A 57,671-nucleotide genomic window follows, 5' to 3' on the forward strand; every position below is an offset into this window, starting at 1 on the left:
GTAGCTCGTCGGGCTCATAACCCGAAGGCCGCAGGTTCAAATCCTGCCCCCGCAATTAATTATGGAACCGTGGTGTAGTTGGCCTAACATGCCTGCCTGTCACGCAGGAGATCGCGGGTTCGAATCCCGTCGGTTCCGCCATTAGTATTACAATTTTCTTGGCTCGGTAGCTCAGTCGGTAGAGCAAAGGACTGAAAATCCTTGTGTCGGGGGTTCGATTCCCTCCCGCGCCACCATGATTATTACAAAAGAATATGCCGGTGTAGCTCAATTGGTAGAGCAACTGACTTGTAATCAGTAGGTTGGGGGTTCAAGTCCTCTCGCCGGCACCATCTGTGGAGGCTTAGCGAAGTGGCCAAACGCATCAGACTGTAAATCTGCTCACGTACGTGTTCGGTGGTTCGAATCCATCAGCCTCCACCATCTTTAGGGGCATAGTTTAAAGGTAGAACAACGGTCTCCAAAACCGTTGGTGTGGGTTCAATTCCTGCTGCCCCTGCCAATGAAATACTTTAAAGCTTAATATGGCGGCCGTGGCGAAGGGGTTAACGCACCGGATTGTGGTTCCGGCATTCGTGGGTTCGAGACCCATCAGTCGCCCCTTTTATTACTACAAATGAATGTAAAATGAATATTGGGGATTAGCCAAGCGGTAAGGCAACGGACTTTGACTCCGTCATGCATAGGTTCAAATCCTATATCCCCAGCCATTTATGCGGACGTGGCTCAGCGGTAGAGCATCGCCTTGCCAAGGCGAGGGTCGCGGGTTCGATTCCCGTCGTCCGCTCCATTTTATGGCGCCATAGCCAAGTGGTAAGGCAAAGCTCTGCAAAAGCTTTATCCCCAGTTCGAGTCTGGGTGGCGCCTCCATTTATTTTGAAATGATCAACCGAATACGCCGGCGTGGCGGAATGGCAGACGCGCTCGACTCAAAATCGAGTGGGAAACCGTGGAGGTTCGAGTCCTCTCGCCGGTATAGCTAAAGAGTGCATTAGAGATATTCTCTAATGCACTCTTTTATTTTTATGGATTAACTGCCTATCCCTCTAACTTCAGCAGCAGCTGTTGTATACCTCAATAAACAAATAAAATGAATTGACCATACTTTTTTACGCATCTGCTTATTACAATAAGTAAATCAAAGAAAGTAAAAAGGAGGGTTCACATGAATTCTTTTCGGCTGGCTAAAAAAGAGGAGTTGCATGAAGTTGCCACCTTGTTTACCGAGTCATTTTTAGAGTATCCATTATTTCCGCTTATCCTGAAACAGGATAAGGACTATAAAAAATACTTGTATAGACTTAATTATACTAATACAAAATCTTATCTTCAGCAAAACGCGTGCTTTGTAGGGACTCTGGATGGAAAAATTGTTTCTGCTGTTCTGCTGAAAAAAAGCGGGGCGAAGGGTCCGGGCTTTGTGCAGTATCTGTTTAATGGAGGGTTAGCACTGGCGGGTCAGATTGGCATTAAGCGAATTTATCATATACTGAAGACACTGGATAAAATGAAAGAGGCTTGTAACCGTTACTGGAAGGAGAGCTGGTACATTGATTCCTTTGCGGTTGCGAAGGGCCATCAAGGAAAAAACCTGGGGAGTACATTGTTTAATGCGTTTCTATTCCCTTTATCAGTGAGCATGGGGGCGGCCGGATTACACTCGTTACCCACACCGAACTTAATAAAAAGTTTTACTGCAAGAACGGTTTTAAGGTTTTTAACGAATTTGGCATAGGAGCAGGGGATAATCCATTAACCAATTATAGTTTCGAGCTGGTTATAAAGCCAGGTTGATGGTCTGTGAAGTACATTGTTTTATCCGATTTGTTTATAGGTGTTCCAGCTTACAGTAAGATGTCCGATGGCAAAGACTGCAGCAGCTGCAGCAAAGAGAAGAGACTCTATCCATAATGCAAGCAGACTGAAATACAGAACCGGGAATACGGCCATAGGTATATGAAGCGGACCCAGCGGTTTAAATAACATGCTGAATGTTCTGCCGGAACGGTAGTAGCGTACCCAGCACATATAATAAAAGATTAGGCATATTAACATTAACCAGCTTAAAGAGGTTATGGGCTGAACAGCAATTCTGTGTCCAAACAGGATAGGTAATGTAAAGCAGCTAATCTGACCGGCCCGTTCCAATACGGTCAAGATTCCAGGCGGAGCAGTGATTGATGACGGGACATAACGCGGAGCAAAAAAGATGAACAGCAGATTCGGCAGCAAAATTAAAAGTGGCAGGATAAACCCTATGTAGTGTAATCCCATTATCAGGCTCCGTTCTCCTATCGAATAATGAGTTAAAAATAGCGCAGGGAGCCGCAGGCTGTCAAAGCATTCTGTCACTGCTGTTAAAATGGAGCAAAGCAAAGAGTACTCCACCTGCCATCGGGGCTGGTAAGAGTACTCTAGTTTTTTTGTTGGTACTAAGTGGCTTGTCCGCTCCTTAAGGCAGCTTGTTGCCGGCGGCACGGTAAATTTCGTACCATTCCTGACGGGTCAGGGTAATGTCTGAGGCTTTGGCAATGTCGAGCAAGCGCTGTGTGTTGGTAGTTCCGACAATCGGCTGCATGCTGGCAGGATGTCTTAACAGCCAGGCGATGGCGATTGCGGTGTCAGCGACTCCTTTTTCAGCTGCCAAACGGCCGATTACTTCATTCAGCTCAGGGAATTTGTCATTGCCCAGGAATACGCCTTCAAAGAAACCATACTGGAATGGGGACCAAGGCTGGATGGTCATGTCGTGCAGACGGCTGTACTCCAGAATGCCACCATCATGCACTACAGAAGCAGAGTTGGTCATATTTACATTGAAGCCGGCATCAATCATTCCGGATACCATGATGCTAAGCTGCAGCTGGTTAAAGAGCAGGGGCTGCTTTACATTTTTTTTGAGCAGCTCGATTTGCAGCGGGTTCAGGTTGCTGACACCGAAGTGCTTGACCATGCCTTTTTGCTCCAGGTAATCGAAGGCTTCAGCGACCTCCTCAGGCTCCATCAGGGTATCCGGACGGTGCAGCAGCAGGACATCTACATAATCGGTCTTCAGCCGCTTCAGACTGTTCTCAACCGACTGCACAATATGCTCCTTGGAAAAGTCGAAGAACCCGTGACGGATTCCGCATTTGGTCTGGATCATCAGCTGCTCACGCATACCGGGGCTGGCTGCTATTACATCTCCAAACACTTCTTCGGCCTTGCCGCCGGCATAAATATCAGCATGGTCAAAAAAGTCGATTCCTGCTTCAACCGCACTATGAATATGGACATCCGCTTCCTTCGGGGAAAGCTCGGCGATCCGCATGCAACCAAGAGAAATTTGTGCTACCTCAAGCTGGCTGCTGCCTGCTTTAATTTTCTTTACCACTGTACATTCACTCCTCATTTGTAAGGTTCCTCATTCAGTGTAGACCTTAGAGTTAAGTGTAAGTCAACAGGTTTTTGAAGCGCTTTTAATTGCACGGAAATGGTGTTACCTTAGAGAGGGACCGTAACCATACGGCAGAAGGGAGCTGCAATCATGGGATACAGCATCAAAACCATATCACAAAAAAGCGGACTGAGCCAATATACACTGCGTTATTACGAAAGAGAGGGTGTACTGCCTGAAGTATCCCGGGACGAGAACGGAAACCGTTGTTTCCATGATGAGGATCTGGAGCTGATTTCGCTGATCTGCTGTCTGAAGGACACCGGAATGCCGATTGCCGATATTAAACAGTTCATCTCGCTCTCCAAGGAAGGGCATAGCTCACTACCCGAGCAGCGCAGGCTGCTGCAGGAGCACAAAGTGCACATTGATGAGAAGATCAAATTTTTTCAGACCTTTGCGGAGAAGGTGGAGCATAAGATTGCTTATTTTGCTTCGCTGGAGGAGCAGGCAAAGGCAGAGAACAATTAATTCCAGAACGTGATGAATGTCGCTGATATGATTAGAAGCATACCGGAAAAAGCTTGATTTGTTAGGTAATATAACATATATATTGGCTTTTTAATGACGAACGACTTAGATATCTTGACGATAATCCCTCTGGTGATATGATTAGGGTAATTGAGAAAGGAAATTCAAGTATATTACGTTACCAAACATAACATTCTCTTGGATAACTTTCTTGGATGTACTAACAGAATAAGCTCTTGTATAAGCTCATTAATCCGGTTTGAGCGTTTCGACCAGGCGACCGTAAATTGCCCCAGGCTACAAGAGGTGCAGGAAAAAGATTTACTGTTCTGTGTTAGGCGATTATGCCCGGCGCATGTGTGGTGTCTGCCCTGTACCTTTTGTGACCTGGGGTATATTTGTTGTGCGCAGATTTGGAGAGCCGTGATGTTAGTACAGTCTAACGGATTACCCTAAAAACTTGAAGAAGAGGTGCGTATTCATGAGTTATGATCTGATCATTAAAAATGCCAGCATTCCGCAAGGCGACAGACAGGTGCTGACAGACATTCTGGTGAACAATGGTGTAATCGTGGGCTTTGCCAAAGATATTGAGGCAGATGCGGCTGAAGTCATTGATGCCGGGGGCAAGCTGGTGCTGCCGGGCGTTATTGATTCGCACACTCACTTTAATGATCCGGGATTTACGCACCGTGAGGACTTCGTGACCGGAACAGCCAGTGCCGCAGCCGGCGGGGTAACGATGATTGTAGATATGCCTTGCTGCAGCGTTCCGTCAGTACGTTCAGCGGATAACCTGTTTAACAAGCTGAATGCGCTGGAAGGCAAAGGGATTGTCGATTACGCGATGTGGGGCGGTATTACGGGTGAAGACGTGCGCAACAACGTGCTTCCGGAGATCATCAGTGAGCAGGTAGCTAATGGGGTAGTTGCCTTCAAAGTATATATGACGCCATCGGTGCCGAGCTATCCGCGTGTGACCGATCCGGAGATGCTGGAGGCTTTTGCCGCTGTATCGCCTACAGGGCTGCCGATCGGCATTCATGCCGAGAACTTTGCCGTCTGCGATTATTTCACTAACAAGCTGAAGGGTGAAGGACGTCTGGATTACCCGGCCTGGGCAGAAGCGCGTATGGCACTCGCGGAAAAGGCGGCGATCCAGCTGGGCATCAGCTTTGCTGAAGAGACTGGAGCCCGTCTGCATATCGTGCATATGAGTACAGGGGCAGGCAACGAGCTGATCCGCGAAGCCAAGCTGAAGGGAACCAAGGTGACTGCGGAATCCTGTCCGCACTACCTGACGCTGAATGCGGTGGATGCGATGACCGAGTTCGGTACGTTCGCCAAGATTGCACCGCCGCTGCGTACGGCAAAGGATAATGAAGTGCTGTGGCAGGGACTGGCGGATGGAACGATCGACTTTATGGCTACAGACCATGCGCCGTATGAAATTGCGACTGAGAAGGATGCGCCGGGGATGGATGTGTGGACTTCTTTTCCAGGCATTCCGGGGGTAGAGACACTGGTGCCGATTATGATCAGCGAAGGCTATAACAAAGGCAGACTGAGCCTGTCCCGGCTGGTAGAGCTGCTGTGCACGAATCCGGCAGTCCACTACGGCCTTTATCCCAAAAAAGGTGCACTGGAGATCGGCACTGACGCTGACTTCACCATTGTGGATCTGGAGAAGGAATGGACGCTGGATAAGGACCAGATGCACTGCAAGCCGAAGTATACACCGTTCCATGGCATGAAGCTCAAAGGCAAGGTGGATAAAACCATCGTCCGCGGCACACTCGTTTACGACGAGGCACTGGGTGTTGTCGGCAAGCCGGGCCATGGTGAATATGTGAAGCGCCAGACGATCAGCGAGCTTCCGCGTTTATTGAAATACTAAATATTGAGATTGAAATTTAAAGCTTGGAATAAAAGGTAGGAAGCGGTGGAGGGAATTTTGGAATTGTAGGAGCGGAAGCGTCCGCCTTTGTCTGCGGATTTCTACTGCGAACAGCGGTTATGGATCAAGAAATCTGCAGACAACAGCGGCCGGAAATCCAAATATTCACCGGAGCTGCGAAAATAACCGTTACACTTTTATTTCAATCTAACAAACCGAGAGGAAAGTGATCAGAATGGGAAAACATGCAATAGTAATCATAGATATGTTAAATGATTTTATTCATCCGGACGGGGCGCTGACTTGTCCAAACGGGGCGGGGATCGTACCGGCGCTGCAGGACCTGATAGCGTTCAGCCATGAAAATGAGATTCAGGTAATCTTCGTACAGGAAGCGCACCGTAAAAACGATGCCGACTTCCGTGTCCGGCCGGTTCATGCCATCAAAGGCAGCTGGGGATCGGATTTTATCGCCGAACTTACGCCGGATGAGTCGAAGGGCGATTATGTGGTACAAAAGAGACGCCACAGCGCGTTCAGCTACACGGACATGGACCTGTTCCTGCGGGAAGAGGGCATCGATACGGTGGCAGTCACCGGCGTATGGACCAATGTCTGCGTCCGCTCTACGGCGTCGGATGCGATGTACCATACGTACAGGGTAGTGTGCATCAGCGATTGCTGCGCCTCCAAGGACGAGGAGATGCACCAGTCGGGGCTGCGAGACATCGGGATCTTTGGCGAAGTGGTAACGCTGGAGCAATATAAAGAGAAGTATGCGGTGGTAAAAGGGTAAACTTAGAACAATGGTGAAGCTGATCTGTTAAAAACAGCCCCTGTATTTCCGGAGTGGATTCCGGAGATGCAGGGGCTGTATTGCGGTTCAAGAGAACCGCTGCCGGTACTGGCGCGGCGAAATCCCCTCCAGCTTCATGAAGCTGGAGCTGAAGTAAGGCGCCTGATTGAAGCCGACCTCCTCGGCAATCCGGGCGATCGGGAAGCTGGTCTGCATCAGCAGCAGCTTGCTCTGCTCGATCCGGTAGCGGAGCAGGTATTCCATCGGCGAGCAGCCGTACTCCCGGTTCATGCAGCGGGCGATGTAGACCGGATGGAAGTTGAGGCAGTCGCCCAGCATGCCGGTTGTAATCTCCTCGCGGTAATGGGCGCGGAGGAAGGAGGCCGCCTGCTCCGCACAGGCGGTCGATTGGGAAGCGGGCCGTTCGCGGTGTACGGAGGCGGAGAGCTGCTGCAGCACCTCCTGGAACAGCATCTGCTGCTTGAAGCGGACGGCATCCAGGTGGGCGTTGACCTTGAGGAGCTCAAGCTGGGCGAGCAGCTCCTCCATCTTAGCCGGCTGCAGCAACGGCATATACTGCGACAGCCGGAGGCTGAAGGTACGGGCATTATACAAGCTGTAATGGGCAGATTCCTCCGTTGTATTCCGTTCACGGGGAGCTTCAGCATGACAGCTTGCAGAACACCACGGACCCGGGGTCTGAAAGTGAAGCCAGTAGTGGGAGCCGTCCTCCCGGCAATCTGCGGTACCGTAGTGGTGGCAGTCCGGGCGGAGAATTAGCGCTTCTCCTGCCCGGACTTCATAGGTTCGGTCCTCTTCGCCAACATAGAGGCAGCCTTCCCGGACCACCAGCAGGTCGAACACCTTAATGTTATGGCGGTTCACATGGCGGAAACCCTGCGAATAATTCATAAGTCCGCTATTAATATAATGGGGCAGCGGTGGGCTGTAAAATTGGAGCAGACTCATGGCGTCCTCCTGCAGATCAGGTTTAGAAATTGAAAGTTTAGGTTGGGAATTTGCTACATTTCCCCGAGTATATCACCTATAATTTACTCCTAGCAAGGTAATCTGCAAGCAGTTGCAAGGGTACTATCCAAGAGTGCAGCAGGATGAGGGGGAGTTCATTTAGTGAAACCCAACGTGAAACTGAAGACAGGAAACATCGGGCTCTGGGTGCTGGCCTGGCCGATCTTTATTGAGATTTTTCTGCAGACGCTGCTGGGAACCGTGGATACTATTATGGTCAGCCGCATTTCGGACGATGCGGTGGCGGTCGTCGGCATATCGAACCAGCTGTTCGGGGCGCTGACTACACTGTTCACGACCTTTGCCGGCGGAGCGGGTATCTTGATTGCCCAGCGGCTTGGTTCAGGACGGCAGGAGGATGCGCGTGTAATCGCAATAATGGGGGTTACAGCAAGTACGGTGCTGGGGCTTATCGTCAGCATCATTATGTTTCTGTTCGCCGATCCGATCGGCGGTGCGCTGAATATTTCCGGAGAACTAATCCCGCTGGCACATGTCTATCTGACTTATGTCGGCGGCGGACTGTTTCTGATCGGACTGACCGCTTCCCTGGGCTCGGCTATCCGCAACACGGGTAATACACGGGGGCCGATGTATACAGGGGTTGCAGTCAATGTGATCCACATTATTCTGAACTATATTTTTATCTTCGGCATGTTCGGACTGCCGCAGATGGGACTGGGCGGAATTGCCATCTCCAATGTAATCAGCAGAGGGCTTGGCGCGATAGTTCTGCTGGTGATGTTCTGCGGCGCCTTTGAACGCAGAATCCGGCTGCGGGACTTTGCTACCTTCAAGCGGAAGCTGTTCGGGGAGATTGTGAAGATCAGCTGGCCGCTGGGGCTGAATTCGTCAGCCTGGGTAGTCTCACAGCTGGCCATTTACTCTTTTCTGGCTATGCTCGGGGCAAAGGAGCTGGCGGCACGGACCTATCTGAACACGCTGGAATCCTTCTGCTTCACCCTGGGCTATGCGGTAGCGATGGCAGGACAGATCCGGATAGCGACTCTATTCGGCGCACGTCAGCTGTCGGAGGTCTACCGCAGCGCCTTCCGGACGCTGTATATCGGGCTGGCGATTGTCAGTGCTAATGTCGTGCTGCTGTTCGCTTTTGGCAAAATGCTGCTTGGAATGTTTACGGTGGACGGGGAGATCATCTCTATCGGTGTGGCACTGCTGGCACTGAACCTGCTGCTGCAGCCCTGTAAAATGCTCAACATGGCCATGGGCAATGCGCTTAACGCCATCGGGGATACCCGCTATACGATGACGATCTCGCTGATCAGCATGACGCTGATCGGGATCGGCGGCTCTTACCTGCTCGGCATCAGCTGGGGCTGGGGGCTGGTTGGTATCTACTGCTGCATGATCGCCGATGAGGCGGCGAGAGGGGTGCTGGTGCTGCGGCGCTGGCGCGGGCGGAAGGTTCTGTATGCAGCAGAGTCGCAGGATGGAGATCGGCAGGCTGTCCAGTGCAAGGCGGCAGAGGCTTCTTTTTGAATAAGTAAAACCCTAAATTCACCCCGGTTTTTCTTCTGCGGAAGAGATACCGGGGCTTTTTGGCGTGCAGTAATAGGCCATTATCCTGTGATCCTTCACAAAAGTTGTAAAAGTTCACCCGCGGAACCGCAAAATAATACAGGAATACATTGAACGGCTACTATCCGGGCGGACGGGGCTTTTCTATACTTGGGGCATATACAGGCATAGGAGAGTGAGGGCTTTGAGACAGCGCATACGTAAGACCGGAACACCGCTGGCCATAGAGCTTCCTTTACAGGGAGGCGGTCCGGCAGCTTCACCGCTGGGGGCTGGCACAATAAAGAAGAAGAAGAAGGGATTCCTGCATGAGCTGATCCATAACCGGGTTCTGTTCCTGATGCTGCTCCCGACACTGCTGTTTTTCCTCGTAAATTCGTATTTTCCGATGGTAGGCGTCTATTATGCGTTCACCCAGTTTGACTTCAACTCAGGTCTGTTCGATGCACCGTTCGTCGGCTTTAAAAACTTCGAGTTCTTATGGAAGTCCGGCACACTGGTGAAGCTTACCCTGAATACGATCGGCTACAATTTGGCTTTTATCCTGCTCGGCAACGTCCTGGCCATTGTCTGTGCAATCCTGCTCAGCGAGCTGCGCGTCAAATGGTTCAAAAAGCTGACCCAGTCGATCATGTTCCTGCCGTACTTTGTATCCTTCGTTATCCTGAGTGTTATCGTCTACAACGTATTCAATTATGATAGCGGTTTCCTGAATACGCTGCTGGCCAGATTCGGTGCGGGTCCGGTCGATGTGTACAATAAGCCGCTGGTGTGGATCTTCCTGATCATTCTATTTTACCTGTGGAAAAATCTCGGCTACAGCATGGTCATCTACCTGGCAGCCATTACGGGGATCAGCGACGAATATTATGAGGCGGCCAAAATCGACGGTGCGCATATTTTCCAGCGGATCTGGTATATCACGGTACCGATGCTGAAATCGACCTTCGTGGTGCTGCTGCTGTTCTCGCTCGGCAGTATTATGAAGGGGCAGTTTGACCTCTTTTACCAGCTGATCGGCAATAACGGGGTGCTCTACAATACAACGGATATTCTGGACACGTATGTGTTCCGTTCACTTAAGGTGACGTTTGACATCGGGATGGCGACGGCGGCGGGGCTCTACCAATCCCTGTTCGGCTTCATTCTGATCATGACGGTCAATTACATTATCCGCAAAATAAACGATGACTACGCGCTGTTCTAGGAGGGGAGAAGAGATATGCATATCAAAGACGATCATTATACAAGGCTTCTGCAAGGGCTGGCGTACGCGGTCATTATTATCGGCTCCCTGGCCTGCCTGATTCCGTTCCTGCTGATTATATCCGCCTCCCTGACGGCCAATGAGTCAATCATTAAGGATGGCTATCATCTGATTCCGGCGCAGTTTTCGGTCGAGGGCTACAAAACAGTGTTCACCTTCCCGGATGAGGTGCTGCGGGCTTACGGGGTTACGCTGTTTACAACGGTGACGGGTACGCTGCTGGGGCTGTTTTTTATGACGATGGCCGGGTATGTGCTGGCCCGCAAGGATTTTAAATACCGTAACACGTTCTCCTTCTATATCTATTTCACGACGCTGTTCGGCGGGGGGCTGGTGCCCTGGTACATCATGATTACCAAATATCTGCATCTGACGGATTCGTACGGGGCGCTGATTTTTCCGGGGCTGATGACTCCTTTCCTGATTATTCTGATGAAAAACTTCATCCGGTCGGCGGTTCCCGAGGAGCTGTTCGAATCGGCCAAAATCGACGGGGCCGGCGATTTCCGGATCTACTGGCGCATTGTGCTTCAGCTCTCGATGCCCGGTATCGCTACAGTGGGTCTGTTCCTTGCTCTGGCGTACTGGAACGACTGGTTCTCCTCCTCACTGTTCATCAATGATCCGCATAAATATCAGCTGCAGTTCCATCTGTACAATGTGATCAACTCTGCGGCGTTTATCGCCAACATGGGTGCGGGCACCGGGGTCAGCCTGGGCAGTGACCTGCCGACGGAATCCACGAAGATGGCCATGGCCATTGTAGTCACCGGACCAATCCTGTTCCTGTACCCGTTCATTCAGCGGTATTTCGTAAAAGGCTTGACGATCGGGGCTGTAAAAGGTTAGAACCGAATAGTGGAGCATGCTCTCACGGGTGTGCCTGTTGTCCGGCTGACATAAAGGGAAGTTTTGCGGGGCGGTTATTTCAAAATCAAGCAAATGCTTCCGAAGCAAGTTTTGTCCGAAGTGGCTCAAGAATGCTTATGCTAAACAAAACTTTTAGGAGGGTTCATGATGACAAAGAAAGCAGGCCGAAGATCTCTGGTTACGCTTACAACGGCGGCGCTGGCCTTATCGCTCCTTGCAGGCTGCGGAGGCAACAACAATGGCGGTAACAGTGCAAACGGGGCAAACAGCGGAGAAGGCGGCAATACAGGTACGCCTGCGGCAACAGAAAGCGCCAGTACAGCGGCCCCGGCAGAGACCGGAATTGACACGTCCAAGAAAGTGGAGCTCCAGTTCTACATGCTCGGGGATGCGCCGAAGGATCTGCCGATCATCCAGGACGAAATCAATAAAATGGCGCAGGATGAGCTGAACGCCACCGTCAAATTCAATTACACCAGCTGGACGGACTGGGATCAGAAATATAAGCTGCTGCTGTCCTCCGGGCAGGCGATTGATCTGATTTTTACAGCGGATTGGACTCAATACCAGTCGTATGCAAAACGCGGCGCCTTCCTGGCAATAGACGATCTGCTGCCTAAGGCTGCCCCAGAGCTGCAAAAGTTCGTCCCGCAATCGATGTGGGAGGATGTAAAGGTTGACGGTAAAATTTACACAGTGCCTGCGACTTACAAGGAGTACGTGACCAACGGTTTTGTATACCGCGAGGATCTGCGCAAGAAATATGATCTGCCGGTGCCTAAGGATCTGGCCAGCTATGAAGCTTACATGGACGGTATTGTCGCGAACGAGCCTGACTTGATGCCTATGTCCCTGAACAGCGATATCGGCAATAATCTGCACTACATCTATACGGAGCTTAACAAAATGGTCGGCGCGCTCCCTTACGGCATGGGCGTGAAGTATGAATCCCCGACCACGGTCTACTCCTACTGGGGCTCGGATGAGCAAAAAGAAGAGCTGAAAACGATGAAGCGCTGGGCGGATAAAGGCTTTATCCCTAAAAACGTGCTGAACATCAAGGATACCATGCAGGACCCGATTACTTCAGGCAAAGCGGCCAGCATGTTCGGGGATAACCCGACCCGCTATAATGACATGAAGATGAAGATCAGCACGACCCATCCCGAGTGGGAGCTGGCGTATTCCCCGTTCGGTCTGACCACCGGTTATGCTACGCCTGTGCATCCGATTCATAACGGTTTTGCGATTCCGAAAAGCAGCAAGAATCCGGAACGCGCACTGGCCTTCTATGAGAAGCTGGTACTCGACAAGCGTTACAACCTGCTGACGCAGTACGGTATTGAGGGCAAGAACTACACCGTTGAAAACGGCTATTACAAGCTGGTCGGCACCAGCACCAGCAACGGCTTCTCCCGCGAAGGGATGAACGGCTGGGCCTGGCGGAATCCGGAGTACATGCTGTTTGACCAGGGCTTCGACGGGGTGAAGGCAATCTTTGATGAGCTGGACAAAATCCAGAAGCCGGACCTGTTCCTCGGCTTTGCGGAAGACTACTCCTCCTACCAGGCGGAAAAAGCGGCGCTGGAGCAGGTTGAGAAGCAGTACCTCTTCCCGCTGCAGGCCGGGCTTGTAGAGGACATTGATAAAGGTCTCGATACCTTCCTGCAGAAGGCCAAACAGGCCGGCCTGGAAAAGATCCAGGCAGAGTGGACGAAGCAGTGGAATGCTTATGTGGCGGAAAAAGGTATTAAATAACGGAGGATGCCCCGGAGGCCTATGGCTTTTGGGGCTTTTTTGCCGCCGGGGGGAGTGAGAGCTTGTAGAGGGGCATTTTGGTGGTTACGCAACTCCAGGGAATGTTTGGACTTCCGGCCGCTGTTATATTTGGATTTCCTGATTGAAACCGCTGGACGCGGTAGAAATCCAAATATAAAGGCGGACGCTCCCGCTCCTACAGTTCCAAACTTCCCTTCCGCTGCTCCTCACCTTAATGGTGGATACAAGCTCTCCAAACCCGCAAGGCAGCAAAGCCCGTCAGCCAGCGGCCTCCAGCCAGCGGCCTCCAGCCAGCGGCCTCCGGGGCGGGGGAGGGGAGTAGCAGGAGAAAAGCCAGCCTCCGGTTGATTGGAGGCTGGCTTTGGGATAAGGGCGGCATAAGAATAGGAAAAGAGCAACACAAGGCAGCTCAACGACAGCTCAGAGGCAGACAGCTAATGCTACAGCTACTTTTGAGGGCTGGCCCAGATCAGATGCACCATCCCCTGCCAGTGGCTCTCCACCTTGTTAATGGTGAGGCCGGACTCAAGGACCAGACCTAAGATGTCACGCGTATGGTGGCAGCCGTAAATCCGGTAGAGCAGGGGATTCAGTGCCCGGAGGGCCAGGGAAAGAGCCGGGTTGGTACTGATTCCGTGCTCCATGAGCAGGATTTGTCCGCCCGGTCTGCAACAGCGGCTGAGACGCTCCAGTACCGGCAGCGGGCGGGCGTAGCTGCAAAAGGATAAGGTAGACACGATGGTATCAAACGAATGATCAGGGAAGCTTAGTTCCTCTATGTCTGAGCAGATAAAGGTACTGTTAATCCGGTAGCGGGCTGCCGCCTGCCTGGCCTTCTCCAGCATCGCTCCGCTGAAGTCTGCAGCGGTAAGCTGTATGCCCGGAGGATAATACGGAAAATTCGCGCCTGCCCCTACTGCCAGCTCAAGCACTTCGCCGCGGGCATGGCTTATCAGCTGCCGGCGCCAGCGTGTCTGCTGTGCATCTTCTCTGTGGTTATCGTACCGGACAGCCTGCTTGTCGAAGATCCGGATCAGCTTCTGCTTTTCCACCTGCCAGTCACCCCATTCCAATGGTATATCCATTTATTGTGCTGCAGGTAAACTTAAACGGCAATAACGTTCGTTACACTATAGCTGGCATGCGTCCAAGAGCTGCCTTTAGGCGTTCTTGGCACGCCGGTAGTCGCTCGGGGTAGTGCCGAAGCTGCGCTTGAACATCCGGTGCAGGTAAGAACTGCTGGTGAAGCCGCAGCGCTCGGCAATGACGGTTACCGGCAGGTCTGTATTTTCCAGCAGGCTGCATACCTCGCGCATCCGTACCTCCAGGATCACATCAACGATGCTGTTCAGAGTCTGCTGCTTGTAGAGACGGCTGATATAGATCGGCGACATGTCCAGCTCATCAGCAATCTGGTTGAGGCTGAGATTCGGCTCCCGGTAGTTATCCTCAATCTTTTGATTAATCAGGCGGATCAAATCATGCTGCTTGGCATTTTTTTTCTCGGACAGCTGCTCCCGCATCTCACTGAACAAGGCAAAGAAGGCAGACTCCAGTTCGTCTATGGTCTCTATGGAATCCAAGGCAGGCAGAGTAAGCGTACCGTCTCCATGTAAGCGATTACGTTTCTGTACAGTGCTGATGATTTCTTTTATCGTCACACTGAGTCTCGATACGGCCAGCTGCACGGTATGGAAGGGATAGCCCTGCGTTTCACGGATAATGGAGCTGAAATGCTCCATAGCTTCCTCTACTTTGCCGCACATCAGCGCATCGGCGAGGCGTTTTTCTTTATCCGTCGGATAATGGTACGTATGATTCTGAAGCGCACTTATGGACTGCGCACTGATAATACACCCGTGTCCATAAAACAGGCGGTGATTTGAAGCGTCTCTCACCTGCTTATAAAGCTGGTGCAGCTGCTGGGCATTCCGGTCAATATGGCTGTAGGTGAGCGTGAGGCTGATTTTCAGATAATCGGAGCAGGCCTGCTGAAGCTGGCGCAGGAGCGTCTCAATCAGTCCGGTATCGGTATATTCGCTCGGATCAATAATGTTCAGGAGCACCAGGATGCCGTCATCGTTCATATCCACAGTTTCGACCCGGTAGGTCTGGCCGCAGATTTCCGAGGCAATGTTCATAATCGCAAATTTGTAAGCGAGCAGGTAGGAGGAGCGTTCATCCCTTAATTCCCTGTAATTATCAATCCGCAGCAGGATCAGCCGGTAATCGTCGTTAAAAGTGAAATGGATGCCAAGCTGTCTCAGCTTCTCCATCTGCTGAATGGACTGCAGCGGCTTCAGGCCGAGAATAAGATCGCGCATTGTATTTTGCCTGATCGTGAACATGCTGTCCCTTTTCTCGGATTCCAGAATATTCATCTCTTTAACAATCCGGCTGATCGGCAGATACAGCGTTCTGGAGGTGATCCAGGATAAACCGACTCCCCCGACGAGGATCAGGGCGGCAATAAGCAGGGTGGCATTACGAATACTGTCCGTCTGCCTGGTGATGACGTCATACGGCGTGATCCGGACATACTGCCAGCTTAAAGCATCAGGTGCGGTATAGGAGATCAATGAATTGACACCCGCAAAGCTGCCGATAAAATAACCCTCAGTATCCCCCTTGATCCTCTGGTTCACCCAGAGCGCTTCTTCAGGGGCGAGCTCCTGCTGCTCCAGACTGTTGCCGGACAGGAAGGATCCGTTATCAGACAGGATAAAGGTATCACTTGCAGAATCCGCCGGCGTGTTGATTTCCTTGTTGATCCAGGGCGCGGAGATGTTGACAATGACTGCCGAATTAATCGACCGGTCCCAGCCGATGGCATCATAACACAAAAAAGTATACGCCCGGACCAGGTCATTCTCCTTGGCACCGTTTGAATAGACGCGGGGAATCGGTGTGAACGGCTTGTATTCCTCGTAATGGTTCATGATATCAAGGATGCCCTTATCCACCAGCTCCCGCTCGGTAAACACACCATTCTGGCCGTGGGAGGAGGCGATGTAGAGTCTGGTGCTTTTCGGATTGTATACATAGATAGATTCGATGTAAGGCATGGAGCTTAAGTAATTCCCGAGCTCGGACATGGCGGCTGTGACGTCGTAGATGTCGGGCTTGTCGTAGAGAACGATTTTGGAAATAGTGCTGTTGCGGTAGATTTGAAAAGAAAGGGATTGGGCAGCCTCATTCATGTTCACGACCTCTTTGCTGGTCTGGGTGAGATTGCTGAGGTCGGAACGGAAGGCCTGTGTCTTTTCGACGCCGATGTAATAGTTGTAATAAATAATGGTGGAGGCAAGGAAGGTTAAGGATACGCAAAGCGTCATGCTGACCAATATCCGGCTGTACAGCGCTCTCCGGTTGCCGAGCTTGTTCAGTCTCATTGTCATCCCCCTGAATTCATTCTGTGTACCGGCAGTTATACCTGCATCTGTATTGTTCACAGTATAAGTATAAGCTTCACACGGTGAACAGAACAGTGCAGCAAGCTGACAACAATGCACAAACCGGAATTCCGGGGGAGTGAACAAAAGTGATATTCCTGTACAAAAGCGACTATATAAGCTGAACTTAAGAATAAAGTCCAGATCATTCCTAAGCTCACTCTGGTTATACCGTAATTTGCATCAGCAGCGGCGTGACCTTATATCCGTTGACCGGAGCCAGATCCTGCGAGCAGGAGGAGAGGGCCACAATCACATCCGTCAGAGCGAGGAGGGCAACATAATCACCGGGCTTTGAGAGCGGTTCTTCAATTACATAATCCAGGTTCTCGTCCAGCGCGTTGTTCATAAACCAGTTGATCGGATCGGGCAGCTCCCGGTTCCCCAGGCCATATTGCTGCAGTGCCTTCTGGAGGTTATCATGACAGTTCGGATGCTCCTCCAGCCCGAAATCGACTTTATAACGGTAATAATCACACGCCGGGAAAAAGAAATCATGCCGCCCCACCGTATCCTGGGTCAGCTGCATCAGCGGCTGCCGGCGGTTGCTGTACAGGCCGTCGCCGATCTTCAGGCGGATGCTGCTGAGCGAGGCCCGCATATGAACAGGGGAGACATGCTCATCCGGATCAGCGGCATTAAAGCAGACAAAATCACCGACCTGCTTGCCTTCCACGTCGATAATATAGAGCGTCTGGCCTTTGCGGACGAGTGCGCTTCTGCCTTCGTAGGCCGGGACAGGGATTTCTTCGATTAATGCTCTGTTTCTCATCTGCTTCACCTGCTTAATCATTTATTCAATGAATACTGCGACAGCCCGGATGGGGGAGCCGGTGCCTTTGCGGATTTTGAGCGGGAGCCCGAAGTAGAGGAAGCGCTTCTGCGCGATTAGGTCGAGGTTGCACAGGTTCTCGGTGTTGGTCAGCTTGTATTCACGGCAGATCAGATGTCCGGCAAAGGTGGTGTCCAGCGGATTATCGATTGATGGCGCATCTATGCCAATATTGACGACACCTTGCTGGGCCAGCCATTCGGCCGCCCCATAATCCAGGCCGGTATAGCGGGTGAGCCATTCATCTGTACCATACGCACGGTTATAGTGGCCGGTGTAGAGCAGCACGATGTCCCCTTTGTCGAGGTGGAGATAACCTTTGCTTAGCGCCAACTGCAGATCGCTGCGGGTAATATAGGCATCCGGTGAAATATGCGAGAGATCAAGGCAGACAGCCGGGCCGTAAAAATACTCCAGCGGCATCTCGTCAATCGTTGCCCCTTGCGGGTCATATTCATAGACGGCATCACTGTGGGTGGGGCCATGCTCGTTGATGAGCAGATTGTTTGTGGCGAACTCGAAGCCAAGCTTCTGTAAGCTCTCCTCATGGCTCATATTCGGAAAGATCATCGTCTTCTGATGCGGCGGAAACACCGGCATGCCCTGATAGATTTCCTGGGACAGATCAATTACCCGGATTCCCATGGAAGAGGCCTCCTTTTGTTGATTGTGGTAAAAGCAATGAGTCTGACTGGCCGGTGCCGGCGAGTGAAGCGCTGCTTAAGCAGAGATGGCAAACAGTGGAAATCACCAGTGCCGGTCAGACCAGCGGCGGCAGTACAGTGAAGGCATCAGCATCGATCAGGCCGATGTCGGTGATTTTCCATGCCGGGCTGGTGACGAGTGAGAGGAAGGAGAGGTGCATGAACGGCACATGCAGTGTACAGCCCAGCTCCTCGCGGGCCAGCCGGTGCAGCTCGGTGATTCGGGCGCTCATCTCTTTGCCGGTCAGCTCGTCGGTCATCAGGCCGCCGATCCGCAGCGGCAGGTCACCGACCACCTTGCCGCCCTCAATCATCGCAATTCCGCCGTCCATGGCAATAACCCGGTTGACGGCTGTCACCATATCGGCGTAATTGGTGCCGGTGACAATGATGTTGTGGGTATCGTGTGCCACGCTTTCGGCGATGGCCCCGGCTTTCAGCTTCATGCCAAGGACAAAGGTTTTGCCGATCCTGCCGCTGCGGCCGTGCCTTTCAACGACAAGCAGGGGCAGGAGGTCATTGTCTACCGACGGCTGGACGACACCGTCTTGGACTTGGGCGGTGTAGATACCGGCTCCGGTCAGATTCTGGTCCGGGATCACCTCAATGGCACGGACCTGTACACTGCCTTGCGCCCCGCCGGAGGAGAGCTGCAGGTCCGTAAGCTTGACCGGCTTCCGCTTGACCGACTTTTTGACGGAATCAGGGTAGATATAGGACGGAATGTCACGGGTCAGTTCACCGTTCTCGGCCAGCTTTACTCCGCCGATATAGACCTGGGCAATGGTCATCTGCGCCAGGTCGCTGATGACGGCGATATCGGCTTTTTTGCCGGGAGCAAGCAGTCCGATATCCTGGAAGCCGAAATGAGTGGCCGGATTAATCGTCACCATCTGGATGGCTTCAACCGGATCAATGCCTACGGCGATCGTCCGGCGGACAATGTCGTTCATATGCCCGAATTTGAGCAGGTCCTCAGGGACCATATCGTCCGAGACCAGGATTGCACGCCGGGAATCCATTCCTTCCTCGGTGATGGCGCGGATGCATTCGGCCATGTTGCGCTGCGAGGAGCCCTCGCGCATGAACACGCTGACCCCGTAGCGCAGCTTCTCCATCATTTCTTCCTTGGTTGTTGTCTCGTGGCAGGAGACATGGCCGCCGCCGCAAATGATGTGGGCTGCCAGTTCCGGGCCGGATAGGCCAGGGGCGTTGCCTTCGATGGTTTTGCCGATGGCTTTGGCATAAGAGACGGAAGCCAGCAGATCATCTATGAGATAAGGTGCGTTGTTGTACACCGGATGGACATTGCTGAAGCCCTGCAGCTCACCGATGCCCTGCACGTAATCATCGTTCAGCAGGTCCTGCATATCCTTGGAGGTAATGTCTGCGCCAGCGGTTTCCAGACCGGGTACATCGGGAGTGAGACAGGGGACGGTAAACAGAACACGGTTAGGCAGCGTTCGCGCCTCATCAATCATCGCCTTCATGCCGGGCACGCCCAGCACGTTGCCGATTTCATGCGGGTCAGCTACCAGGGTGGTCGTTCCTGTTGGGATGGACAGCTTTGAAAATTCCGTAACCGTCAGCATCGCGCTCTCAAAATGCATATGGGAATCGATAAAGCCCGGGCTGATGAACTTTCCGCTTACGTCTTCAACGACTGTTGCGGGTCCGATCAGCTTATCGGCTTGACCGACAAGCAGAATCCGGTCGCCTTTGACAGCAACATCGCCGGGATAGATTTCACGGGTAATCACGTTAATAATATAGCCGCCCTTCAGCACCAGGTCGGCATAGGCGCTGCCGGAGAGCAGCACATCAATCATCCGCCGGCGCTGAACAGCATCTTTTATATCTGTTGTTAGCATCTGCTACACACCTCCTGGCTTGGCGCAATCTATACTGTCCACAATTCCGACAATCGCGGCATCAACCGGGGCATTCGGATGCTGTGCTGCTCTTGAAGCCACGCTGCCCACCGCATAAATGATCGTTTCGCCGATTCCCGCACCCACTGTATCAACAGCAATAATCGGCTGGCCGGCAGGTGTCCGGTCGGGTAGCATTGGCTGAACGATAAGCAGCTTGGCGCCGATGAGATTGTCATCTTTTCTTGTTGCCACGACATGCCCCGTAATGATTCCCAGCTTCATGTGATTGTCACCTCGTATGCTTGATGGTTGAATCGGTTGAATCTAAAGGATAATCTCAATGCCATATTGCCTGGCGAGATCAGCGGCCAGCGGAGTTATTACTGCCTGGGCAGCAGCATGAATGGACGTCCGGCCGAGCTTTACTGCATTCTGAATGTCCTCAGCGGTCAGTACCTGCCTGTGCAGCCGTGACTGTGCAGAGGTTATCCAATGGTCCACCTGATCCGGCTCAAGCAGTGTGATACCGAAGCCTTCAATAGCTTCCAGCTTGTGCTTCATTGCTGTCTTCAGCCCGCGAGGGGCATGCAGCAGGCCTTGCTCCCCCCAGCGGTAATGGCCCGGTTCGGCCCCCAGGGTCAGTGCCCCGGCAGGCTTGCCGGCACAGATAAAGCGGATAATCAGCTCTACGTAAGGATCACCGGCATCCAGCATGGATAGGCGGGATAGCAGGGGCAATGAGAGAACCGGAATGAACAGAAGATCAGCAGCGTCCGGTGCAAGTGAGTGGAGCGCAGCGGAGGTGGTGATATCGTCGATCCCTGTTTTAGCCGCCAGCTGCTGAGCTGTGTGATTCTTGAGGAGCTGCTCATCTGCTGCAAGCTTCAGCCTCAATCCGGAACGGTCCAGCCGCCGGATGGCGGTATAGCCTTCCTCCATGCCGATGAAGTGGCCGGCCAGCAGAACGAGGACCCGGGGGAAGTCCTTATTCAGCTCCTCTTCTCTGGACCGGTAGGCCAGGCTGAGCAGGGTATTGGCCGCAACCGTACTATGCCGGCTGTCCACGGCCTTGATTATTCAATGCCCTTGGACAGAAGGGCACGTTCAACTTCACTGTGCGGGCGGGGAATAACATGCACCGACACCAGCTCCCCGACACGTTTGGCTGCTGCGGCTCCTGCATCAGTGGCTGCCTTTACTGCACCGACATCTCCCCGGACCATTACGGTTACGAGACCGAAGCCGATTTTTTCGTAGCCGCAAATCTCTACGTTAGCTGCCTTTACCATTGCATCCGCAGCCTCGATTGCGCCTACCAGACCTTTTGTTTCGATCAAGCCGAGTGATTCTCCCATGTGAATAACCTCCGTTAATTTAGATTTAGGGTTAATAAAATCGCAGCTGTTACATTTGGTTAATCCGTTGAGTCTTCATCCTGTGCATCTGGTGCTTTGTCAGTTCCGGCTGCCTGTTCTCCCTTAGCGGATTCGGCAGCAGCCGTCTTCGGAGGGGCAGCAGTTGCAGGAGAAGCGGCTGCAGCAAAAGTGCTGTCAGCACCCGGACCGTCAGTAGCTTCCGGCAGCAGATAGTTGCCAAGTATCTTGCCGGTTACATCACTGTGCGCCTTGGCAATGACATGGGCGGATACTACTGTGCCAATCCGCCGGCCTTCTGCCTGACCGGCTTCGACAGATGCGGTTACAGCAGCGACATCGCCGCTGAAATGCAGGGTAACGCCCAGTGAGCCGCCGACTCCGATGATCTTCTCAACGGCAACGAGCTGCACATCCGCCGCTTTGAGCGCGGCATCTGCCGCCGAGACAGCGGTGGTAAACCCCAGCGTCTCGATTAAACCAAGTGCTTGCATGAAGAGTGCCTCCTTGTTCTTTGATCCGCTGAAGGGCAGCGGTTAAGCTCACCGGTGCGGAGAGGACAAGCCGGCGAGTCCCGGCGCAGCAGCAGTCATCTGGCCGGCGGTACCGGTGAGAATACAGTAGCCGCGCTCGGTGCTCAGGCGCAGGCCTGAGCCGGGATTACGCTGCAGCCACTGTTCGGCGATGCCGATGCTGTGCCAGCGGGACGTACCGGCTACAATGGCAACGGCTTCCTGCGGCCCGCCGCTGAAATAGCGGCGAAGCAGCCGGCCGGGCTCCCGGCTGATCCAAACCCGGACGGCTGAGCCTGAGCCGTCCTGCATCCGGGCGGTGAGCTGCTTAAGCTTATCAGCGATCACACGGTGATCCGCGCCGAACAGCTTAAGCTCAAAGCCGCCGCCGTCTGTGCTCCAGCTGATATCGGCCTCCAGGCCGGAATCCTGCGGGAGCAGCTCTTCGGCGGCAAACAGCTGGCCTGGATGGCAGTCCGGCGCGCTGATGACCCCGGCTGCGCTGTAATTCCGGCCCGGGCTGCCAAGCAGAGGGCGGAGTTCGTCGCTGATGCGGGGGAACAGCCAGACCTCCATATCGGCTGCAGGGAGGCGGTGCGGCTCCAGCGGGTCCTGCGCTTCTGCACGGACGGACGGTCGTGCAGGGGGGCTGCCAGGGAAGCCGTTATCCTTCTGCTCCGGCCGGGATAAGGTGCGTTGCAGCAGCGGGGACAGGTATTGCTCTGCGAATTGCTTTTCCGGTACCGGTGATACATCAACCGGTGCTGCGGGCTTATGTGCCGGGATTACTGCACCGGCGGCAATCGTGGCCAGACGTTTGGCCGCCTGCTCCTTCTGGTAATTGGTCCGTTTCAGCGGAAGCGTCGGCCCCGGCTTAGGGCAATTCCCGGGAGCAGAGCAGGTATGCGTGCAGTTGTCTTTGCTGTTTGCTGTGCAGGCTTCTGCAGAGGCAGCGGAGCTTAATGAAGCCGGTGCGGCAGTGCGGTTCCGCTGCAGGACCTCGGACACAACGTCTTTCATAAAACTGGACAAGGGTAATCACCTCCCTGATAACTTGAATACGGACTGCAGGCTAGAGCAGCATTCTGGCGAGATCGGCATGCGGACGCGGAATGACGTTGGAGGATACGAGCTGCCCGCCGGTCTTCGGATAAGCGGCAATGCCGGCATCAACTGCAGCGGTTACCGCTGCCACATCACCTTCGACAATGACGGTAATGAGGCCTGAGCCAACCCGCTTGAAGCCGGCCATCCGCACATTGGCGGCTTTGCACATGGCATCCAGCGCTTCGAGCGCAGGGGTCAGGCCGCGTGTTTCAATTAAACCGATTGCTTGCATGATCCACCTCCTAAAAAGTGTTGCAGGCGGTACTCCTGCTTAAATATGAAATCTGAAGTATGAGCCTGATGATTGGCCGGATAAGAGATAAGGTGAGGAAGGGTGGTGGCGGACATGAGACAGAATGCTAATATTCTCCTGGAACGTTGAGTCCCCAGCATTTAGTTGGAAATCCGCCACTTAATTCCGCGAAATCTCAATATTTCTAATCACTAATTGGAAAATCAGCACTTATTTTTGAATGTAAGTCCCTTTGCTGGCTTAATCGGCAGAATTAAGTGGAATTTTTCCAATTAGATTCCCTTTTTCGGGCGCTTTGCTAAAAATAGATGACGATTTTCCACTTAGCTGAATCAGCCGTATAAGGTAGAACCAGCGTTATAAAGCAGCAACTCGGAAGCCACTGGGCAGGTACTCGACAGCAACTGGGCAGGTACTTGACAGCAACCGGGCAGGTACTCAACAGCAACTGGACAGGTACTCAACAGCAACTCAACAGCAACTCAACAGCAACTCAACAGCAACTCAAAAGCCAGTCAATAGAAGCACAGCGTAGTTGCACTCCATACAACTAAAAGTCCGTTTTTTCCGTTCAACTTCGCTTTAAGTGTATTTCGTGCAATTAAACTCACGTAAAAGGCCCGTTTTAGCCGAACTGGGCACTTTTAGTTGTACGAAATACAGCTATCAGGTGCACAAAGGGAGAAACAGCTGCTTTTAATTGCACAAACTACAACTATCCGGGTCAAAAGAGGGTGCCCTTTGGTTCCAGATAGCTTCATTCAGCACAGGAATCAGCAGGCAGCAGGCTGACGTAGTCCCGGACATTTATCCTTGCCTATACAACTTCGCTCGCTCTACTAAGCCTCGCTCTACCAAGGCTCACCTACCCAGCCTCGCCCGGCATAGTTCGCCCTGCACCTCCCCAACCCACACATCCCAACTCTACACATAATCCGCCAGCCGGATGTCATCCTGCCCCGGGATATGGGTTCTCCGGTACTGTTCCCGGTGGGCGAGCGGGCAGGTGGCGTCGATGCCCATTTTGGCGGATACGCCGCGGAGGTTGTGCGAGGGCTCGAGCGGTGAGCCTTTGGCCCCCGGCACGATGAACAGGTCGAGATCGGCCTGCACCCGGGTAGCGATAGCCCATTCCACATCCAGCGGGTCCAGCAGATTGACATCCTCATCGACCACCACAACATGCTTGAGATCCTTATCCCCGGCAAAAGCGGCCAGCAGCGCTGTCTTGCCGTCGCCCTCCTGAACCTTGCGGATCTGGATGACGGCGTGATAGCGCCCGACACCACCCATTGTAATGTGCACGGCCTGCACTCCCGGAACGACCTGACGGACCGAGCCGAGCAGGGCGACCTCCCGGGCGATGGCCATCGGCAGCTTCTCCTCATAGCTGGCCGGCAGGATCGTCTGCCAGATAGGCTGGCTGCGGTGGGTGACGGCCGATATTTCGACCACCGGCTGCTCAGTCCGCGGCCCGTAATAGCCGCCCAGCTCACCGAACGGCCCCTCCGGCTCGCGGATACCGGGCAAAATCCGGCCCTCGAACACTACCTCGGCTTCGGCCAGCACCTCCAGATCGACCGTCCGGCAGCGGACGACCTCAAGCGGCTGGCCGAGCAGGGCAGAGGCCACCTCCAGCTTGTCGGTGTGGAACAGATGGGTGCTGATCTGCGAAGCCAGCACCACCGCCGGGACCACCCCGAACATAAAAGCACACTCAAGCGGCTCGCCGCGCGCCTCGAAATCTTTGTACTGCTGGAACAGCTCCGGCGACGAGATCAGGATGCCGGTCCGGTTCCCGTCCAGCAGCTGCATCCGCCGGATGGAGGTGTACCGCTTGCGGCCGTCTTCACCCTTGACGACCATGACGCCGGAGACGTAATAAGCGCCGCTGTCCTCGGCGTGATAGGTGCAGACCGGGAATAGCTCCTTCAGGCTGATTCGGCTCGTAATCACCTGCTCCTGCACCGGAGCCTGCTGCACCAGCCGGGTTGGCGTAGGCTGGACAATGGCTGCTACCAGCCCGGGCAGCAGCTCCTCCGGGGTCGTATCCATGCTGTCAGCGATCAGCTCCTTGGAGCCCCCGAGACCGACAGCCATCGGTCCGCTGTAGCCTTTAACCTTCCCGAACAGCAGCGCCTGCCTGCCGCGGACAGCCTTGACTACTGCGCCTAGCTCGAAGTGCGGGTCAACCTCGCGGCGGATCCGCAGCAGCTGGCCGCCTGACTCCCAGCGGTCAAGCAATTGCCTGATATTGACGGCAGCCATTAGCCTTCCCCCCATCTTGCCATCAGCTGATGCTCAATCCCGAACGCATCCAGCACCCTGGCATTCATGAAATTCACCAGCTCCCAGATTTCGGTCGGGTGATTATAGAAGCCGGGAGAGGCGGGGACAATATCCGCGCCTGCCCGGGCCAGCCGGAGCATATTCTCCAGATGGATCAGATGCAGCGGCGTCTCGCGCGGGACGATCACCAGCCGGCGCCGCTCCTTCAGTACGACGCTGGCGGCCCGGTTCAGCAGGGTATCGCCCATGCCGTTCGCGATCGCGCCGAGTGTATTCATTGAGCAGGGGATAACGACCATGCCGTCGGTTTTGAAAGAACCGCTGGCTACCGGAGCGAACAGGTCTGTGTTGGATAACACCGTTCCGTACTGCTCCAGCTCCTGCAGGTTGATGCCGCATTCGTACCGGAGCACATTTTCTCCGGCACCGGTGGCGATGATATAGGTTTCCACACCAAGCTGGTGCAGGCTGCGGATCAGGGAGTAACCGTAGATGGAGCCGCTGGCCCCTGTGATAGCTACTACAATTCTCATAAGCGGGATCTCCTTTGACCAAGGACTGGATATGGGGTGCTTGCTTGTGTAAATAACAAAAAGAAGCCGCTGAAATAGAGAGGGGTCTCTAATCAACGGCTTCCTGCAATCTGTGAACAGATATAGGGCTAACCTTAGTTAACATGCGGCGCATCAGGATAAATCGAGATGCAGCCTGACATTCTGTTATTTAATTTACTTTCAAAAGATAACGGCAGCCGTAAATCCGCAAGATAAATCCTGCATCATTGTTCAGCCCCGGTATCGCAGATAACAACGGTACAGGCCCAGGCTGTCTGGGGATCGTAATCCCTGAGTACGCCCGCAACCGGCAGTTCAAGCTCTTCGGTCAGCTTCTTCTGGATGCGCCGTTTGAATTCCTGATGCAGCGCAGCATCCACAGACTGCTTGAGCTCCGGATAATGCTCCTCCAGAGCGCGCAGGGCGGCAACCCGCTGATGCTTCACCAGAAACATAATCATCGTATCGTTGGCAGCCTCCAGACGGAGCTGATTTACTCCGACGCCGTACAGCTCCTTATGGACCTCATTATAACAGCGGGACAGCTTCTTCTTGTATTCATTGGAGGAGAGCAGCACCGGGATATTCAAGAAGATCACTCCTCTGTAATGATATCTCACGCCAAATAACACGATTTAACGGCCGAGCTTCATTTTTTCAATAAGTTAAACTCCATTATAGAGAAAAATACCCCGAAGTAAGTGACTTATGTTACATTACATAACTTTACTACGGACGCGGAAGGTCCGGGGCGAGAGGCCAACCTCTCTTTTGAACATATTGCAGAACTGTGCGTCATTCACGAATCCCGCTGTAGCCGATACCTCGGAAATATGCATCTGGGTATGCAGCAGGAGAGATTTGGCATAATTGATGCGCTTCAGCAAAAGATAACGGTGGGGCGACTCGCCAAAGCGCTCCTTAAATAAATGCCTGAACCGGTCATAGCTGTACCCGGACATTTCCGCCAGCGACTGGACCGACAGCTTGTGCCGGTAATGCTCATCCATATAGTTGAGGACATACTGCATCTGGTCCTGTGCCGGGGACTGGAAGCCGGAGCCGCCCAGCAGGCGCTGCAGGTGTACCGTAATTTCACTCATCTGCAAATTTAAAAGCTCAGAGAAGCCGTCGCGCTTGCGCTTAAACTCCTCATTCATCCGCACCAGCGTCTGCAGAACCGTATGCTCCTTGTCATCCTCAAATACGCCTGACAGTGTGCTGATTGCCGGATTCTCGCAGTGAAAGCCGACGAACAGCACCTCGGAGCGGGGCTGGTGGTTCTCGTCATGCTTGAAATTGGGCGGAATCAGCGCAAAGGAGTGCGGCCGGAAGTGATAGCTGCGCTGCCCTATGCTGCATGTGCCAAGTCCGTGAATGTAATAAACCAGCTCGAAGCATTCATGCTGATGGCGCGGGATATGGGTGTCCGCTTCATGCTCTGCATTTACAATATATAGGACTCGATCCATGTTGATCCTCCAACTCTTTTTCATTTAGCCGAATCGTGTAAAAAAATGACCGAAAGTATATAAAAGTTTGCTGACATATTTGCTATGATCGTATCAATTAAACGAAAGATCCGCAACCTGACTGGCCATCTTGTTCGGGAATTGACCGTTTAATTGACGAATAACCACAGTTTTTATCATCGAATGTAAGCTATTCATTAATTTTCAGTCGTTTTATGGATTTGCATAAAATCTTTTGTTGTATAACAACAGAACAAAACGTGTAATTGGGGAAGTCTGCCGTTTTAAAGTGGTCCATCAATATCAAACAGGGGTGTGAACAGACAAAATGAAAAAGAATGTTCTTGCATTATTGCTGCTCATGGTAATGGTACTCGTCACTGCTTGCGGAAACAACACAGCTAACAACGGAAGTGCGGCGGATGCCGGCAACGATGCAGCAAATAGCGGAAACGCCGGTTCAGGCGACAAGCTCAAGGTTGTGCTGCTGATCCCGGGAACGCTTGGAGATAAATCCTTCTTCGACGCTGCCAACAGCGGCCTGCAGAAAGTGCAGACAGAGCTTGGCGCGGAAACCAAAGTAATCGAGATGGGCACTGACAAGACCAAGTGGGAGCCTACTTTTAATGATATTGCCGCTGAGGACTGGGATGTTGTCATTTCCGGCGGATCGGAAATTACCGAAATGTTCAATATGACGGCGGAAGCGAATCCGGATAAAAAGTTCATCAACTACGACACGGACATCGAAGAAGCACCTGCTAACATGTACAACATGTCTTACTCCACTAATGAAGTATCTTTCCTGGCCGGCGCTGTTGCGGCACTGGCTACACAGTCGGATATGCCGAATGCGAATCCGGATAACGTGATCGGTTTTGTCGGCGGTATGGATATTCCGGGCATCAACGCATTCCTGGTCGGTTACATTCAGGGTGCCCAATATGTTGATCCCGATGTAAAGGTTGCTGTATCCTACGCGGGCGACTTCGTTAACCCGGCCAAAGGCAAGGAATTGTCGCTCATCCAGTACAACTCCGGTGTAGACGTGATCTTTAACGTAGCCGGCGGTACAGGCCTTGGTATCTTCGATGCTGCAAAAGAAAAAACAAAGTATGCAATTGGTGTAGATTCCGACCAGGCTATGCTGCTTAAAGATACAGACAGCGAGAAAGCCAACCTGATTGTCACCTCCGCGATCAAAAAAATCGACAGCGCCATTCTGGGCGCCGTAACCAAGCTTCAGGAAGGCACACTTGAAATGGGCAAACGCGATGTCCTCGGCTTCGTGGAAGACGGTGTAGGCATCGCCGAAAATGACATCTACACCAGTGTATTCCCGGCAGATCTGCAGGCCAAGGTTGAAGAAGTGAAGCAGAAGCTGATCAACAAGGAAATCACTGTAGACAATGCAATGGGCATGGAAACTTCCGAAGTTGAAGCGATCCGTAATGCTGTTAAGCCTTAATTAGAAAAAGACTCATATGAAATAACAAAGAGCGAAGAGGAACGGAAGGGAATTTTGGAACTGTAGGAGCGGTAGCGTCCGCCTTTGTCTTCCGATTTCTACCGCTAGAAGCGGTTTAAATCAGGAAATCGGAAGACAACAGCGGCCGGAAGTCCAAACATTCACTGCAGTGACGACCTGCTTAAGGTTAATACCTGAAGAGCCTCGTATCTCTATTAATTTAACACTACCGGTACGCCGTATCTCCTGCAGTTGGGATTCCTTCAGCCAAGAAGAATTCCAGCTGCCTATTTTTGCAGAAAACATAGTCTAGTTGAAAGGCGTTGATAACCCGTGGAACACGCGCTGCTGGAAATGCGGGGAATAACCAAGGTATATCCCAATGGCGTCGTTGCCAACCATGATGTCCACTTTAGCCTGCGTGAAGGAGAGATTCATGCCATAGCGGGGGAGAACGGGGCAGGCAAATCGACCCTAATGAAGATCATGTTCGGGATGGAGGAGCCGAGTGAAGGCGACATCAGTATCCGCGGGGAAAAGGTAAAGCTGCAGTCCCCGCAGGATGCGATTGACCGGGGCATCGGTATGGTCCATCAGCATTTCATGCTGGTGCCTTCCTTTACGGTAGCCGAGAATATGGTGCTTGGTATGGAGCCGCGCAAAGGGGTGGGCTTCAACTACAATGAAGCAGTCCGCCTTACGGAAGAGACGGCGCGCAAATATAATCTGGCCGTAAATCCCAAGGCAAAGGTTGAGGATTTGACTGTCGGGATGAAGCAGAAGGTGGAAATCCTGAAGGCACTCGTACGCGGCGCCAAAATCCTGATCCTGGACGAGCCGACTGCCGTGCTGACTCCGCAGGAAACCGAGGAGCTGTTCGTGGAGCTGCAGCATCTTAAGGAGCAGGGGCACACGATTGTGTTCATCTCCCATAAGCTGAAGGAAGTCAAAGCCATCTGCGACCGGATTACCATTATGCGCGGAGGCCGGAGCGAAGGAGTCTTCCAGACCCGGGACGTAACCGAGCAGGAGATTTCACGGCTGATGGTCGGCCGGGATGTCGTGCTCAAATACGATAAGGACAATGTGCCATTCGGCAAGCCGGTATTGTCAGTAGACAAACTGTCCGTCCATGACAGCCAGGGCAAGGCCTTACTGGAAGAGGTCAGCTTTGCAGTCCGCGAAGGCCAGATCGTCGGGATTGCCGGGGTTGAAGGCAACGGCCAGAATCAGCTGGTCGAGGCGCTTACCGGAGGGTTACACGCGGTATCAAGCAGCGGGTCGGTAAAGGTTAATGATAACGATATTCTGGCAGCTGATATTCTCCGCATCCGCAGCCTGGGCGTCTCTTACATCCCGGAGGACCGGATGCGCCAGGGCGCAGCCGGGGATGCCAGTATTTCCGATAATCTGATCTCCACCCGGTACCGCTCGAAGGAGATGAATAAGGGGCCGCTGCTGAACGGCAAGCGGATTGCCGCACTGGCCGCCTCACTGGTAGAGGAATTCAAAGTAAGATGCTCGGGCCCGCAGCAGCCAATCGGCATGCTGTCCGGGGGTAACATGCAGAAGGTGGTTGTGGCCCGGGAATGCTCCACCAATCCGCAACTGCTGATTGCCGAGCAGCCGACCCGGGGCGTGGATATCGGTGCAGCCCAGTTCATCCACCAGAAGCTGCTGGAGCTGCGCTCCGCCGGCAGCGGTATCGTACTCCTGTCAGCGGATCTGAACGAGATTCTGGAGCTGAGCGACAGTCTTCTTGTCATGTATGAAGGGGAGATTGTGGCCTACTTTGAGAATCCTTCCAAGGTAAGCGAAGAAGAGCTCGGCTTATATATGCTGGGTATTAACCGGCAGGACAAGCAGCAGATCGGGAGGGCCGTAAACCATGTTTAAAGTCAAATATTTTGAGGTGATCCGGACGACGGCGGTCATACTGATTGCGCTGGCCATCGCCTTTATCATTATTTCACTGGTCAGCGACCAGCCGCTCAAGACGATCGGTATTTTTCTGTGGGAACCTATTTCCACCAAGGGACATATCGGCAACGTGATTGAAATGGCCATACCGCTGATGTTCACCGGTCTTGCCGTGTCCCTGCTGTTCCGGGCCAATATGTTCAACCTCGGGGCAGAAGGGATCTTCTACTTCTCGGGCGTTGTAGCCTCGGTACTGGCCATTCATCTGAGCCTGAACAGCTGGTTTCATCCGGTCGTAGCGATTGCGGCGGGTTCGATTGTCGGAGCGCTGCTGTCGGCGATCCCCGGTATTCTCAAGGCCAAGTGGAATGCCAACGAGCTGGTCACCTCACTGATGTTCAACAACATTTTGTTCGGAATCGGACTCTATCTGCTTAATTATCATCTGCGTGATGCGAAGGCTTTTGCCAATGTATCCTACAAGTTTCAAGAGACAGCCCAGCTGAGCAAAATCTTCACCGGCACACGCGTCCACACCGGACTGATTATTGTACTGGTGATGATCGTCCTGGCCCACCTGTTCCTGTACCGGACCAAATGGGGCTATGAGCTGCGGATGACCGGTGTGAACCGCGACTTTGCCCGTTACTCGGGAATGAAGACCGCAAAAGTAATCATTCTGGTCCATCTGATCGCCGGCTTTATTGCCGGGATGGGCGGCTCGGTAGAAGTGCTGGGAATGTACAACCGGTTCCAGTGGGCCTCTCTGCCGGGGTACGGTCTTGACGGTGCGCTGGTAGCGATGCTGGCCAAAAACAACCCGCTGTCCGTTATCGGCTCGGCCTTGTTCCTGGCTTATATCCGCATCGGCGCCGATATGATGGCCCGTCTGTCGGATGTGCCTTCCGAGATGATCTCGATTATCCAGGCGGTTATTATCCTGCTGATCTCCGCGGAGCAATTCCTGAAATTCTGGAAAAACCGGATGCTGCTTAAGGAGGCGAAAGCGAACGCATGAACAGTCTGCTGAATGTCATTTTTACGACGGACTTTGCCTTTTCGCTGCTGCGTGTTACTACACCGATTCTGTTCGCCGCCCTGGGGGCGCTGATCTCCAACCGGGCCGGCATTATCAATATCGGGATGGAAGGGATCATGCTGGTGTCGGCCCTGGCCGGCGTCATTGTCAGCGCTTATACCCAGAGTGCCTGGGTTGGTCTGCTTGGCGCAGTATTATCGGGAACGCTGATCGCCGGTATACTGGCCTTTTTCACCCTTAAATTCAAGACGCATATTATTCTCGGCGGGGTAGCCATCAACATGTTCGCCTCGGGCGGTACGGTATTTATCCTGTATCTGCTGAGCGGGGACAAGGGCTCTTCAACGTCGCTTGCGAGCAAGGTGCTGCCAAGTGTGCAGATTCCGCTGATACAAGATATTCCCGTGCTTGGACCGATTCTGTCAGGTCACCACATTCTGACTTACGTCTCCATTCTGGCCGTACTGGCCGTGTATTATCTGCTCAACCGGACACCGCTTGGACTGCGTATCCGTTCAGTCGGGGAGAATCCGCACGCCGCACAGTCGGTCGGAGTGAGTGTGGTCAAAATCCAATATACCGCGCTGCTGCTCAGCGGATTTTTTGCCAGCCTGGGCGGGGCTTACATGTCGATGGGCTATCTGTCGCTCTTCACGCGTGATATGATCGCCGGCCGGGGCTGGATCGCGATAGCTGCAGAATCCATGGGCCGCAGCACGACAATCGGAACGGCGCTGACTTCACTGCTGTTCGGGGCGGCGGATGCACTGTCCAATGCGCTTCAGGTGCTGAAAATTCCGGCTGAGCTGATTGCTACGCTGCCTTATGTGGCGACTGTAATCGGCCTGCTGATCTACGCCATATCGGAGACCCGGAAGAAAAACAAGAAGGTTAAAGGTCCTGTGGTGAAGTAGCGGGGAGCTGCTTCAGACAAGGACAGGCTGCTGAGAAAGACATGAGGGGGAGAACAACAATGCCAAGACCCATAATAATTGACTGTGATCCGGGGCACGATGACGCGATTGCGATTCTGCTGGCGCTAGCCCATCCGGAGGAGCTGGAAATCCGGGGCATTACAACGGTAGGCGGCAACCAGATTCTTGATAAAATAACGGATAACGCCCTGAAGGTGCTGAGCTTCGTTAATGCAGATATTCCTGTAGCCAAAGGGGCAAAGGGACCGCTGTTCGGCAAGCTGGTGACGGGAGAGGAAGCGCACGGGGAATCGGGAATGGATGGTCCTGTGCTGCCGGCCAGCATGTTTAAGCCGGTGGATCAAGGCGCGGTTGAGTTCATGCTTGAGATCATCCGTGCTTCGGAGGAGCCGATCACACTGGTACCGATGGCACCGTTGACCAATATTGCGCTCTTAATTACTGCCTACCCTGAAGTAAAGGACAAAATTAAGGAAATCTCGCTGATGGGCGGGGGCCTGGCTTACGGGAATGTGACCAGCACGGCTGAGTTTAATATTTTTGTAGACCCGGAAGCTGCACGTATCGTTTATGAATCGGGTATTCCGATTGTGATGAGCGGTCTGGATGTGACGGATAAGGCGGCGATTTTTGAGGAGGAAATCCTTGAATTGAAGCAGAAGGGCCCTGTATCCGTAATGGTCGGGGAGCTGCTAGACTTCTATTCGATCTATGGCAAAAAGATGGGCTATGTCGGCAACGCGCTGCATGATCCATGCGCTGTAGCCTGGCTGGTGCACCCGGAGCTGTTCCAGTCGGAGCATCTCTATGTGACGGTGGAAACCGAGGGCAAGCTGACCCGCGGCATGACCGTGGCTGACCGCAGAAAGAAGCCGGACCGCCAGCCGAATGTTCAGGTGCTGACCGGTGTAGACCGCGAGGCGTTCATGAAGCTGCTGTTCGATTCACTGGATCGGCTGGACCGGGAGCTGCTGGCGTCAGCCGGGGGAAACAGCTGATGGCCGGCTGGGAGAATCTGCAGGAGACAGTAAAGTTTGAGCTGCAGCAGCGGAATGAGGAAGGCTGCCGGACGGACGGAATCGCTGAGAAGCTGGCTGCTGCGGGAACAGATGAAGGCAGGCTGATGGAAATCTACCGCGAGCTGATGGAGCTTGAGGTGGCTGAGGGCTTCCCGTATCAGGAGCCTTCGGGGCTTGAGGAAATCCGCGCCTTGCGGCCGGAGGGGCCGCGCAGGCTGGACCCTTCGTGGACGCCGGAGCAGTGGCGGGACAAGTTCCACGGGGCGTGGCTGGGCAGAAGCGTCGGCTGTGCGCTCGGCAAGCCGCTGGAGCATTGGGATTATCTGTACGGCAAGGACGGCCGTCCGGGCTGGGAGAACATCGAGCTCTGGTTCAAGGGCGCGGATGCCTGGCCGATCAAAGGCTATACGCCGGAGAACTCCAGAGCGGAAGCAGAGTACGGGCTCGGCCTTAGCGCCTGGTCCTTCACCAGCACGCGGGAGAAGATCAGCTTCATGGAGAGCGATGATGATCTCCGTTACACGGTACTGGGTCTGCTGCTGCTGGAGCAGAAGGGCCTTGCTTGGGATGCCTGGGATATCGGCAAGCTGTGGCACGGGAATTTGACCTATGCTCAGGTGTGTACCGCCGAGACACAGACCTATATGAACTTCGCCGCCGAAACCTCCCATATGCATAAGGAGAAGCCGGCTGACTGGGCAGAGCGGCTGGAACGGGTGCGGATGCATCTCAATCCGTACCGTGAATGGATCGGCGCGGCCATCCGGGCAGACGGGCTGGCTTACGGCGCAGCCGGCCAGCCGGAGCTGGCCGCCGAGCTGGGCTGGCGCGACGCATCATTCTCCCATGTGAAGAACGGAATCTATGGCGAAATGTTCAATGCAGCCATGATTTCGGCAGCCTTCGCAGAGCAGGACAACGAGCGGATTCTGGAAATTGGACTCAGCGAAGTTCCGGCTAAGAGCCGGCTTGCTGAAGCGGTGCTCCAGGGAATCGACATTGCCCGATCGGCCAAGAGTGAACGCGAGCTGGTCAGCCGCATCTGGGACAAGTTCAGCCACTATGATCCGGTGCACACGGTTAATAATGCTGCGCTTGTTGCCGCCTCCCTGGTCTACGGCGGCAATGATTTCGAGAAAGCGGTGGTCACCTCGGTTTACGGCGGAATGGACACGGACTGCAACGGTGCTACAGTCGGCTCCATTATGGGGGCCAAGCTGGGTGCAAGCCAGCTGCCGGCAAGCTGGACGGACCCGCTGAACGATACGCTGTACGCGGATCTGCCGGGCTTCCATCCAATTACGATTTCGGCTTGTGCGGAGCGGAGCTACCAGGTATTTCGGAAGCTGCGCGGGGAGCCAGGACTGGTGTAAGCTGCCTTTATATTCATATAAATCTTATAAGAATCGCTCTTTGCGAGCAGGTGATGCTGTAGCGTCCCTTCCGGCAAAGAGCGTTTTTTTATGGCCGGGCTGGCAAGCTGGTGCCTATCCCAGAATAAAATAACAACGGAAATATGTCACAGAAATATTGAACTATGTTAGCATAATCTATAGTTATTTGGTTGGGCAGTTAAGTGAAATTTGCTCACAGAATCAATGAGGGAGGGATGCGGTCATGCTGAAGGCTATTATTGTGGATGATGAGCCATGGGTGCTGGAAGGGCTGCGGACAATGGTGGACTGGGCAAAGTACGGCTTCGAGCTGTGCGGTGAAGCCATGAATGGGCCGGATGCGCTGCGAATGATTGAGCGCTATCAGCCTGATCTTGTACTGACCGATATTAATATGCCGGTTATTAACGGGCTGGAGCTGATTTCCAGAGTAAATGGAACGATGGCAAGGCCGCCCCGGTTTATTATTTTGAGCGGATACGATGACTTCCAGTACGCCAGAACGGCCTTGCGCGAGCGCGTGGAGCAATATTTGCTTAAGCCGGTCGATGAGGAGGAACTGGAACTTCTCCTGGGCCAGCTCAGCCTTTTAATACAAAGTGAAATCGCTTCCAATGATGAGCGCCAAAAAAAGCAGTCGCTCATTATCGGCGGCATGCTAAGCCGTCTGATTCTGGGGGAGAACGAGGAAGACTTACGCATGATGGCCGCTAACCTGATGAAGCTTAGCGGAGATACAGAATTGCTGGGCATTCTGATTGATCCGCCTGCAGCAGCGGCACATCTGGATGCGGTGGAATCTTTCTTCACCCCGGAATTGGTGTACAGCAGCTTCCAGGACAGTGCCGGGCGGACCGGTCTGCTGCTGCAGTCAGCAGGCCTTTCAAGGGACAGTCTGAAGGACGGTGTCCGGCAGCTTCAGTTGGAGCTAACGGGGCTGCTGCAGCAGCCGGTAACGGTAATGGTCACTGACCGGATGACAGGTATTGAATCTCTAAAGGACATTTATCTGCAGCTGCTGGAAATGTGGAAGCTCAGGTTCGGCAAAGAGCAGGGCGGAGTGTTCTTCCATTGTGATTTCAAGAAATGCGGTACAGAGGCAAGCCGGGAGCAGACGGCTTTTGCCAAGCTGCCGGAAAAGGTAATGGCCGGTGATCCGGAGGAGATTGAATCTTGTGTACAGGATATCTTCATGTCCTATGCCCGGCAATTGTCTGCTGTGGAAGCTGTTCAGGCCGGCATCGCCCATCTGGAAATGACCCTGTGCCGGCTGGTGGCAGAGCATAACGGAGAACCCGGCACCATGATGAACGGGCACCAGGCAAAATACGGGAGTCTGGGAGACCTCGGTGATTACTCCCGGTTAAGCCTTTATGTAAGCGGTCTCTGCAGAACAGCGGCGGATTATCTGGCACAGCTGCAGGAGGCAAATGAGGGTAACACCATCTATAATGTCATCCGGTATGTGGATCAGGAGTTCCGCAGCAAGCTGCAGCTTCAGGATCTGGCCCGGCAGTTTCATATGAACCCGGCCTACCTGGGCCAGCTATTCCGCAAAGAGACCGGACGCAGCTTCAGCGAATATTTGAATGTTAAACGAATTGAAGCGGCCAAGGCGCTGCTGAAGCGGACGGAGCTGAAAATTTCCGATGTCGCTGCACAGGTCGGCTTCAGCAACACGGATTATTTTATCGATAAATTCAAGGGAATCACGGGTGTTCTGCCCTCTGTCTACAAGAACTCTGACCATAGCAAGCAGCTCTAGGAAAGCCGGGTGCACAATCCATGCTCAAAAAAAGATTCCGCTTCACCAATATCGTCAATGACATTCCGCTGAATTACAAGTTTTACCTGATCTATATCGTCGGCGTGCTTCTGCCTATCATGATTATTAACCTTGTGTTACTGGGCCGGATTACAGATCTGATCAAGTCAAGGGAAGAGCAGAACCTGGAGATTTCCCTGGAACGGGCAAGGAAGGACATTCATGATTTCATCGAGGGCGGGGTTGCCGTCAGCTACACCCTGTCCACAGACAAGAACCTGTATGAAATGCTGGACCGGCCGTATAGGGATTCCATTGATTTTTACGGGGCCTATGATGAGGAGCTGCGTGACCGGCTGAACAGCTATATGCCTGTGAACAACCAGATTGAGCGGATTACGGTATTTACTGCCAACCAGTCCATTGTATCAGGGGGCAATTATCAGGCTATCAATGCGAAAATCCGGACAAGCGGCTGGTACAGGCAAGCTGAGTCTTCAAGCAACCAGGTGGTTGTAACCGCCTATCGGATTAGCGAGAACAGCAACACTAACTCGACCACACCGATGCTGAGCATCATTGATTGGATGGATCACTACAGTTCGTTTGGAACGTATGAAAAGCTGTCGCGGATCGATCTCGATCTCAGTGAAGTGTACGACATCATTGTCCGGGAAAAGGATTACCTCAGCCTGTATCTGGTCAATGAGCAGAATCAGATCGTCATGTCAGAAGCAAGCGGATATCAGCATGTAACGGATGAGCCTTACCCGCTGTTTACGCAGCCGGAGGACGGGGAACAGGAGGTGCATATCCTGCCTATCGGTACGGCCAACTATCTTAAGGGCTGGCGGATTATCGGCATAACGCAGGGAGAGCGGATTGCCCAGGCCGTTCTGGATATCCGGCTGTATGCAGCGGTGCTGGCGACCACTGTCACGCTGCTGACTTCGGCATTCATCTATGTGATGCTGCGCTCCTACAATTACCGGGTGAAGCGGCTGGCCCGCCATATGCAGAAGGTGAGCAACGAGAAGTTCGAGCTGATCCGGATTGACGAGGGCCGTGATGAGATCGGCGGACTGATTCATAATTTCAACCGGATGACCTCGCGGATCAATTCGCTGATTAACGATGTGTACAAGCTGGAAATCCAGAGCAAGAACCTTGAGATGGAGCGGGTACAGGCTGAGCTGAATTTTCTGCAGAGCCAGATGAATCCGCATTTCCTGTTCAATACGCTGAATGCCATTCTCGTGGTCTGCACCAAGAACAAATATGATGATGTGACGGATATTATCAAAAGCCTCTCCAGGCTGCTGCGCAGGCTGCTCCGGTCGAAGGAGGACCTGGTGTCGCTCCAGGAGGAAATGCAGTTTATCGAAATGTATCTGAAGATTGAGAAATTCAGGTTCCGTGACAAATTCGATTATCAATTCGAAATAGAAGAGCAGGCTCTGGCTTACAAAATACCGAAGCTGAGCATGCAGCCTCTTGTCGAAAACGCCTGCAAGCACGGCCTGCAGGCCATAGAGGGCCTTGGTGTAATCCGGATAAGGGCGGGAGTCCGGGAAGACCGCCTGCAAATTACTATTTCTGACAACGGCAAGGGCATGGAGGCGACGAAGCTAAAGGAGCTGCTGAACAATATCCGCACGGAGGATTCCTCCAGCCTGAATATCGGAATGCGCAACGTATACCGCAGACTGGAGCTGTATTATGCCGATCAGGTGACCTTTGAGATGATAAGTACGCCGGATGAAGGGACAGCGGTTTCGTTCGGAATACCGCTGAAGCTGCTGGAGAGGATTCATTCGCCCGGAGGTGAGGGGAAGCAGTGAAAATGTATAAAGTGCTGTTAATTGACGATGAGCCAAGTGCCCTGGAAGCGATGCAGCTGTGGATTGACTGGCAGGCGCTCGGGTTTGAGATTGCCGGAACCTGCACCAACGGACAGGCGGGGCTGCAGCTGATCCGGGAGCTTGCGCCAGATCTGGTCATTACGGATGTGAATATGCCGCTGTTAAACGGCCTTGAGATGGTAGATGCCTGGCAGCAGACAGGAGGCAGAGACACCAAGTTTGCTATTCTCAGCGGCTACAGCGAGTTCGAGTATGCCCAGACTGCGATCCGGTTTGGCATTCATCACTATCTGCTGAAGCCGCTTTTTCCGGAGGAGGCTGCAGAGGAGCTGCGGGAGATGTACCGGGAACTGGAGCGGGAGGAGCACAGCCGGAAGATGGGGAGGCTTGCAGCCTTGGAGGAAACGGCTGCAGTCATCAAAGGACTGCTCTACGGTAAACCGGAGGGGACTTTGGATGGCGGTTCAGCTGCTGCGCTGTCCGCCGGGTTCAGCTGCTGGAACGTCCTTCTTATTCAGACTGATCCGCTGAACTATACCGAAGTCAGGGGGAAAGCGGCCGCCATGTCTGCCGGGGAAGCCGGGATGGTGCTGGCTGACCTTGAGGCATACACCTGTGCAGTTGTTTACGGAAGTACTGCTCCCGGGGAAGGGAACACAGCAGCTGCAAGGATTGCGGAGGAGCTGCGGCAGGCTTGTCCCGGCATCCCCTTGTTTATCGCGGCCGGGGACAGCATACCGGAACTTAGCAGCATTGCCGGGAGCTATCTGAGGGCAAAGGAGGCCCTGCAGTATTGCTTCTACAGCGAACCTTCAGCCGGGCTGCTGATGTTCCACGATATCCGCGATACGCCCTTAAGCAGAGATTACGATCATATCCGGCTGGCAGATGTGCTGATCGGGTTTGTGAATACGCTGGATCTTCCCGGCTTCCGCCGGGAGGCTGAAGCTGCGGCATCAAGCTTCCGTGAGAAGCTGGTGTCTCCGGACACAGTAAAGAAATTCGTGATTCACCTGGTCTACAAAATGAGGGAGCTTGTACCGGCTCCGGAGGCCGGGCAGCTGCAGAGGAAGGGTACAGAGCCGCCGGCGATTTTAATTACCACATGCTTACACTTGGCGGACTTATGGAATATCTGCTGGCCTTTGCCGAGGAGGTGATCCGCCTTCTGCTGCAGGAGCGGGGCAACAGATCTCAGGATGTTGTCCGGGATATTAACCGGTATGTTCAGGAGCACTACCGTGAGAGCCTGACGATTCAGAGGCTGGCGGAAATCTTTTACCTGCACCCCGTCTATCTGGGCCAGCTTCTGATCAAGAAGAACGGAATCGGCTTTAATGAACTGCTTCATAATCTGCGGATTGAGGAAGCGGCAAGGCTGCTGGAGGAGCGTACGCTTAAGCTGTCGGAAATTGCAGAAAGGGTGGGATATGCCAATTACGGGCAGTTCCTGAAGCAGTTTGAGAAGAAAATGCACTTGTCCCCGAATGAATACCGGCAGGCAAAGTCCTAAAGTTTTTGGGGTTACACCTTTAATTCAGCTGTATTTAGAGCTAAGGATCACCTCTATAATTTATTAATGTAAGTGCTTACAAAAAAGCGTAACCAAAAATATGGAGGTGCTTTATGGGGGGCAAGTCAAAACGGACGTTCAAGGTTTCATTGATCACGCTGTTATCCCTGAGCTTTGCACTCGCCGCTGCGGCGGCAATAACAACAGCAATACCAAGGATAATGCCAAAGCCGAAGAGACCGGTGCGGCACAAACCGCAGGAGCTGCGGACACAGGCGACAAAATTGAACCGTTCAATATCAGTGTATTTCTGGGTCAAGCCGGCCAGCAGCCGACACCGGACAACAAAATTTACAAGAAAATCAAAGATGAAACGGGCGCCAGCTTCAATTTCGAATTTTTGGCAGGCGACATTAACCAGAAGCTGGGCGTTATGATTGCCGGCCAGGATTATCCCGATATGATGACAGGAAATACGAAGCTGACTGCCGCGGGTGCCTATATTCCGCTCGAAGACCTGATTGAAGAGCATGCTCCGAATTTGAAAGCGCATTATGCGGATTACTGGAACATGATGAAGGACCCTAATGACGGGCACATCTATATCCTGCCTAACTATGGGGTATACAACGGCAAAGTGAACAGCTCCTGGTATTCAGGCCCGGCTTTCTGGATTCAGAAGGCAGTGCTCAAGGAATTCGGCTATCCGCAGGTCAAGACACTCGATGAGTACTTTGACCTGATTGAGAAATACAAAGAGAAGTATCCGAAAATTGACGGCAGTCCGACCATCGGCTTCGAAATTCTGAATTATGACTGGAAAAACTGGGGGCTGTTCAATGCGCCTCAGCACTTGATCGGACACCCGAATGACGGCGGGGTCGTGGTCAAAGACGGTGTAGCCGAGATTTTTGCAGACAAGGATTATGCCAAAAAATACTACCAGAAGCTTAATGAAATCAATCAAAAGGGTCTGATCGATAAAGAGACCTTTGTGCAGAACTACGACCAGTATATGGCGAAGCTGTCCAGCGGAACCGTTCTGGGTATGTTCGACCAGCACTGGAACTTCAATGCGGCCGAGGATTCCCTGACCACCCAGGGCAAAATCGAACGTACCTACGTGGGGCTCCCGCTCGTATACGATAAGGCTACCAAAGACTATTACCGTGACCTTGCCGTTCTGAACCTTAATAACGGCTTCGGTATCAGTATCAACGCCAAAGATCCGGTGAAAATTATCAAGCTGCTTGACACCCTGATTCAGGAAGACTGGCAGAAGACCTTCTCCTGGGGTATTGAGGGCGAGGATTATATCGTAGAGAACGGCAGATTCATGAGAACACAGGAACAGCGCGACAATGCGGCCGATGCTACCTGGCAGCTGGCCAATAAAGCCAAGGCTCTCTTTGACTTCCTGCCTAAGACGGAGGGAAGCTTCAGTGACGGCAACTCTACCGACGCGGCAGCACAGCCGGAAGAGTATAAAGCAGGGCTGAAGCCTTTCGATAAAGAAGTTCTTGATGCTTACGGCTTCGATACTTATGTGGACTTCTTCAGTGAGCCGCCTGCCAATCCGATCTACTACCCGGCCTGGTCCATTGATTTGATTGAAGGCTCGGATGCCAAGATAGCCAACACCAAATTAACTGAACTGCAGACCAAATTCCTGCCTAAAGCGATTCTGGCGAGTCCGGAAGAATTCGATTCTGTGTGGACCGATTATGTCGGAGAGATCAAGAAAGCCAATGTGAAGGCTTACGAAGACAAAATCAATGAGCAGATTAAATGGAGAATTGACAACTGGAGCAAGTAAATGAAGGCGCAGTGAACCAGCAGGCGGAGGGCCGTTCCGGCCTTCCGCCTGCTCCAATAAACGATGGAGCGGGGAGACAATTACTATGGCTGAGACCTTAGAAACAGAAATAGCCGTCCGGCATTCCAACCGCCGTAAAAAGAAGAAGCGGCCGGTTACCTGGTCGCTGATCAAAAGCCAGAATCAGCTGATCTGGATGTCAGTACCTTTAATGCTCTACATTATTCTTTTTGCCTATGTGCCCGTCTGGGGCTGGACCATGGCTTTTCAGAATTACCGGCCTGCCAAGTCCTTCAGTGAACAGGAATGGGTAGGCTTCAAGCAGTTCAAATTTCTGTTTACCGACGACAATTTCCTGCGTGTGCTGCGCAATACCTTGTCCATGGGGATCATTAACCTGGTGCTCGGGTTTGTAACGGCGATTGTGCTGGCACTGCTTCTGAATGAAATCAAAAATGTGCTGTGGAAAAGAACGGTACAGACCATCTCTTATCTGCCGCATTTTCTGTCCTGGATTATCGTTACCGGCATTGTGGCGACCTCGCTGTCAATCAATGACGGAATTGTAAATATTGTGCTGATGAAGCTGCACCTGATCAAGGAGCCGATTCTGTGGCTCAGTGAAGGCAAGTACTTCTGGGGCATTGTCGGCGCCTCCCATGTGTGGAAGGAAGTCGGCTGGAATACGATTATTTATCTGGCGGCAATTGCGTCAATCGACCCTGCGCTGTATGAGGCTGCGGAGATCGACGGGGCAAGCCGTTACAGAAAAATGCAGTTTGTCACGCTGCCCGGAATCAAGGCAACCATCGTCATCCTGATGATTATGTCGATCGGGCATGTGCTGGAGGCAGGCTTTGAAGTTCAGTATCTGCTCGGCAACGGGCTGGTTGTGGACTGGGCAGAAACCATTGATATTTTTGTACTGAAATACGGTCTCGCACAGGGCAACTATTCCCTCGCAACCGCGGGCGGTATTTTCAAAACGGTTGTCAGCGTAACACTGCTGCTTATGGCGAACGGCATTTCCAAGCGGCTTGGGGAAGAGAGGTTGTTATAAATGATGGATAACCGGCAGATTAGCCCCGGGCAGAAAACAGGGATGACGGTGAGAAGAAGCATCGGTAAAGGTAAGCTGGAGCCTGTGCTGTTCACCACCTTTAATACCGTGTTTATGATTTGCCTTGTAGTTGTCACCCTATATCCCTTCCTGAATACGATTGCCGTTTCGTTTAACGCGGGGAATGACACGATCCGCGGCGGCATTTACTTATGGCCGCGGGCCTGGACTTTCCAGAATTACAAGGCGATCTTTGCCTCCGGCACGATTTATGATGCTTTTCTGATTTCTGTAGCGCGGACGGTGCTGTCGACAGTGCTGAATATCTTCCTGACGACGATGCTGGCCTACACGCTGAGCCGGAGGGAATATGTCTTCCGCCAGCCGATTACGGTGGTCTTCGTGCTGACGATGTATTTCAGCGCCGGTCTGATTCCGAGCTACTTTCTGATCAAGGATCTGAACCTGATTAACAGCTTCTGGGTTTATATTTTCCCGTCGATGATCAGCGCCTTTAATATGATTGTTATCCGGACTTATATCGGTACCATTCCTGAAAGCCTGATGGAGTCGGCAAGAATTGACGGAGCGGGAGACTTCAAAATCTTCATGCGGGTTGTATTCCCGCTGTGCAAACCGGTGCTTGCAACCATTGCCCTGTTTGTTGCGGTAGGCGCCTGGAACTCCTGGTTCGATGCCTTTATCTACACCTCTTCCCGGCAGCACCTGAGTACACTGCAGTATGAGCTGATGAAGCTCTTATCCTCGACGATGAACTCCAACAGCAACCCGAACGTTGCCGCCGGGGTAGGGATGGACCAGGATTCAGCGCGGGCGCTCGTGACACCGCTGTCGATCCGGGCCGCGATTACAGTAGTCGCCTCGGTACCGATCCTGCTTGTGTATCCTTTTATGCAGAAGTATTTTGTGGTCGGCCTGAATGTGGGGAGTGTTAAGGAGTAGAGGCTGAGACTTCAGGTATCTTTAACAAATTAAAGAGAGGTTGTCCCCATGGAGATGAAGCAGTCATTCATACAGTATACGAACCCGGTGCTGCCGGGTTTTTATCCTGATCCGAGCATTACCCGGGCGGGAGAGGACTATTATCTGGTCTGCAGCACCTTTGAATATTTCCCCGGTGTTCCGGTGTTTCACAGCCGCGATCTGATTCACTGGGAGCAGATCGGCCATGTGCTGGACCGGATCAGCCAGCTCGACATCCGCAATTGCGGCAGCTCTGACGGGATTTATGCGCCGACAATCCGGTATCATGACGGAATGTTCTATATGATTACAACGGATGTGCGGGGACGGGGCAATTTCTATGTAACTGCGGCTGATCCGGCAGGCCCCTGGTCCGATCCGGTCTCCGTTCCTTACGGCGGCATAGACCCGTCGCTGATGTTCGATGAGGACGGTAAGGTTTATGTGACCGCCCAGCAGGGGGCAGGCTATGATTCTCATATCATCCAGTATGAAATTGACATTGCCACCGGAGCTGCGCTGACTGAACCCGTGGTGATCTGGACCGGGGACGCGGGCCATGGCTCGAAGGCCCGCATTTATACAAGATTAACGGGATGTACTATATCATGGCGGCTTCAGGCGGCACCGCCAAGGAGCACCGCGAGATCATCGGACGCAGCAGCTCGCCGTACGGTCCATTTGAAGAGCTGGCAGAGCCGATTCTGACCCACAGGGGGATCGGGCATCCGATCCAGTATCTGGGTCATGCCGATCTGATCGAAGGTCCGGACGGCGGATGGTGGGCGGTTTTTCTTGGTGTACGTCTTGGCGAAGACGGCTACGGGGTACTTGGCCGGGAGACGTATCTCGCTCCGGTGAGCTGGAGTGAGGATGGCTGGCCGATGATTGACAACAATGATGGTACCGTGGGACTGGAGATGTGCGTGGAGCGGTCTTGTTACGTTGCGGGTGAAGAGGAACCGGATGTTGAGCCGGGGAGCCGGCAGCGTGAATTCGAAGATGCCTCAGAGGAGAGCTATGAATGGGCTGATATACAGGGGAAGAGCACTGAGCATTCTGATGGCATCGCGAAGGCAAGCGTACAGGAGTCCGGGCGTTATGGCGGGCGGCATGAGTTTACCCGCAGTGTGCTTCCGTATGATCTGGTCTTCCTGCGGAATCCGGCTGAACACAGCTGGTCGCTGGAGGAGCGTCCGGGCTGGCTGGCGCTGAGGGGCCAGCCGGCCGGACTCAGCGATATTGGCCAAACGGCCTTTATCGGCCGCAGGCAGCAGCAGTTTGCCGCTGAGTGGAGCACGCTGCTTGAGCTGGAAGCTCAGGAGGACGGTGCGGAAGCCGGATTATGCGTCAGAATGAATGAGCGGGCCCATTATGAGGTGGGGATGATCCGTAGGGACGGACAGCCTCTGGTGTTTGCGCGTCTGACGGTGCAAGGCCAGTCCCGGCTGGCGGCGGAGGTTCCGGTAAGCGGGTCCGCTGGCAGAGTTTTTCTGAAAATTGCCGCGGATTACCAAGAGTACGGTCTGCTGTATTCCATGGACGGTGAGGCGTGGACCAGACTGGCTGCAGGCCAGGCTTATGAGCTGTCACCGCAGGCGGCAGAAGGAAATGCTTTTACCGGAGTAGTGGTCGGCATGTATGCGGCGGGCAACGGGCGGGAGCTGCCGGGATTTGCCTATTTTGACTGGTTTGCATGGCAGTCTTAAGAGGCCGGTGTCCCGTATCTGTGCATGGAAGCGAAGGCTGAGGGTATTGGAGTAAACCTTTTTGTGGGAGGTTTTTGGATGGGAGATAACTGCTTCAGCGGACCTGCGTTAAAGGACATGTTCTCTGATGATTTCAAAATCGGCGCTGCGGTAAACCCGCTGACGATCCGTTCCCAGGAGCAGCTGCTGGCGTATCATTTCAACAGTATCACTGCCGAGAATGAAATGAAGTTTGAGAGTGTGCATCCGCAGGAGGAGGTATACACCTTTGATCAGGCGGACGAGCTGGCGGCTTTTGCCCGGAAGCACGGGCTAGCGATGCGAGGTCATACACTGGTGTGGCATAACCAGACGAGCGATTGGCTGTTTACGGACGGAGCTGGTACGGCGTTAGGCAAGGAGCTTCTGCTGGCGCGTATGAAGTCGCACATCGATACGGTTGTTGGACGTTACCGGGGACAGATTTATGCCTGGGATGTGGTTAACGAGGTGATTGCCGATGAAGGCCCGGAGCTGTTGAGGTCATCCAAATGGCTGGAGATTGCCGGGCCGGAGTTCATTGCGCGAGCGTTCGAATATGCTCATGAGGCTGATCCGCAGGCCTTGCTGTTCTACAATGATTACAATGAATCGCATCCGCACAAGCGCGATAAAATCTATACCCTGCTCAAGTCGCTGCTGGATCAGGGGGTGCCGGTCCATGGTGTCGGCCTGCAGGCGCACTGGAATCTGTACGATCCTGCGCTGGATGACATCCGGGCAGCGATCGAGAGGTACGCTTCGCTCGGGCTGCAGCTGCAGCTTACCGAGCTGGATATGTCCCTGTTCCGCTTCGACGATAAGCGGACGGACCTGGCAACCCCGCCGCCGGAGCTGCTTGAGCTCCAGGCTGAGCGGTATGACGCGGTATTCCGGCTGCTCCGGGAATACCGGCAGGTCATTTCGTCCGTCACCTTCTGGGGAGCTGCGGACGACTACACGTGGCTGGACAATTTTCCTGTCCGCGGACGTAAAAACTGGCCGTTCCTGTTCGATGAACAGCACAGGCCGAAGCCCGCTTTTGAACGGCTTGCTGTGCGCAGCCGCTGAGTTGTATTGGAGCCGATTGAATGGAGTTATCTTCGCTGCGCTATTCTCTTTTGAATCAGAACTGGTATGTAAAAGTAACAGTATGAGCTTATCCAATTACTAATACCCATGTACTGATATTTCCCGGAATGAGATGCAATCCGGATTTGTTAACAAACGTATAGGTTTAATCTAAGTTTCGCCTTTGCTCGGAGTGAGGCTCATTGGATTCAGTATAGTAACTATACAAGCTAAGCAGCGGTCTCCCGTTTATGGGGGCCGCTGTTTTGTTTATGTAGTTAAGTAACTTAAAACCAGCCCGCGGGACGATACCAGAGGCAAAAATGTCCCATACTTAGCCAAACTCCAGATTAAGCCCATCATTAAAGGGAAAAATCCCATTAATGCGCCGAAATCGGCGCTCCCAGCTCATCATGAAAGGGAAAAATCCCTTTAATGAGCCGGAAAGCGTGCCCCGAGCCACCCATGAAAGGGAAAAATCCCTTTGATGGGCCGGAAAGCGTGCTTCGAGCCACCCATGAAAGGGAAAAATCCCTTTAATGCGCCGAAAGCCGGGCTCCGAGCCCGCCAATAAAGGGAAAACTCCCCTTCATTACCCCGGCACCGCTCCCGGGCCAGCCCTTGATGAAATAATTCCCGTCAAACGCCAGCCCCGGCTTCGCTGGCCCTTCGCCGGGCCCTAGCGACCCGCGAACCACAGCGAATATATACAGGACGATGAGATAGCGAAAAGGATTAATGGCCACCGGCCTGATAAGCTGTGGAAGCACCGGATAAAGTCGGGCAGCGCACTGAAGCGTGACCACCGCCCGGGGCTTCCGGACCGTGCGCCGGGAGGCGCACGCGGTGCGGAAACCCCCTTATTTATGCATTAAAGCCCCTTCAGCCGATGCAGCAGGATAATTTTAACTCCAGCCGCACATGCTTAGAGGAGGGGAATCCTTCCATAGGTCTGATATATCATTTTAAAAATAAATGATGACACAGTGAAGGTTATGCCTTATTATTTAAAGAGATTTTTAATAAAACAGTTTTAAAATAGTTGTAGTACACTTTACGGAGGAACAAGCTTTATTATCAGCAGGTCCGGAGAGGGGCGGAATACGATTTTAGCGCTGAGCGGAGTAAGTAAGAGCTTCGAACTGAAGGAAGGCAGTCACCACGCGGTCCGGGACGTATCGCTTACAGTAAAACCGGCTTCGATCCACGGTATTATCGGGGCCAGCGGGGCCGGCAAGTCGACGCTGCTGCGCCTGATGAATCTGCTGGAGCGACCTGATAAGGGCACTGTAACAGCAGGCGGCAAGGAGCTGACAGCATTAACAGAGAAAGAGCTGCGCCGGGAGCGGCAGAAGATCGGGATGATCTTTCAGCATTTTAACCTTGTCGCCAATGCTACTGTCAGCCGCAATGTGGAGATTCCGCTCGAGCTGGCCCGTGTGCCGAAGGGCGAACGCCGGAAGCGGGTCACCGAGGTGCTCGATTTTGTCGGCCTGACCGACAAAGCAGAGCAGTATCCGGCCCGGCTCAGCGGCGGACAACGCCAGCGGGTAGCTATTGCCCGCGCCCTTGCGAACAGCCCGCAGCTGCTGCTGTGCGACGAGCCGACCTCCGCGCTGGACCCGGTGACTACGGCGGATATCCTCGGCGTGCTGAAGCATATTAATTCCGTGCTCGGCGTTACGATCGTGATTGTCACCCATGAGCTGGATGTGGTGCGCAGCATCTGTACTGAGGTATCCGTCATGGAGGACGGAAGGATCGTGGATGCCTTCTCCCGCGAGGAGCACGGGTTCCTTCAGCCTTCGGGGCATTCCGGCTCCTACCGCGAGCAGATTACCGGCAAGGCAGGTGGGCGATAATGTGGGAAAGCATGCTGAAATACCAGGATCTGATGTGGCAGTCGATCGGTGAAACCTTTGTCATGGTCGGGATTTCGATTCTGGCAGCCCTGCTGGTCGGGCTTCCGCTGGGTACGGTGCTGTATTTTTGCCGCAAGGGCCAGCTTTATGAGAACCGGAGCCTGTCGCTGACGCTGAACAGTATCGTTAACGTGGTCCGCTCCTTCCCGTTCCTGCTGCTGGTGGTGGCGCTCATTCCGGTCACCCGCTTCCTGGTTGGAACCTCTATCGGAACATTGGCCTCAACGGTGCCTCTGTCCGTGGTCGCCATTGCCTATTATGCGCGTCTGGTGGAGCAGTCCCTGCTGGAGGTTCCCAGAGGCACGATAGAGGCAGCCTTGTCCATGGGGGCGTCGAAGCTGGAGCTGATTTTCAAGTTCCTGTATGTGGAAGCGCGGTCGGGACTGGTGCTCGGACTTACGGCCTCGACGATCAGCTTTATTTCGTTTTCAACGGTGATGGGTGTGGTTGGCGGCGGCGGTGTCGGCGATTTTGCCATCCGTTACGGGTACCAGCGGTTTGAGAACGAAGTGATGGCCTACGCCATTGTCGTTATGATTGTGCTTGTACAGCTGATCCAGTTCACCGGAAGCACGGTGGCGAGACTGCTGGATAAGCGCTGATTCAAGGGAAGACTGAATACGGAATGTGCAGGCTGTACTATTTTGAAATCCAAATATAAACAACGGGGGTTATTGAAAAAAATGAAAAAGTCCATGATTGCAATGCTGATGCTGTTCGTCCTGATTGCTGCAGGCTGCGGCAACAACACTAACAATACTCAAAATGCCGCTGAAGCCACGGAAGCGCCGGCAGCAACAGCAGCGGCAAGTACAGAACCCGTAAAAATCAAGGTAGCGACACTGATTCCTCCAATGACCGACATTCTGGATATTGTAAAGCCGCTTCTGCTGGAGGACGGCGTGGATATGGAGATCGTTGTATTGTCCGACAATGTGCAGCCGAACGAGGCGCTGGCGAACAAGGAAGTGGACGCGAACTTCTTCCAGCACGTGCCTTACATGACGCAGTTCAATGACAGCAAGGGCTCGAACCTCGTTCCGGTACAGCCTGTGTATGATGCAATCTACGGCGGCTATTCCAAAAAGTACAAATCCATTGAAGAGCTGCCGGAAGGCGCGAAGCTGGTAATGGCCAATGACCCGTCGAATATCGGACGTTCGCTGCAGATGTTTGCTGACGCCGGTCTGATCAAGCTGAAGGATGGAGTAGGCATTACAGCAACCCAGGCGGATATTACCGAGAATCCGAAGAACTTCAAGTTCGAGGAAGTCGATCTGTTGATGCTGGCCCGGATGATGGATGACGGCGACCTGGTAGCGATGACACCGGCTTATGCCAGTCCGCTCGGCCTGACCCCGAAGAAGGATGCGCTGATTACAGAGCGTGAGGATTCCGAATTTACAATTACTCTTGTAGCACGCGAAGACAATCAGGATTCCGATGCCATCCAGAAGCTGGCGAAACGGATCAGCGGTCCGGAAGTGAAGAAGTTCCTGGAAGATAATTATGCAGAGATCGCTCTGCCGGCTTTTGAATAACAGTTAAGCAAAGAGGTTGTCCCTGTGCACGATCACCGGGGCGCCTCTTTTTTATGTGATACTATGCAGGTGGGAGATTCCTCCGATAATGAACGGGCTTACACGCTTGGCCAGCTCGGCGGGCGCTTCAGTCCGTCCATCCTGATTCCAGCGGTAGGTTATACCATAGATAGACCAGCTTAGCAGGGTTGCGGCGGAGACTAATGCTTTTGACTGGACTGGTGTGCCTGTCGTTCTGCCAAGCAGCCTGAGAATGAGCTGTTCGAGCTGCAGTTTAATATTTTCTTCGATCAACAGTGCTACGGAATCATACTTCTTGACGCAATGCTGACTTGATTCGTGGTAAGCACACAGGGCTCCGATAAGCTCCAGAAGAGTCTGCTCCGTTAACGGGGCTTCTGCCTCAAGCTTCTGGACGACCAGGGTTGTAAAAGCACTGGACAGCATAGCTTCAAGCAGCGCGTATTTATCGGCAAAATGGGCATAAAACGTAGCCCTGTTAATAGTTGCGTTACTGGTAATATCACTGATCGTAATCTGGTTGAAGTCCTTGGTATTCAGCAGCCGGAGGAAGGCGTCCAGAATCAGCTGCCGTGTCCGGATCACACGCGGATCGTTAGGGTTAGGGGATAGCATATTAGCCATTGCTGAACACTCCTTTCTGGTGTAAAAAGATTCTTCTTATTATAGTCATGCGCCCGTGTGACAACAAATGTTTCTTTTTCTCCGACAATTGTCCTGGGGCTTCGCTTAAGCAACAATCCGGCGGGATTGTCGGTTGTAGGGGGAGCGTCTGCTTGATAAGCTAGCCTACATATCCCGTCGTAAACGGCTTGGGATAACAGCCCGGGCGAAGACCCGGAATATCAGGGAGGCGTTACAATTGAGGAATGAGCAGCAGACACAAACACTGGAAGCCTTGTTTGAACCGTATAAGGTTCAGCAATTAACCATACCCAACCGGATTGTCATGTCGCCGATGGCGCGGGCGTTTTCTCCTGACGGTGTGCCGGGAGAGGATGTAGCCGCATACTATAGCCGCCGCGCGGGGAATGAAGTCGGACTTGTGATTACAGAGGGTGCGGTCATCGGCCATCCGGCAGCGGCGAGTGAATCCAGATTGCCGGATATGTCCGGTGAGGCGGCTTTGGCAGGCTGGAGCAGAGTGGTGCGGCAGGTGCATGAAGCGGGGGGCACTATTTTCCCGCAGCTGGTGCATATGGGTATGATCCGTCCCGAAGGTACCGGGCCTAATCCGCAGGCGAAATCACTGGGTCCCTCAGGACTGGACCTTGAAGGCAATCAGGCCGGCGAGCCGATGACTGAACAGGAAATTGCCGAGGTCATTCAGGCGTTTGCGGATGCAGCGGCGAATGCCCGGCGGATTGGCTTTGACGGAATCGAGCTTCACGGGGCACACGGTTTTCTGATTGATCAGTTCTTCTGGGCAAAAACAAACCGGCGCACGGACCGTTACGGCGGTGATTATCTGCAGCGTACCACATTTGCGGCTGAAGTTGTGCGGGCTGTACGCGCTGCGGTCGGGCCGGATTATCCGGTTTCGATGCGGCTGTCCCAGTGGAAAATGGCGGATTATACAGCGAAGCTGTGGGATACACCGGAACAGCTGGAGCAGTTCCTGAACGTATTGGTTGAAGCGGGAGTGGATATCTTCCATGTCTCTACACGCCGCTTTAATGAGCCTGGATTTGCCGGATCTGAGCTCAGCCTCGCCGGCTGGGTGAAGAAGCTCAGCGGCAAGACGACGATTGCTGTCGGCTCCGTCGGTATGGCAGATGACGGGGAGGCCGGCGTACCCGGTTATCAGGAGCTAATGAGCCGGCTGAAGCAGCAGGAATTTGATCTGGTGGCCGTAGGCCGTGCGCTGCTCGGTGATCCGGCCTGGGCGAAGAAGGTGCATGAAGGCAGGCTGGATGAGATTAAGCCGTTTACTCCGGAAGCTGCGGCAGTTCTAATTTAAGCCGGGTGTTACAAGAAAAAATGCAAAGCAGCGGTTCCTCCATTAAGGAGAGACCGCTGTTTTTTTAATACTCTAGTCGTGCTGTTGTAAGCGGCTGGCATCAACCTCTTGTCTTCAGCAAAACAGGAACCTCGAAGCATGCGGAATCAACCCACGTTCCAGTGGTGAAATCGCGCCCGCGCACCAGCACCTTATCGCTGTAGACTTCTACATAATACCCTTGGCTGCCGTCTATGTGCACATCCTCATTGTTCCAAAGATAGGCTACCGAGGCTGCATTGAACATCGTGGCCGTCTCCCCGTTACCCGGGAACATCGTATGCTCCGATTCCAGCTCCCAATGGGTATGGCCGGTGAACAGCAGAGTCTGCGGGTATTTGTCCAGAATCGCACGCAGCTCCTTGTCTTGCGTAACTCCGTACCATTCCTGTTCTTCAAGAGAGCCGGCCACGGTGTTCATCAGCGGCTGATGCAGGAAGAGAAAAACGGGCTGATCCGCTGCAGCCGGTCCGCCGTCAGAACGCTCGCCAAGCTTCCGCTCCAGCCACTGGAGCTGTTCTTCCGACAGGCTGCAGAATATCGGCAATCCTTCCTCGGTTCCCAGGAAAATAAAATGATACCCGCCGATCCAATGGTCATGATAAGGCCCCGGCGAACCCATACGGGAGGTGTACATTCCAAGGCGTGACTCCCAGTCGCCTAGACCAACTTCGGCCAGTTGCGGCTGCCAGTGGCCGATGCCGACATCGTGATTGCCAAGCGTATAACGGATTTCCGGCAGCACCGTCCGGTACTGGCCGAGAATCCGGTGTACCTCCGCATATTCCTCCGGGAAGCCGTGGTCGGTAATATCGCCAACATGAATGATGCCGCTGCTGCCCTGGGCATGGACGGCCAGATCCTGCAAGGCCCGTTCAAAGTTCCGGTTATACTCATGGGCAGGGTCAGCGGTGACATGGGTGTCGGTAATAATCTGAAAGGTGAGCAGCGGCGTTTCTCCGCCCGTTAACTTGGTCTCCATCTGCAAAGACTCGCCTCCTTGAGTATGATTTCTCGCTTATTGAAAAGCCAGCTCCTCATAAGACTGCACAATGGCATCAGCATCAGGCAGCAAATGATTAAGCAGCGTTATAGCTGAAGAATTCCCCGGCACAGCAGCTCCGGCATCCGGTGCAATCGAAACCGCAACCGCTGCGCCTGCTGCCTTAGCCATGCGCATATCGCCGTTCGTATCGCCGATTACAGCGGCGGCGGAAGGTTGTACACCGAGCTGCCTGCAGGCCAGCAGGGCCATGTCAGGGAACGGCTTGCCGCGCTCCACCTGATCGGTGCCGATGACGGCCGTGAAATAGTGGCGGATGCCGAGCCAGCGGAGATGCTTCTCCGCGGCTTCGGTATCATCCGCCGACACTACGGCCATTGCTATGCCCTGTGCGTCGCACTCTTCCAGGAAGCGGAGCAGGCCGGGCAGCGGAAGGACGGGGCGGCTATGCTCCAGCATGGCGTCCGCCTCCCGGCGGCAGGCTTCCACCAGCTCCATCGACTCCGCCCAGGAGAGGCCGAGCAGATAGCCCTGCCAGCCAAGGATCGCGTAAAGGTCATTCATCGTGCCCATGGCGAGCGGACCATTGCGGTCGTAGCCGGTAATCCGGCCCTCCTCATTATGGACTGTGCCCAGCAGGCTGTTCAGGTACGTCTCAGGAAAGGTAAGGCCGCGCAGCTTCAGCTGCCGGATAAAATGCGTAAGCAGGCATTCACTCCAGCTTCCCCAGAGGGAGACGAAGTCGAGCAGGGTGCCGTCCTTGTCAAACAGGATTGCGGATATGTCGTAATTCCCCTGCGGGGTAATCAGCTCAGGCATGGCTGCGGCCTCCTTCATAGTAAATTCACGGCATTTATGATTCATATCGTAGTATATTTACGGGATTAATCACCGGATGAAGCCGGTCCGTTCTCAACCGAAATTACTTCACCTTATCCAGCGCCGCCTGTGCAGTCGCCTGCGCTTCTTTGAGCGCTTCGGCAGCAGGGATGTTCTCGATCTGCACCTTGTCCGCAGCGATTTTCAGTGCATCATTGATTTTGCCGCCCGTAGGGTCCTGGAACGGAGCGGAGGCATGGGAGGCCTGCTGCAGCGGGATTTTGATCTGCGGGTTGGTCTCGCTGAACGAGATGAACGCCGGATCCTCCAGTGCAGACTGGCGAACCGCAATGTATCCGGTGTTAATCGACCAGAAGGCGGTATTCTCGGAGTTGGTAAAGTAAGCCAGCCATTTCAGCGCGGCCTGCTTCTCTTCATCGCTTGCTTTGGCAGGGATACCGGCCTGAATAGCTTCAGCTACCGGTTTGCCTTCGCCGACACCGGCCCAGCCGGGCTGTTCCATTGCCGCTACGATGCTGAAGTCCAGATCGCCCTGGTCACCGCTGGAGCCGGTATAACCGGCCGCCTGGCCTTTCATTACGTCATCAATCGTTTTGTACCAGTACTCCCAGCCCTGTCCGCCGGAGTGAATACGCATGATCTGGTCTTCATGAATCCACTTGCGGAACAGATCCCACGTTTCGATCCACTCAGGGGAGTCGATAGTAACAGTCTTGCCGTCCTCACTCAGAATGCTGCCGCCCTTGCTCAGCACCGCATCGATCATATTGCCGGAGCCCCACATCGGCTCCCAGCCGTAGACGCTTGTTTTACCGCCTTCTTTAACCGTCATTTTCTCGGCCGCCGCCGCGAGATCCTCCCAGGTTTTGATCTGGCTGGCATCAATGCCGCTCTTCTTAAAAGCATCCTGACGGTAGTACATCACCTGCGTTGTGCCGTACATCGGCAGGAAATACTGCTTGCCGTCCACCTTGCCCTGGTTCAGGAAGGTCTGGACGAAATCCTCCGGCTTGAAATCCGGCTGTGCCGCAATCAGCTCATCCAGCTCGGCGAAATAGCCCTTGCGCGCCCAGTCCACATTGGAGGACAGCACGGCTGCCGGAACCGTTCCGGTAGCAATCGCCGCCTGAAGCTTCTGCTGGGTTTCGGTATAGTCTGCCTGTACGATGCCTTTAACGATAACCTCCTGCTGGGAGGCGTTGAATTTTTGAATGAGTGCTTCCATATTTTCGCCGAGCTTGCCGCCCAGGCCGTACCAGAACTCAATCGTGACCGGTTCGCTTTGGGCAGCAGGAGCTGCTGCGGATGGAGCTGACGATGCGCCGCTTGCCTCCGTAACCTGATTGGCGGCGCCGTTTGCGCCGCAGGCTGTTAGTACAGTCATACCGGCAATCATGGATAGTGCGGACAACCTTTTCAATACGTTCATCATCATTCTCCTCTTTAATAAAAGTAGTATTTTAGCCTTTACTGGAGCCTGCAGTCATGTTGACACTTTGCATAATTGTTTTTTGTGCCAGCACAAAAACAAGCAGCAGGGGGGCGATGGTGAAGGCGCTGGCGGCCATGATTAGCGGCCATTTCAATCCGTAAGCACCTCCCTCCACGAAGAAGCTGCGCAGACCGGCTGAGACCAGCTGCAGGGCAGGGTCCTTGGTAATCAGCATCGGCCAGAAATAATTGTTGTAATGATCGATGAAGGTAATCAGTGCCATTACGGCAAAAGAGGACCGGGTCACCGGCACCAGCACCGTCCACAGAATCCGCATATGGGATGCCCCGTCTACCTCGCCGGCCTCGACCAGCTCATGGGATACCTGCAGGAAGGCCTGCCGGATCAGGAAGATCGCAAAGACGCTGACGCAGTTGGAGAGAATCAGGCCGCCGTAGGTATTGAGCAGATTCAGCTCGGACAGCACAAGATAGCTGGGCAGGTAGACTGCCGTAGCAGGCACCATGTAACCGAACAGGATGACTCCGGAAAAAACACCCTTCAGGCGGAATTTCATATGGGTCAGCGCATAAGCCATCATGCCGGAATTAAAAATCTGCAGGATGACGATGCTTCCGGCGACCAGAATGCTGTTGCCCATATATCTGGCGAACGGCGCTTCATTCCAGGCCGCGGCAAAGTTGCCCCAGAGCGGAGCCGCAGGCCAGAGCGTCGGCGGGGAGGCCCAGATTTCATCATTGGTTTTCAGGGCGCTGGTGACCATCCAGTAGAACGGGAAGGCCATCAGCAGCGCCAATATGGCGAAAAAAGCATGGCGGGCCGGTCCGCCCAGCCGTGAGAGCATACTCGTGCGCAAGTGGAAAGACCTCCTTAGATAACGGTTTATTGATAGTGCGTCGTCCGTCTGCTGATGCTGAGCGACAGCACCGACAGCAGCATACAGATGAACACCAGTACGACAGCCACACTGGAAGCCTCGCCGATCTGGAAGGATTCAAAAGCAGACTGGTAATACAGGTACAGCAGCGTACGGGTTGAGCCGGACGGACCGCCTTGTGTCAGCACGTTAATCTGATCATAGGCCTGCAGCGCCTGAACCATCTGCACCACGAACAGGAACAGCGTGGTCGGTGAGATCAGCGGCAGCGTAATCCGGACAAATTTTTGCACAGCCCCGGCCCCGTCAAGCTCGCCTGCCTCCAGCAGATCAGAAGGAACATTCCGCAGGGCTACGAGATAGAAGATCATCGCCCAGCCCGCTGATTTCCAGACCGTTACGAGCAGCACACCCGCAAGTGCCCAACTGGGATCCTGTAGCCAGCCGATCGGTTCAAGACCGAGAAAGTCCAGCACCGTATTGGCCAGGCCGACCTCAGGCTCGTAGATCCAGGACCAGACGATCGAGACAGCGACAGTCGGAGTAACCCATGGCGAGAAGAGCAGTGCCTGATAGAGGCCGGAGCCTTTCAGCTTACGGTTCATAAGAAGGGCCAGCCCCAGGCCGATGGCGATGACCGGCAGCACACTGCCGATGCAGAACAGTACGGTGACCCGCAGCGCTTTGTAAAAAGCCGGATTGCCAAAGAGGTCGATATAATTCTGCAGCCCGACAAAGGTTTTGGTTGGACTCATGAAATCCCATTCTGTAAAGCTGAGATACAGCACATAGATCAGCGGTGCCAGCCAGAACAGCACAAAGGGTATCATCGCCGGCAGCGTAAAGAGTACGGGCTTTAAACCGCTTATTAACTTATTTCGTGTCATTTTCGTTCCGATACCCCATTCCGTCAGCTTTGTTTTGCGGTATAATGCA

The 57,671-nt window shown here is 53.6% G+C and carries 50 protein-coding genes, 10 tRNA genes, 2 pseudogenes and 1 riboswitch; of the genes and pseudogenes, 38 read left to right on the plus strand and 24 right to left on the minus strand.

Translation table 11 applies throughout. From position 1 onward, the window contains the following. Positions 1-63 precede the first annotated feature (63 nt). The 11 genes from AWJ19_RS17370 to AWJ19_RS17420 all read left to right on the plus strand — a co-directional run bounded on the left by AWJ19_RS17370 (position 64) and on the right by AWJ19_RS17420 (position 1,735). Positions 64-141: transfer RNA gene (locus AWJ19_RS17370), tRNA-Asp, on the plus strand. A 19-nt stretch (positions 142-160) separates the two neighbouring features. After that, positions 161-236, plus strand: a tRNA-Phe gene (locus AWJ19_RS17375). A gap of 20 nt (positions 237-256) precedes the next feature. Next, a tRNA-Thr gene (locus AWJ19_RS17380) sits at positions 257-332 on the plus strand. A 5-nt stretch (positions 333-337) separates the two neighbouring features. Then, positions 338-423 (plus strand) — tRNA-Tyr (locus tag AWJ19_RS17385). Positions 424-428: 5 nt separating this feature from the next. After that, a tRNA-Trp gene (locus AWJ19_RS17390) sits at positions 429-502 on the plus strand. Between the two features lie 25 nt (positions 503-527). Then, a tRNA-His gene (locus AWJ19_RS17395) sits at positions 528-600 on the plus strand. 35 nt (positions 601-635) lie between these two features. After that, positions 636-710, plus strand: a tRNA-Gln gene (locus AWJ19_RS17400). Positions 711-715: 5 nt separating this feature from the next. Beyond that, positions 716-790, plus strand: a tRNA-Gly gene (locus AWJ19_RS17405). Between the two features lie 6 nt (positions 791-796). Further along, positions 797-870 (plus strand) — tRNA-Cys (locus AWJ19_RS17410). A gap of 27 nt (positions 871-897) precedes the next feature. Beyond that, positions 898-976 (plus strand) — tRNA-Leu (locus AWJ19_RS17415). A gap of 189 nt (positions 977-1,165) precedes the next feature. Further along, the gene (locus AWJ19_RS17420; protein WP_082707963.1) at positions 1,166-1,735 is read left to right on the plus strand and encodes a GNAT family N-acetyltransferase; all 570 of its coding nucleotides are present in this window, start codon (positions 1,166-1,168) and stop codon (positions 1,733-1,735) included. Between the two features lie 80 nt (positions 1,736-1,815). Here AWJ19_RS17420 and AWJ19_RS35270 read toward each other — a convergent pair whose 3' ends face one another. Together AWJ19_RS35270 and AWJ19_RS17430 are read right to left on the minus strand one after the other, a co-directional pair. Then, the gene (locus AWJ19_RS35270; protein WP_157890033.1) at positions 1,816-1,986 is read right to left on the minus strand and encodes a hypothetical protein; all 171 of its coding nucleotides are present in this window, start codon (positions 1,984-1,986) and stop codon (positions 1,816-1,818) included. A gap of 466 nt (positions 1,987-2,452) precedes the next feature. Beyond that, the gene (locus tag AWJ19_RS17430; protein WP_277815822.1) at positions 2,453-3,373 is read right to left on the minus strand and encodes an aldo/keto reductase; all 921 of its coding nucleotides are present in this window, start codon (positions 3,371-3,373) and stop codon (positions 2,453-2,455) included. A gap of 153 nt (positions 3,374-3,526) precedes the next feature. Between AWJ19_RS17430 and AWJ19_RS17435 the strand changes: the two genes are divergently transcribed. The 3 genes from AWJ19_RS17435 (at position 3,527) to AWJ19_RS17445 (ending at position 6,600) form a co-directional block, all read left to right on the plus strand. Then, positions 3,527-3,907, plus strand: a complete 381-nt coding sequence (locus tag AWJ19_RS17435; protein WP_068725630.1) for a MerR family transcriptional regulator — start codon at positions 3,527-3,529, stop codon at positions 3,905-3,907. 216 nt (positions 3,908-4,123) lie between these two features. Next, a riboswitch (purine riboswitch) is annotated at positions 4,124-4,227 on the plus strand. A gap of 161 nt (positions 4,228-4,388) precedes the next feature. Then, positions 4,389-5,804 (plus strand): allantoinase AllB, encoded by a 1,416-nt coding sequence (gene allB / locus AWJ19_RS17440; RefSeq protein WP_068725632.1) that lies wholly within the window; start codon positions 4,389-4,391, stop codon positions 5,802-5,804. A gap of 235 nt (positions 5,805-6,039) precedes the next feature. Beyond that, entirely contained in the window at positions 6,040-6,600 is a 561-nt protein-coding gene (locus AWJ19_RS17445; protein WP_068725634.1) for a cysteine hydrolase, read from the plus strand. An 87-nt stretch (positions 6,601-6,687) separates the two neighbouring features. On the opposite strand, the gene AWJ19_RS17450 is transcribed toward AWJ19_RS17445, so the two are convergent. After that, complete coding sequence (locus tag AWJ19_RS17450) at positions 6,688-7,569, minus strand: AraC family transcriptional regulator (RefSeq protein WP_068725636.1); 882 nt, start codon at positions 7,567-7,569, stop codon at positions 6,688-6,690. Between the two features lie 162 nt (positions 7,570-7,731). Between AWJ19_RS17450 and AWJ19_RS17455 the strand changes: the two genes are divergently transcribed. From AWJ19_RS17455 to AWJ19_RS17470, 4 genes are all read left to right on the plus strand, one after another. Continuing rightward, positions 7,732-9,129 carry an MATE family efflux transporter gene (locus AWJ19_RS17455; RefSeq protein ID WP_241781789.1) on the plus strand — a complete coding sequence of 466 codons (1,398 nt, stop codon included), beginning with the start codon at positions 7,732-7,734 and terminating at the stop codon, positions 9,127-9,129. A 379-nt stretch (positions 9,130-9,508) separates the two neighbouring features. Beyond that, positions 9,509-10,375 carry an ABC transporter permease subunit gene (locus AWJ19_RS17460; RefSeq protein WP_241781795.1) on the plus strand — a complete coding sequence of 289 codons (867 nt, stop codon included), beginning with the start codon at positions 9,509-9,511 and terminating at the stop codon, positions 10,373-10,375. Positions 10,376-10,390: 15 nt separating this feature from the next. Next, positions 10,391-11,284, plus strand: coding sequence for a carbohydrate ABC transporter permease (locus tag AWJ19_RS17465; RefSeq protein WP_068725638.1), 894 nt, complete (start codon positions 10,391-10,393; stop codon positions 11,282-11,284). Between the two features lie 168 nt (positions 11,285-11,452). Next, the gene (locus AWJ19_RS17470; protein WP_068725639.1) at positions 11,453-13,063 is read left to right on the plus strand and encodes an extracellular solute-binding protein; all 1,611 of its coding nucleotides are present in this window, start codon (positions 11,453-11,455) and stop codon (positions 13,061-13,063) included. 467 nt (positions 13,064-13,530) lie between these two features. On the opposite strand, the gene AWJ19_RS17475 is transcribed toward AWJ19_RS17470, so the two are convergent. The 15 genes from AWJ19_RS17475 to AWJ19_RS17545 all read right to left on the minus strand — a co-directional run bounded on the left by AWJ19_RS17475 (position 13,531) and on the right by AWJ19_RS17545 (position 27,506). Next, positions 13,531-14,169: a class I SAM-dependent methyltransferase gene (locus AWJ19_RS17475; RefSeq protein WP_241781790.1), complete on the minus strand. Its 639-nt coding sequence runs from the start codon at positions 14,167-14,169 to the stop codon at positions 13,531-13,533. Positions 14,170-14,244: 75 nt separating this feature from the next. Next, complete coding sequence (locus AWJ19_RS17480) at positions 14,245-16,476, minus strand: helix-turn-helix domain-containing protein (RefSeq protein WP_068725641.1); 2,232 nt, start codon at positions 16,474-16,476, stop codon at positions 14,245-14,247. A gap of 226 nt (positions 16,477-16,702) precedes the next feature. Beyond that, positions 16,703-17,308: an urea carboxylase-associated family protein gene (locus tag AWJ19_RS17485; RefSeq protein WP_198536590.1), complete on the minus strand. Its 606-nt coding sequence runs from the start codon at positions 17,306-17,308 to the stop codon at positions 16,703-16,705. A gap of 21 nt (positions 17,309-17,329) precedes the next feature. Next, positions 17,330-18,013, minus strand: coding sequence for a cyclase family protein (locus tag AWJ19_RS17490; protein WP_068725643.1), 684 nt, complete (start codon positions 18,011-18,013; stop codon positions 17,330-17,332). A 115-nt stretch (positions 18,014-18,128) separates the two neighbouring features. Beyond that, on the minus strand, positions 18,129-19,943 hold the full coding sequence (locus AWJ19_RS17495) for an adenine deaminase C-terminal domain-containing protein (protein WP_068725645.1): 1,815 nt from the start codon (positions 19,941-19,943) through the stop codon (positions 18,129-18,131). Between the two features lie 3 nt (positions 19,944-19,946). Further along, positions 19,947-20,228, minus strand: a complete 282-nt coding sequence (locus AWJ19_RS17500) for a EutN/CcmL family microcompartment protein (RefSeq protein WP_068725646.1) — start codon at positions 20,226-20,228, stop codon at positions 19,947-19,949. Positions 20,229-20,270: 42 nt separating this feature from the next. Then, entirely contained in the window at positions 20,271-21,011 is a 741-nt protein-coding gene (locus tag AWJ19_RS17505; RefSeq protein WP_068725648.1) for a hypothetical protein, read from the minus strand. Positions 21,012-21,019: 8 nt separating this feature from the next. Then, a complete protein-coding gene (locus tag AWJ19_RS17510; RefSeq protein WP_019908484.1) occupies positions 21,020-21,301 on the minus strand; it encodes a BMC domain-containing protein in 282 nt (93 codons plus the stop codon). A gap of 59 nt (positions 21,302-21,360) precedes the next feature. Further along, positions 21,361-21,813, minus strand: coding sequence for a BMC domain-containing protein (locus AWJ19_RS37625; RefSeq protein ID WP_068725650.1), 453 nt, complete (start codon positions 21,811-21,813; stop codon positions 21,361-21,363). Positions 21,814-21,861: 48 nt separating this feature from the next. After that, positions 21,862-22,863: a hypothetical protein gene (locus AWJ19_RS17520; RefSeq protein WP_068725652.1), complete on the minus strand. Its 1,002-nt coding sequence runs from the start codon at positions 22,861-22,863 to the stop codon at positions 21,862-21,864. Between the two features lie 40 nt (positions 22,864-22,903). Further along, positions 22,904-23,170, minus strand: coding sequence for a BMC domain-containing protein (locus AWJ19_RS17525; protein ID WP_068725654.1), 267 nt, complete (start codon positions 23,168-23,170; stop codon positions 22,904-22,906). Between the two features lie 945 nt (positions 23,171-24,115). After that, the gene (locus AWJ19_RS17530; protein ID WP_068725655.1) at positions 24,116-25,459 is read right to left on the minus strand and encodes a UbiD family decarboxylase; all 1,344 of its coding nucleotides are present in this window, start codon (positions 25,457-25,459) and stop codon (positions 24,116-24,118) included. Next, complete coding sequence (locus AWJ19_RS17535) at positions 25,459-26,013, minus strand: flavin prenyltransferase UbiX (RefSeq protein ID WP_068725657.1); 555 nt, start codon at positions 26,011-26,013, stop codon at positions 25,459-25,461. The genes AWJ19_RS17530 and AWJ19_RS17535 overlap by 1 nt, the downstream gene beginning before the upstream one ends. A gap of 245 nt (positions 26,014-26,258) precedes the next feature. Further along, positions 26,259-26,624, minus strand: a complete 366-nt coding sequence (locus tag AWJ19_RS17540) for a Na-translocating system protein MpsC family protein (protein ID WP_082707964.1) — start codon at positions 26,622-26,624, stop codon at positions 26,259-26,261. A 126-nt stretch (positions 26,625-26,750) separates the two neighbouring features. Further along, positions 26,751-27,506 carry an AraC family transcriptional regulator gene (locus AWJ19_RS17545; RefSeq protein WP_068725661.1) on the minus strand — a complete coding sequence of 252 codons (756 nt, stop codon included), beginning with the start codon at positions 27,504-27,506 and terminating at the stop codon, positions 26,751-26,753. 328 nt (positions 27,507-27,834) lie between these two features. Between AWJ19_RS17545 and AWJ19_RS17550 the strand changes: the two genes are divergently transcribed. The 19 genes and pseudogenes from AWJ19_RS17550 (at position 27,835) to AWJ19_RS17635 (ending at position 50,542) form a co-directional block, all read left to right on the plus strand. Beyond that, the gene (locus tag AWJ19_RS17550) at positions 27,835-28,974 is read left to right on the plus strand and encodes a BMP family ABC transporter substrate-binding protein (protein ID WP_068725663.1); all 1,140 of its coding nucleotides are present in this window, start codon (positions 27,835-27,837) and stop codon (positions 28,972-28,974) included. A gap of 333 nt (positions 28,975-29,307) precedes the next feature. Then, on the plus strand, positions 29,308-30,870 hold the full coding sequence (locus AWJ19_RS17555) for an ABC transporter ATP-binding protein (RefSeq protein WP_082707965.1): 1,563 nt from the start codon (positions 29,308-29,310) through the stop codon (positions 30,868-30,870). Next, positions 30,863-31,912 (plus strand): ABC transporter permease, encoded by a 1,050-nt coding sequence (locus tag AWJ19_RS17560; RefSeq protein WP_068725664.1) that lies wholly within the window; start codon positions 30,863-30,865, stop codon positions 31,910-31,912. The genes AWJ19_RS17555 and AWJ19_RS17560 overlap by 8 nt, the downstream gene beginning before the upstream one ends. After that, on the plus strand, positions 31,909-32,847 hold the full coding sequence (locus tag AWJ19_RS17565; protein WP_068725666.1) for an ABC transporter permease: 939 nt from the start codon (positions 31,909-31,911) through the stop codon (positions 32,845-32,847). The genes AWJ19_RS17560 and AWJ19_RS17565 overlap by 4 nt, the downstream gene beginning before the upstream one ends. A 59-nt stretch (positions 32,848-32,906) precedes the next feature. Next, positions 32,907-33,866, plus strand: a complete 960-nt coding sequence (locus AWJ19_RS17570; RefSeq protein WP_068725668.1) for a nucleoside hydrolase — start codon at positions 32,907-32,909, stop codon at positions 33,864-33,866. Beyond that, positions 33,866-35,260, plus strand: a complete 1,395-nt coding sequence (locus AWJ19_RS17575) for an ADP-ribosylglycohydrolase family protein (RefSeq protein ID WP_068725674.1) — start codon at positions 33,866-33,868, stop codon at positions 35,258-35,260. The genes AWJ19_RS17570 and AWJ19_RS17575 overlap by 1 nt, the downstream gene beginning before the upstream one ends. 244 nt (positions 35,261-35,504) lie before the next feature. Continuing rightward, a complete protein-coding gene (locus AWJ19_RS17580; protein WP_068725676.1) occupies positions 35,505-37,046 on the plus strand; it encodes a response regulator in 1,542 nt (513 codons plus the stop codon). Between the two features lie 20 nt (positions 37,047-37,066). Further along, on the plus strand, positions 37,067-38,887 hold the full coding sequence (locus AWJ19_RS17585) for a sensor histidine kinase (protein ID WP_068725677.1): 1,821 nt from the start codon (positions 37,067-37,069) through the stop codon (positions 38,885-38,887). 2 nt (positions 38,888-38,889) lie between these two features. Further along, positions 38,890-40,068, plus strand: a complete 1,179-nt coding sequence (locus AWJ19_RS17590) for a response regulator (protein WP_082707966.1) — start codon at positions 38,890-38,892, stop codon at positions 40,066-40,068. Beyond that, positions 40,035-40,421, plus strand: a complete 387-nt coding sequence (locus tag AWJ19_RS34165; protein WP_198536591.1) for a helix-turn-helix domain-containing protein — start codon at positions 40,035-40,037, stop codon at positions 40,419-40,421. The genes AWJ19_RS17590 and AWJ19_RS34165 overlap by 34 nt, the downstream gene beginning before the upstream one ends. 113 nt (positions 40,422-40,534) lie before the next feature. Further along, positions 40,535-42,237 (plus strand): annotated as a pseudogene (locus AWJ19_RS17595) (sugar ABC transporter substrate-binding protein). Positions 42,238-42,322: 85 nt separating this feature from the next. Further along, positions 42,323-43,297: an ABC transporter permease subunit gene (locus AWJ19_RS17600; RefSeq protein WP_068725679.1), complete on the plus strand. Its 975-nt coding sequence runs from the start codon at positions 42,323-42,325 to the stop codon at positions 43,295-43,297. A gap of 3 nt (positions 43,298-43,300) precedes the next feature. Then, a complete protein-coding gene (locus AWJ19_RS17605; RefSeq protein WP_128083637.1) occupies positions 43,301-44,260 on the plus strand; it encodes a carbohydrate ABC transporter permease in 960 nt (319 codons plus the stop codon). 54 nt (positions 44,261-44,314) lie between these two features. Next, positions 44,315-45,210 (plus strand): annotated as a pseudogene (locus AWJ19_RS17610) (glycoside hydrolase family 43 protein); the annotation flags it as partial. After that, on the plus strand, positions 45,202-45,990 hold the full coding sequence (locus AWJ19_RS35920; RefSeq protein WP_241781796.1) for a hypothetical protein: 789 nt from the start codon (positions 45,202-45,204) through the stop codon (positions 45,988-45,990). The pseudogene AWJ19_RS17610 and the gene AWJ19_RS35920, both read left to right, overlap by 9 nt. 78 nt (positions 45,991-46,068) lie before the next feature. Then, a complete protein-coding gene (locus tag AWJ19_RS17615; protein ID WP_068725681.1) occupies positions 46,069-47,079 on the plus strand; it encodes an endo-1,4-beta-xylanase in 1,011 nt (336 codons plus the stop codon). Positions 47,080-48,185: 1,106 nt separating this feature from the next. Beyond that, complete coding sequence (locus tag AWJ19_RS17625) at positions 48,186-48,941, plus strand: ATP-binding cassette domain-containing protein (RefSeq protein ID WP_082707968.1); 756 nt, start codon at positions 48,186-48,188, stop codon at positions 48,939-48,941. Further along, positions 48,941-49,603, plus strand: a complete 663-nt coding sequence (locus AWJ19_RS17630; protein ID WP_068725686.1) for a methionine ABC transporter permease — start codon at positions 48,941-48,943, stop codon at positions 49,601-49,603. Before AWJ19_RS17625 ends, AWJ19_RS17630 begins: the two co-directional genes overlap by 1 nt. Before the next feature lie 81 nt (positions 49,604-49,684). Next, on the plus strand, positions 49,685-50,542 hold the full coding sequence (locus AWJ19_RS17635) for a MetQ/NlpA family ABC transporter substrate-binding protein (protein ID WP_068725688.1): 858 nt from the start codon (positions 49,685-49,687) through the stop codon (positions 50,540-50,542). Positions 50,543-50,593: 51 nt separating this feature from the next. Here the strand turns inward: AWJ19_RS17635 and AWJ19_RS17640 are convergent, their stop codons facing one another. Continuing rightward, on the minus strand, positions 50,594-51,187 hold the full coding sequence (locus tag AWJ19_RS17640; protein WP_082707969.1) for a TetR family transcriptional regulator: 594 nt from the start codon (positions 51,185-51,187) through the stop codon (positions 50,594-50,596). 238 nt (positions 51,188-51,425) lie between these two features. Here AWJ19_RS17640 and AWJ19_RS17645 point away from each other — a divergent pair, with 238 nt between their 5' ends. Further along, on the plus strand, positions 51,426-52,523 hold the full coding sequence (locus AWJ19_RS17645) for an NADH:flavin oxidoreductase (RefSeq protein ID WP_068725690.1): 1,098 nt from the start codon (positions 51,426-51,428) through the stop codon (positions 52,521-52,523). Positions 52,524-52,623: 100 nt separating this feature from the next. Here AWJ19_RS17645 and AWJ19_RS17650 read toward each other — a convergent pair whose 3' ends face one another. From AWJ19_RS17650 to AWJ19_RS17670, 5 genes are all read right to left on the minus strand, one after another. After that, complete coding sequence (locus AWJ19_RS17650; protein ID WP_068725752.1) at positions 52,624-53,544, minus strand: metallophosphoesterase; 921 nt, start codon at positions 53,542-53,544, stop codon at positions 52,624-52,626. Positions 53,545-53,580: 36 nt separating this feature from the next. Next, complete coding sequence (locus AWJ19_RS17655) at positions 53,581-54,384, minus strand: HAD family phosphatase (protein WP_068725691.1); 804 nt, start codon at positions 54,382-54,384, stop codon at positions 53,581-53,583. 103 nt (positions 54,385-54,487) lie between these two features. Next, a complete protein-coding gene (locus tag AWJ19_RS17660; protein ID WP_068725692.1) occupies positions 54,488-55,834 on the minus strand; it encodes an ABC transporter substrate-binding protein in 1,347 nt (448 codons plus the stop codon). Between the two features lie 31 nt (positions 55,835-55,865). Beyond that, positions 55,866-56,702: a carbohydrate ABC transporter permease gene (locus AWJ19_RS17665; RefSeq protein ID WP_068725754.1), complete on the minus strand. Its 837-nt coding sequence runs from the start codon at positions 56,700-56,702 to the stop codon at positions 55,866-55,868. Between the two features lie 38 nt (positions 56,703-56,740). Beyond that, positions 56,741-57,622, minus strand: coding sequence for a sugar ABC transporter permease (locus tag AWJ19_RS17670; RefSeq protein WP_068725693.1), 882 nt, complete (start codon positions 57,620-57,622; stop codon positions 56,741-56,743). Positions 57,623-57,671: the final 49 nt, after the last annotated feature.

This window comes from Paenibacillus sp. DMB5, assembly GCF_001517085.1.
GTDB lineage: Bacteria > Bacillota > Bacilli > Paenibacillales > Paenibacillaceae > Paenibacillus_AQ.

Excerpts from the sequence above, each read along its gene's own strand:
- AWJ19_RS17590 (WP_082707966.1), top strand. The coding sequence starts at position 38,890 with ATGTATAAAGTGCTGTTAATTGACGATGAGCCAAGTGCCCTGGAAGCG.
- AWJ19_RS17600 (WP_068725679.1), top strand. The coding sequence starts at position 42,323 with ATGGCTGAGACCTTAGAAACAGAAATAGCCGTCCGGCATTCCAACCGC.
- AWJ19_RS17640 (WP_082707969.1), bottom strand. The coding sequence starts at position 51,187 with ATGGCTAATATGCTATCCCCTAACCCTAACGATCCGCGTGTGATCCGG.
- AWJ19_RS17485 (WP_198536590.1), bottom strand. The coding sequence starts at position 17,308 with ATGAGAAACAGAGCATTAATCGAAGAAATCCCTGTCCCGGCCTACGAA.
- AWJ19_RS17575 (WP_068725674.1), top strand. The coding sequence starts at position 33,866 with ATGGCCGGCTGGGAGAATCTGCAGGAGACAGTAAAGTTTGAGCTGCAG.
- AWJ19_RS17630 (WP_068725686.1), top strand. The coding sequence starts at position 48,941 with ATGTGGGAAAGCATGCTGAAATACCAGGATCTGATGTGGCAGTCGATC.
- AWJ19_RS17605 (WP_128083637.1), top strand. The coding sequence starts at position 43,301 with ATGGATAACCGGCAGATTAGCCCCGGGCAGAAAACAGGGATGACGGTG.
- AWJ19_RS17545 (WP_068725661.1), bottom strand. The coding sequence starts at position 27,506 with ATGGATCGAGTCCTATATATTGTAAATGCAGAGCATGAAGCGGACACC.
- AWJ19_RS17510 (WP_019908484.1), bottom strand. The coding sequence starts at position 21,301 with ATGGGAGAATCACTCGGCTTGATCGAAACAAAAGGTCTGGTAGGCGCA.
- AWJ19_RS17530 (WP_068725655.1), bottom strand. The coding sequence starts at position 25,459 with ATGGCTGCCGTCAATATCAGGCAATTGCTTGACCGCTGGGAGTCAGGC.
- AWJ19_RS17570 (WP_068725668.1), top strand. The coding sequence starts at position 32,907 with ATGCCAAGACCCATAATAATTGACTGTGATCCGGGGCACGATGACGCG.
- AWJ19_RS17665 (WP_068725754.1), bottom strand. The coding sequence starts at position 56,702 with ATGCTCTCACGGCTGGGCGGACCGGCCCGCCATGCTTTTTTCGCCATA.
- AWJ19_RS17635 (WP_068725688.1), top strand. The coding sequence starts at position 49,685 with ATGAAAAAGTCCATGATTGCAATGCTGATGCTGTTCGTCCTGATTGCT.
- AWJ19_RS17435 (WP_068725630.1), top strand. The coding sequence starts at position 3,527 with ATGGGATACAGCATCAAAACCATATCACAAAAAAGCGGACTGAGCCAA.
- AWJ19_RS17615 (WP_068725681.1), top strand. The coding sequence starts at position 46,069 with ATGGGAGATAACTGCTTCAGCGGACCTGCGTTAAAGGACATGTTCTCT.
- AWJ19_RS17470 (WP_068725639.1), top strand. The coding sequence starts at position 11,453 with ATGACAAAGAAAGCAGGCCGAAGATCTCTGGTTACGCTTACAACGGCG.
- AWJ19_RS17580 (WP_068725676.1), top strand. The coding sequence starts at position 35,505 with ATGCTGAAGGCTATTATTGTGGATGATGAGCCATGGGTGCTGGAAGGG.
- AWJ19_RS17535 (WP_068725657.1), bottom strand. The coding sequence starts at position 26,013 with ATGAGAATTGTAGTAGCTATCACAGGGGCCAGCGGCTCCATCTACGGT.
- AWJ19_RS17565 (WP_068725666.1), top strand. The coding sequence starts at position 31,909 with ATGAACAGTCTGCTGAATGTCATTTTTACGACGGACTTTGCCTTTTCG.
- AWJ19_RS34165 (WP_198536591.1), top strand. The coding sequence starts at position 40,035 with ATGGAATATCTGCTGGCCTTTGCCGAGGAGGTGATCCGCCTTCTGCTG.
- AWJ19_RS17480 (WP_068725641.1), bottom strand. The coding sequence starts at position 16,476 with ATGAGACTGAACAAGCTCGGCAACCGGAGAGCGCTGTACAGCCGGATA.
- AWJ19_RS17550 (WP_068725663.1), top strand. The coding sequence starts at position 27,835 with ATGAAAAAGAATGTTCTTGCATTATTGCTGCTCATGGTAATGGTACTC.
- allB (WP_068725632.1), top strand. The coding sequence starts at position 4,389 with ATGAGTTATGATCTGATCATTAAAAATGCCAGCATTCCGCAAGGCGAC.
- AWJ19_RS17660 (WP_068725692.1), bottom strand. The coding sequence starts at position 55,834 with ATGAACGTATTGAAAAGGTTGTCCGCACTATCCATGATTGCCGGTATG.
- AWJ19_RS17475 (WP_241781790.1), bottom strand. The coding sequence starts at position 14,169 with ATGGATATACCATTGGAATGGGGTGACTGGCAGGTGGAAAAGCAGAAG.
- AWJ19_RS17445 (WP_068725634.1), top strand. The coding sequence starts at position 6,040 with ATGGGAAAACATGCAATAGTAATCATAGATATGTTAAATGATTTTATT.
- AWJ19_RS17525 (WP_068725654.1), bottom strand. The coding sequence starts at position 23,170 with ATGCAAGCAATCGGTTTAATTGAAACACGCGGCCTGACCCCTGCGCTC.
- AWJ19_RS35920 (WP_241781796.1), top strand. The coding sequence starts at position 45,202 with ATGTGCGTGGAGCGGTCTTGTTACGTTGCGGGTGAAGAGGAACCGGAT.
- AWJ19_RS17465 (WP_068725638.1), top strand. The coding sequence starts at position 10,391 with ATGCATATCAAAGACGATCATTATACAAGGCTTCTGCAAGGGCTGGCG.
- AWJ19_RS17490 (WP_068725643.1), bottom strand. The coding sequence starts at position 18,013 with ATGGGAATCCGGGTAATTGATCTGTCCCAGGAAATCTATCAGGGCATG.
- AWJ19_RS17450 (WP_068725636.1), bottom strand. The coding sequence starts at position 7,569 with ATGAGTCTGCTCCAATTTTACAGCCCACCGCTGCCCCATTATATTAAT.
- AWJ19_RS17670 (WP_068725693.1), bottom strand. The coding sequence starts at position 57,622 with ATGACACGAAATAAGTTAATAAGCGGTTTAAAGCCCGTACTCTTTACG.
- AWJ19_RS17460 (WP_241781795.1), top strand. The coding sequence starts at position 9,509 with ATGCTGCTCCCGACACTGCTGTTTTTCCTCGTAAATTCGTATTTTCCG.
- AWJ19_RS37625 (WP_068725650.1), bottom strand. The coding sequence starts at position 21,813 with ATGCAAGCACTTGGTTTAATCGAGACGCTGGGGTTTACCACCGCTGTC.
- AWJ19_RS17650 (WP_068725752.1), bottom strand. The coding sequence starts at position 53,544 with ATGGAGACCAAGTTAACGGGCGGAGAAACGCCGCTGCTCACCTTTCAG.
- AWJ19_RS35270 (WP_157890033.1), bottom strand. The coding sequence starts at position 1,986 with ATGTTATTTAAACCGCTGGGTCCGCTTCATATACCTATGGCCGTATTC.
- AWJ19_RS17420 (WP_082707963.1), top strand. The coding sequence starts at position 1,166 with ATGAATTCTTTTCGGCTGGCTAAAAAAGAGGAGTTGCATGAAGTTGCC.
- AWJ19_RS17495 (WP_068725645.1), bottom strand. The coding sequence starts at position 19,943 with ATGCTAACAACAGATATAAAAGATGCTGTTCAGCGCCGGCGGATGATT.
- AWJ19_RS17500 (WP_068725646.1), bottom strand. The coding sequence starts at position 20,228 with ATGAAGCTGGGAATCATTACGGGGCATGTCGTGGCAACAAGAAAAGAT.
- AWJ19_RS17585 (WP_068725677.1), top strand. The coding sequence starts at position 37,067 with ATGCTCAAAAAAAGATTCCGCTTCACCAATATCGTCAATGACATTCCG.
- AWJ19_RS17560 (WP_068725664.1), top strand. The coding sequence starts at position 30,863 with ATGTTTAAAGTCAAATATTTTGAGGTGATCCGGACGACGGCGGTCATA.
- AWJ19_RS17655 (WP_068725691.1), bottom strand. The coding sequence starts at position 54,384 with ATGCCTGAGCTGATTACCCCGCAGGGGAATTACGACATATCCGCAATC.